General features: G+C 69.9%; 44 protein-coding genes (1 of these 44 cut by a window edge). 21 read left to right on the forward strand and 23 right to left on the reverse strand.

Annotation, left to right across the window (positions count from 1 at the left end; all coding sequences use genetic code 11):
• Positions 1-66 carry the beginning of an alpha/beta hydrolase gene (locus AKH00_RS17285; RefSeq protein ID WP_050724006.1) on the reverse strand. 1,221 nt of this gene lie to the left of the window's left edge, so 66 of the gene's 1,287 nt are visible here — the first part of the coding sequence; the start codon lies at positions 64-66; its stop codon lies beyond the left edge, outside the window.
• The gene (locus AKH00_RS17290; RefSeq protein WP_050724007.1) at positions 63-323 is read right to left on the reverse strand and encodes a hypothetical protein; all 261 of its coding nucleotides are present in this window, start codon (positions 321-323) and stop codon (positions 63-65) included. Before AKH00_RS17290 ends, AKH00_RS17285 begins: the two co-directional genes overlap by 4 nt.
• Before the next feature lie 148 nt (positions 324-471).
• Between AKH00_RS17290 and AKH00_RS17295 the strand changes: the two genes are divergently transcribed.
• Complete coding sequence (locus AKH00_RS17295; protein WP_268768122.1) at positions 472-1,011, forward strand: low molecular weight protein-tyrosine-phosphatase; 540 nt, start codon at positions 472-474, stop codon at positions 1,009-1,011.
• Entirely contained in the window at positions 1,008-2,390 is a 1,383-nt protein-coding gene (gene purB / locus AKH00_RS17300) for an adenylosuccinate lyase (RefSeq protein ID WP_050724009.1), read from the forward strand. The genes AKH00_RS17295 and purB overlap by 4 nt, the downstream gene beginning before the upstream one ends.
• 3 nt (positions 2,391-2,393) lie before the next feature.
• Here purB and AKH00_RS17305 read toward each other — a convergent pair whose 3' ends face one another.
• From AKH00_RS17305 to AKH00_RS17315, 3 genes are read right to left on the reverse strand one after another with little or no spacing between them, the layout of a single operon-like run.
• Entirely contained in the window at positions 2,394-3,827 is a 1,434-nt protein-coding gene (locus AKH00_RS17305) for an MFS transporter (RefSeq protein WP_050724010.1), read from the reverse strand.
• A 51-nt stretch (positions 3,828-3,878) separates the two neighbouring features.
• Positions 3,879-4,232, reverse strand: a complete 354-nt coding sequence (locus tag AKH00_RS17310) for a hypothetical protein (RefSeq protein WP_050724011.1) — start codon at positions 4,230-4,232, stop codon at positions 3,879-3,881.
• On the reverse strand, positions 4,229-4,876 hold the full coding sequence (locus AKH00_RS17315; RefSeq protein ID WP_050724012.1) for a hypothetical protein: 648 nt from the start codon (positions 4,874-4,876) through the stop codon (positions 4,229-4,231). The genes AKH00_RS17310 and AKH00_RS17315 overlap by 4 nt, the downstream gene beginning before the upstream one ends.
• Before the next feature lie 445 nt (positions 4,877-5,321).
• Between AKH00_RS17315 and AKH00_RS17320 the strand changes: the two genes are divergently transcribed.
• Positions 5,322-6,098 carry a hypothetical protein gene (locus AKH00_RS17320; RefSeq protein WP_235556820.1) on the forward strand — a complete coding sequence of 259 codons (777 nt, stop codon included), beginning with the start codon at positions 5,322-5,324 and terminating at the stop codon, positions 6,096-6,098.
• A 28-nt stretch (positions 6,099-6,126) separates the two neighbouring features.
• On the opposite strand, the gene AKH00_RS17325 is transcribed toward AKH00_RS17320, so the two are convergent.
• A complete protein-coding gene (locus tag AKH00_RS17325; RefSeq protein ID WP_050724014.1) occupies positions 6,127-6,960 on the reverse strand; it encodes a sulfurtransferase in 834 nt (277 codons plus the stop codon).
• Positions 6,961-7,072: 112 nt separating this feature from the next.
• Between AKH00_RS17325 and AKH00_RS17330 the strand changes: the two genes are divergently transcribed.
• From AKH00_RS17330 to AKH00_RS17340, 3 genes are read left to right on the forward strand one after another with little or no spacing between them, the layout of a single operon-like run.
• The gene (locus AKH00_RS17330; RefSeq protein WP_050724015.1) at positions 7,073-8,002 is read left to right on the forward strand and encodes a DMT family transporter; all 930 of its coding nucleotides are present in this window, start codon (positions 7,073-7,075) and stop codon (positions 8,000-8,002) included.
• 27 nt (positions 8,003-8,029) lie between these two features.
• Positions 8,030-8,689: a GTP cyclohydrolase II gene (locus tag AKH00_RS17335; protein WP_050724016.1), complete on the forward strand. Its 660-nt coding sequence runs from the start codon at positions 8,030-8,032 to the stop codon at positions 8,687-8,689.
• Positions 8,689-9,147 carry a MarR family winged helix-turn-helix transcriptional regulator gene (locus AKH00_RS17340; RefSeq protein WP_050724017.1) on the forward strand — a complete coding sequence of 153 codons (459 nt, stop codon included), beginning with the start codon at positions 8,689-8,691 and terminating at the stop codon, positions 9,145-9,147. Before AKH00_RS17335 ends, AKH00_RS17340 begins: the two co-directional genes overlap by 1 nt.
• Positions 9,148-9,383: 236 nt before the next feature.
• Here the strand turns inward: AKH00_RS17340 and AKH00_RS17345 are convergent, their stop codons facing one another.
• On the reverse strand, positions 9,384-14,480 hold the full coding sequence (locus AKH00_RS17345) for an Ig-like domain-containing protein (RefSeq protein WP_050724018.1): 5,097 nt from the start codon (positions 14,478-14,480) through the stop codon (positions 9,384-9,386).
• A 508-nt stretch (positions 14,481-14,988) separates the two neighbouring features.
• On the opposite strand from AKH00_RS17345, the gene AKH00_RS17350 reads away from it, so the two are divergent.
• Positions 14,989-15,336, forward strand: coding sequence for a helix-turn-helix domain-containing protein (locus tag AKH00_RS17350; RefSeq protein ID WP_050724019.1), 348 nt, complete (start codon positions 14,989-14,991; stop codon positions 15,334-15,336).
• A 7-nt stretch (positions 15,337-15,343) separates the two neighbouring features.
• On the opposite strand, the gene AKH00_RS17355 is transcribed toward AKH00_RS17350, so the two are convergent.
• Both AKH00_RS17355 and AKH00_RS17360 read right to left on the reverse strand, forming a co-directional pair.
• A complete protein-coding gene (locus AKH00_RS17355; RefSeq protein ID WP_050724020.1) occupies positions 15,344-15,937 on the reverse strand; it encodes a ClpP family protease in 594 nt (197 codons plus the stop codon).
• On the reverse strand, positions 15,934-16,548 hold the full coding sequence (locus AKH00_RS17360) for a ClpP family protease (RefSeq protein WP_050724021.1): 615 nt from the start codon (positions 16,546-16,548) through the stop codon (positions 15,934-15,936). The genes AKH00_RS17355 and AKH00_RS17360 overlap by 4 nt, the downstream gene beginning before the upstream one ends.
• 270 nt (positions 16,549-16,818) lie before the next feature.
• Between AKH00_RS17360 and AKH00_RS17365 the strand changes: the two genes are divergently transcribed.
• Complete coding sequence (locus tag AKH00_RS17365; protein WP_082297720.1) at positions 16,819-17,292, forward strand: acyl-CoA thioesterase; 474 nt, start codon at positions 16,819-16,821, stop codon at positions 17,290-17,292.
• On the opposite strand, the gene AKH00_RS17370 is transcribed toward AKH00_RS17365, so the two are convergent.
• Entirely contained in the window at positions 17,226-18,485 is a 1,260-nt protein-coding gene (locus AKH00_RS17370) for a trans-sulfuration enzyme family protein (protein WP_082297721.1), read from the reverse strand. The genes AKH00_RS17365 and AKH00_RS17370 overlap by 67 nt on opposite strands.
• A 112-nt stretch (positions 18,486-18,597) precedes the next feature.
• Between AKH00_RS17370 and AKH00_RS17375 the strand changes: the two genes are divergently transcribed.
• Positions 18,598-19,062: an Lrp/AsnC family transcriptional regulator gene (locus AKH00_RS17375; protein ID WP_050724062.1), complete on the forward strand. Its 465-nt coding sequence runs from the start codon at positions 18,598-18,600 to the stop codon at positions 19,060-19,062.
• Between the two features lie 102 nt (positions 19,063-19,164).
• Here AKH00_RS17375 and AKH00_RS17380 read toward each other — a convergent pair whose 3' ends face one another.
• Both AKH00_RS17380 and AKH00_RS17385 read right to left on the reverse strand, forming a co-directional pair.
• Positions 19,165-19,572, reverse strand: coding sequence for a hypothetical protein (locus AKH00_RS17380; RefSeq protein WP_152926242.1), 408 nt, complete (start codon positions 19,570-19,572; stop codon positions 19,165-19,167).
• 106 nt (positions 19,573-19,678) lie between these two features.
• On the reverse strand, positions 19,679-21,157 hold the full coding sequence (locus AKH00_RS17385) for an MATE family efflux transporter (protein ID WP_050724023.1): 1,479 nt from the start codon (positions 21,155-21,157) through the stop codon (positions 19,679-19,681).
• Between the two features lie 104 nt (positions 21,158-21,261).
• Between AKH00_RS17385 and cycA the strand changes: the two genes are divergently transcribed.
• Both cycA and AKH00_RS17395 read left to right on the forward strand, forming a co-directional pair.
• Positions 21,262-22,713, forward strand: coding sequence for a D-serine/D-alanine/glycine transporter (gene cycA / locus AKH00_RS17390; RefSeq protein ID WP_050724024.1), 1,452 nt, complete (start codon positions 21,262-21,264; stop codon positions 22,711-22,713).
• Positions 22,714-22,876: 163 nt separating this feature from the next.
• Positions 22,877-23,806 (forward strand): J domain-containing protein, encoded by a 930-nt coding sequence (locus AKH00_RS17395; protein ID WP_050724025.1) that lies wholly within the window; start codon positions 22,877-22,879, stop codon positions 23,804-23,806.
• A gap of 4 nt (positions 23,807-23,810) precedes the next feature.
• Here AKH00_RS17395 and AKH00_RS17400 read toward each other — a convergent pair whose 3' ends face one another.
• The gene (locus AKH00_RS17400; protein ID WP_050724026.1) at positions 23,811-24,593 is read right to left on the reverse strand and encodes an HAD-IIB family hydrolase; all 783 of its coding nucleotides are present in this window, start codon (positions 24,591-24,593) and stop codon (positions 23,811-23,813) included.
• A complete protein-coding gene (locus AKH00_RS17405; protein WP_082297722.1) occupies positions 24,593-25,705 on the reverse strand; it encodes a LacI family DNA-binding transcriptional regulator in 1,113 nt (370 codons plus the stop codon). Before AKH00_RS17405 ends, AKH00_RS17400 begins: the two co-directional genes overlap by 1 nt.
• 197 nt (positions 25,706-25,902) lie before the next feature.
• Between AKH00_RS17405 and AKH00_RS17410 the strand changes: the two genes are divergently transcribed.
• The 3 genes from AKH00_RS17410 to AKH00_RS17420 are packed head-to-tail and all read left to right on the forward strand — an operon-like array spanning position 25,903 to position 28,823.
• Positions 25,903-26,844 carry a carbohydrate ABC transporter permease gene (locus AKH00_RS17410; RefSeq protein ID WP_050724027.1) on the forward strand — a complete coding sequence of 314 codons (942 nt, stop codon included), beginning with the start codon at positions 25,903-25,905 and terminating at the stop codon, positions 26,842-26,844.
• Positions 26,841-27,707, forward strand: coding sequence for a carbohydrate ABC transporter permease (locus AKH00_RS17415; RefSeq protein WP_050724028.1), 867 nt, complete (start codon positions 26,841-26,843; stop codon positions 27,705-27,707). Before AKH00_RS17410 ends, AKH00_RS17415 begins: the two co-directional genes overlap by 4 nt.
• Positions 27,708-27,740: 33 nt before the next feature.
• Positions 27,741-28,823 carry a glycoside hydrolase family 130 protein gene (locus AKH00_RS17420; RefSeq protein WP_050724029.1) on the forward strand — a complete coding sequence of 361 codons (1,083 nt, stop codon included), beginning with the start codon at positions 27,741-27,743 and terminating at the stop codon, positions 28,821-28,823.
• 71 nt (positions 28,824-28,894) lie between these two features.
• Here the strand turns inward: AKH00_RS17420 and AKH00_RS17735 are convergent, their stop codons facing one another.
• Complete coding sequence (locus AKH00_RS17735; protein ID WP_082297724.1) at positions 28,895-33,436, reverse strand: galactose-binding domain-containing protein; 4,542 nt, start codon at positions 33,434-33,436, stop codon at positions 28,895-28,897.
• 186 nt (positions 33,437-33,622) lie between these two features.
• A complete protein-coding gene (locus tag AKH00_RS17430) occupies positions 33,623-34,924 on the reverse strand; it encodes an ABC transporter substrate-binding protein (protein ID WP_050724030.1) in 1,302 nt (433 codons plus the stop codon).
• A gap of 254 nt (positions 34,925-35,178) precedes the next feature.
• On the opposite strand from AKH00_RS17430, the gene AKH00_RS17435 reads away from it, so the two are divergent.
• Both AKH00_RS17435 and AKH00_RS17440 read left to right on the forward strand, forming a co-directional pair.
• On the forward strand, positions 35,179-35,835 hold the full coding sequence (locus AKH00_RS17435) for a histidine phosphatase family protein (RefSeq protein WP_235556821.1): 657 nt from the start codon (positions 35,179-35,181) through the stop codon (positions 35,833-35,835).
• A gap of 49 nt (positions 35,836-35,884) precedes the next feature.
• Positions 35,885-36,850: a hypothetical protein gene (locus tag AKH00_RS17440; protein ID WP_050724031.1), complete on the forward strand. Its 966-nt coding sequence runs from the start codon at positions 35,885-35,887 to the stop codon at positions 36,848-36,850.
• On the opposite strand, the gene AKH00_RS17445 is transcribed toward AKH00_RS17440, so the two are convergent.
• Positions 36,847-37,458: a hypothetical protein gene (locus AKH00_RS17445; protein WP_082297725.1), complete on the reverse strand. Its 612-nt coding sequence runs from the start codon at positions 37,456-37,458 to the stop codon at positions 36,847-36,849. The genes AKH00_RS17440 and AKH00_RS17445 overlap by 4 nt on opposite strands.
• A gap of 68 nt (positions 37,459-37,526) precedes the next feature.
• Here AKH00_RS17445 and AKH00_RS17450 point away from each other — a divergent pair, with 68 nt between their 5' ends.
• A complete protein-coding gene (locus AKH00_RS17450) occupies positions 37,527-38,117 on the forward strand; it encodes a TetR/AcrR family transcriptional regulator (RefSeq protein ID WP_050724032.1) in 591 nt (196 codons plus the stop codon).
• A gap of 30 nt (positions 38,118-38,147) precedes the next feature.
• On the opposite strand, the gene AKH00_RS18045 is transcribed toward AKH00_RS17450, so the two are convergent.
• Positions 38,148-38,690, reverse strand: a complete 543-nt coding sequence (locus AKH00_RS18045; RefSeq protein WP_161804411.1) for a hypothetical protein — start codon at positions 38,688-38,690, stop codon at positions 38,148-38,150.
• A gap of 117 nt (positions 38,691-38,807) precedes the next feature.
• On the opposite strand from AKH00_RS18045, the gene AKH00_RS17460 reads away from it, so the two are divergent.
• Positions 38,808-39,227 (forward strand): Fur family transcriptional regulator, encoded by a 420-nt coding sequence (locus AKH00_RS17460; protein WP_050724034.1) that lies wholly within the window; start codon positions 38,808-38,810, stop codon positions 39,225-39,227.
• A gap of 68 nt (positions 39,228-39,295) precedes the next feature.
• Positions 39,296-40,747, forward strand: a complete 1,452-nt coding sequence (locus tag AKH00_RS17465) for a catalase (RefSeq protein WP_050724035.1) — start codon at positions 39,296-39,298, stop codon at positions 40,745-40,747.
• Between the two features lie 64 nt (positions 40,748-40,811).
• Here the strand turns inward: AKH00_RS17465 and AKH00_RS17470 are convergent, their stop codons facing one another.
• Both AKH00_RS17470 and AKH00_RS17475 read right to left on the reverse strand, forming a co-directional pair.
• Positions 40,812-41,051 (reverse strand): hypothetical protein, encoded by a 240-nt coding sequence (locus AKH00_RS17470; RefSeq protein ID WP_050724036.1) that lies wholly within the window; start codon positions 41,049-41,051, stop codon positions 40,812-40,814.
• A gap of 45 nt (positions 41,052-41,096) precedes the next feature.
• Positions 41,097-41,759 carry a hypothetical protein gene (locus AKH00_RS17475; protein WP_050724037.1) on the reverse strand — a complete coding sequence of 221 codons (663 nt, stop codon included), beginning with the start codon at positions 41,757-41,759 and terminating at the stop codon, positions 41,097-41,099.
• Between the two features lie 155 nt (positions 41,760-41,914).
• Here AKH00_RS17475 and AKH00_RS17480 point away from each other — a divergent pair, with 155 nt between their 5' ends.
• A complete protein-coding gene (locus AKH00_RS17480) occupies positions 41,915-42,724 on the forward strand; it encodes an alpha/beta fold hydrolase (protein WP_050724038.1) in 810 nt (269 codons plus the stop codon).
• A gap of 46 nt (positions 42,725-42,770) precedes the next feature.
• Here the strand turns inward: AKH00_RS17480 and msrA are convergent, their stop codons facing one another.
• On the reverse strand, positions 42,771-43,313 hold the full coding sequence (gene msrA / locus AKH00_RS17485) for a peptide-methionine (S)-S-oxide reductase MsrA (RefSeq protein ID WP_050724039.1): 543 nt from the start codon (positions 43,311-43,313) through the stop codon (positions 42,771-42,773).
• Positions 43,310-43,804: a peptide-methionine (R)-S-oxide reductase MsrB gene (gene msrB / locus AKH00_RS17490; RefSeq protein WP_050724040.1), complete on the reverse strand. Its 495-nt coding sequence runs from the start codon at positions 43,802-43,804 to the stop codon at positions 43,310-43,312. Before msrB ends, msrA begins: the two co-directional genes overlap by 4 nt.
• A 170-nt stretch (positions 43,805-43,974) precedes the next feature.
• Between msrB and AKH00_RS17495 the strand changes: the two genes are divergently transcribed.
• The gene (locus AKH00_RS17495) at positions 43,975-44,892 is read left to right on the forward strand and encodes a DUF808 domain-containing protein (RefSeq protein WP_050724041.1); all 918 of its coding nucleotides are present in this window, start codon (positions 43,975-43,977) and stop codon (positions 44,890-44,892) included.
• Between the two features lie 22 nt (positions 44,893-44,914).
• Here the strand turns inward: AKH00_RS17495 and AKH00_RS17740 are convergent, their stop codons facing one another.
• The gene (locus AKH00_RS17740) at positions 44,915-45,169 is read right to left on the reverse strand and encodes an HNH endonuclease (protein WP_082297726.1); all 255 of its coding nucleotides are present in this window, start codon (positions 45,167-45,169) and stop codon (positions 44,915-44,917) included.

A 45,169-nucleotide genomic window follows, 5' to 3' on the forward strand; every position in this document is an offset into this window, starting at 1 on the left:
GGTCCGTCGAAGATCGTCGGGGTCGACCGAGATGGCTCCGCCGTGGTCGATGCTCAGCCCGCTCATACCTCGATCCTCTCCAGCGCCCGCTCGTGGTCCGTCACGTCCGCCCTCGCGAGCCGAGTGCTCGCCAGCAGGTCGTGAAGCGCATCCTGCAGGGCCTGGACCCCGTCCGATCGCCACTCGGTGTCGCCCCGGAGCGTGACGAGTGGCGGGATGGCGTCCTGGAGCGCCGCGCCGGCCGCGCGGATGAGGGACAGAGCATGGAGCACGGCCCAGTCGGGCGGGGCGGCAGCGGGATCGGTCGGAGCGAGGAGCAGCATGCGCCCAGCATCCTCGATCGACTCGTGTCCGCGCGGGCCGCGGGGCAGGGTCCTCCAGCAGCCGTGGATGCCTCACGGATCACCGCGACTGTGCAGAGGAGGACGACCCGGCATCGCGCGAACAGCCGTCGACCGGCAGAATGGTCAGGTGACATCCCCGGATCCTTTCCGCGTGATCTTCGTGTGCACGGGGAACATCTGCCGCTCTCCGATGGCGGAGGTCGTCTTCCGCGATCTCGCCGAGCGGCAGGGACTCGGCGCGCGCATCGTCTCGCGCAGCGCCGGCACCGGCGACTGGCACCTCGGCGAGCGCGCCGACCACCGCACGCTCGACGCCCTCTCCCGCCGCGGCTACGACGGATCCCAGCACCGCGCCAAGCAGTTCACGTTCGCCTCCTTCGCGGACAACGACCTCGTGGTCGCCCTCGACCGCACGCACGAGCGCAACCTGCGCGAGTGGGCACGCGACGAGGACGAGGAGGGCAAGGTGGCGCTGCTGCTCGCCTTCGACCCCGGCGCGCCCACGCAGGACGTGCCCGACCCCTACTACGCCGGGCCCGAGATGTTCGATTCGGTGCTCGGTATGATTGAAGCGGCGACCCGCGGGCTGTTCCGCCAGCTCGAGCCGGCTCTTCGCCAGCCCCGCTCGCCCCGAGGGATCGGGGCCCGATCAGGAGGACTCCCCTGACTTTCACGCCCTCGCTCCCGCCGCAGCCCCTGAGCCCTCTCGACGGCCGCTACCGCAGCGCCGTCACCGGGCTCGCCGACTTCCTCTCCGAGGCCGGACTCAACCGGGCACGGGTCGAGGTCGAGGTCGAGTGGCTGATCGCCCTGACCGACCGGTCGCTGTTCGAGACCACGCCGCTCACGGATGCCGACAAGGAGCGCCTCCGCGCCCTCTACCGCGACTTCGGGCAGGACGAGATCGACTGGCTCGCCGAGAAGGAAGCCGTCACGCAGCACGACGTGAAGGCCATCGAGTACCTCGTCCGCGACCGGCTCAGCACGCTGGGCCTGGACCGCATCGCGGAGCTCACGCACTTCGCCTGCACGAGCGAGGACATCAACTCCGCCTCCTACGCTCTCACCGTCAAGCGCGCGGTCGAGGAGGTCTGGCTTCCCGCGCTCGACACCGTGATCGCGAAGCTCCGTGAGCTCGCCTCCGAGCACGCCGACGCCGCCATGCTGTCGCGCACGCACGGACAGCCCGCGACGCCGTCGACCATGGGCAAGGAGCTCGCGGTGTTCGCGTGGCGCCTCGAGCGCGTGCGCGCCCAGATCGCGGCGAACGACTACCTCGCGAAGTTCTCGGGCGCGACCGGCACGTGGTCGGCCCACCTCTCGGCCGATCCGGACGCCGATTGGCCGACCATCGCGCGCGAGTACATCGAGGGCCTGGGACTGGGGTTCAACCTCCTCACGACGCAGATCGAGTCGCACGACTGGCAGGTCGAGCTGTACGACCGGGTGCGTCACGCCGGCGGCATCCTGCACAACCTCGCGACCGACATCTGGACGTACATCTCGCTCGGCTACTTCGCGCAGATCCCCGTCGCCGGCGCGACGGGATCGTCGACCATGCCGCACAAGATCAACCCGATCCGCTTCGAGAACGCCGAAGCGAACCTCGAGATCTCAGGTGCCCTGCTCGCCTCGCTCGGCCAGACACTGGTCACGAGCCGCCTGCAGCGCGACCTCACCGATTCGACCACGCAGCGCAACATCGGCGTCGCGTTCGGGCACTCGCTGCTCGCGCTCGACAACCTGCGCCGCGGACTGAACGCGATCTCGCTGCGTCGGGACGTGCTGCTCGCCGACCTCGACGTGAACTGGGAGGTGCTCGCCGAGGCCATCCAGACCGTCATCCGCGCCGAGGTCACCGCCGGCCGCTCCACCATCCAGGACCCGTACGCGCTGCTCAAGGAGCTGACGCGCGGACACCGGGTGGGCGCCGCGGATCTCGCCGCGTTCGTCGAGGGCCTCGAGATCGGGGATGCCGCCAAGCAGCGTCTCCTCGCCCTCACCCCCGCCACCTACACGGGCATCGCCGAGCAGCTCGCGAAGTAGCGGTCAGTCCCCGGCCTCGCCGGAGCGCGCAACGGCGTCGTCGCGGGGCATGAAGACCGCCGCGAGCAGCGTGAGCAGAGCGACGATCGCGGCGGCGACGAACACCCAGAACGAGGCGTCGACGATGGTCGCGGGGTCCTGCGGTCCCGCGCCTCGGGCGATCACGGCGTTCGAGATCGCCCCGAAGACCGCGACGCCGAGGGCGCTGCCGGCCGATCGCGCGAAGGCGTTCATCCCGGTGGCGGCCCCACGTTCACCCCATCCGACCGCGGCCTGAGCGGCGATCAGCGTCGGTGCGGCGCTCCACCCGAGTCCGAAGCCGAGCACGAACGCGACGGCGGCGATCACGACCGGGTTCGGCCACGGAGACACGGCCGCGAGTGCGATCGCCGCGACGGTCGCGATCGCGAGGCCGGTGAGCGCGGTGCGTCGGAAGCCGATGCGCAGGTAGAGGCGCCCGGCGTTCGCGGCGGCGAGCGGCCAGCCGAGTGTGAGCGCCGCGACCGCCAGGCCCGACAGCAGCGGCGCGATCCCGATCGACCCCTCGAGGTACGCGGGGGCGAAGCTCGTGACGCCGGTGAGCAGTGCCCCGATCCCCAACGACACGATCGTGGTGGTGAGGATCAGCGGGCGCGCGACCAGGCGCAGATCGACGATGGGCTCCGCGGCCCGGCGCTCCACGACCGCGAACCCCGCCAGCGCGGCGGCGCCGAGCCCGAAGCAGACGATGCTGGGCGCCGAGAGCCACTCCCAGGCGTTGCCGCCCTCCAGCATCCCGAGGATGAGCCCCGTGAGGCCGATCGTGAGCAGCACGGCTCCGAGGTAGTCGACGCGGTGCCGCTGCGGCTCGAGCTTCTCGTGATATCTGCGCAGCAGCATCCACGCCGCGATCAGGCAGAGCGGGATGTTGACCCAGAAGATCCACCGCCAGGCGTCCAGCTGCGCGAACACTCCGCCGAGCGCGGGGCCGACGACCGACGAGATCGCCCAGACCGAGGCGATGTAGCCCTGCACCTTGGCGCGTTCGGCGACCGTGTAGATGTCGCCGACGATCGTCATCGACATGGGGGCGACGGCGCCCGCGCCGAGTCCTTGAACGACCCGGAAGACGATGAGTGCCGTCATGCTCCACGCGAATCCCGACAGCAGGGAGCCGAGCAGGAACAGACCGATGCCGAGGAGGATGATGGGCTTGCGTCCGACCGTATCGGCGAAGCGCGAGTAGATCGGCACGCTCACGGCCTGCGCCAGCAGGTACACCGAGAACAGCCACGGGAACTGCTGATAGCTGCCGAGGTCGCGCACGATGCTCGGCACCGCGGTCGCGAGGATCGTCGCATCGATCGCGATCAGCCCGGTCGAGAGCATGAGAGCTCCGAGCACCGGTCCGCGTTCCGAACGGAGGCCGACGGAAGCGCGATCGATGGATGCTGTCACCCTGAAGACAAGCCGGACGGCGCCGCGACTATTCCGCGGAACCCGAGGGGATCAAGGCGTGGCAGAGCTGCTCGGCGCCTCGGGGTCGGCATCGTCGGGCGTCTCCGGGTCATAGAGGACCGGACGATCGACGGTCTTGGTGACGTCGGCCGGGTCGACCACGAGGATCAGCATCGCGAGGATCAGCAGTGTCACGATGAACGCGCCGCCGCCCACCACCAGGCCCAGCGCGATCGGCGTGAGCCCGTCGTAGGTGCCCCTCGCGATCGCGTCGTTCACGCGGGAGGTGAAGGCACCGGTCGACACCAGGGTCACGATCGCGGCGAACACGCCGCATCCCAGTGCGATGCCGAGCAGGTGCAGGGGGCGCAGGATGTCGCGCCGCGTGGGCTTCTCGTCGCTCATCGGTCGCCTCCTTGCTCGACGGGTGCGGCCTCAGATGCGGCGGCCGCGGTGGCCGCGGCGTCCGCGCGCTTCGGGGTGAGGCCGGCGATCCCGAGGAACACCGCGATGATGGCCGCGTAGCCGCCGAACATGCCGACGCCGAGGATGATGCCGGTGAGCTCGAACTCGCCGGCACCCTTGATGGCGTACGGCTGCACGAAGCCGGCGGGGATCGCGATCAGCAGCACGGCGAGCAGCAGACCGAAGGCGCCGACCGTGATGGCGTCGCGGGCGGCGGGATCGCCGGCGCGGCGCGCACGGAGTCCGACGATGAGCTCGACGAGGCCGGTCGCCAGCGCCCACGCGATCACGACGATGAAGAAGAGGTCCTCGGTGCGCCAGGCGGGGATGCCCGCGGCCATGCCGGCCGCGATGCCGAGGAGCGCGAGCACGAGCCACGACCAGCGCTCACCGGCCGGGAACACGAGCCAGACGGCGAGGAGGAGGACGAGCGACGTCGCCAGCACGAACCCGCTGAACACCGACAGACCGACGGCGGCCGAGTGGTCCGGTGAGAAGGTGATCATCACGGCTGCGGCGGCGGCGAAGAGCGCGCGCATCAGTTGGACGTGTCGCGCGGTGAACGCGCGGGCAGGGGCAGACATGACGATCCAGAGTCCTCCGGGGTTTCACCCCAGTCTACGCGGGGGCGCGCGATGCTCGGACGCAGGAGCGATGCCCTCGGAACATGTCCGTGAGGCCTGACGGATCTCCCCAGATCGATCGTCAGGCCCCACGAGAACACGCAGCGACGGGGGCGACACTGCGTCGAGCTGCTCGAGCACAAGGTCGGGCACCCTGCTTGCCTCTCACAACTCTGTCGACCCCAGAAATAGCATCCCGTCCCCTACGCGATGCCGGTGTGGTCGTATGCTCACTTTAGGGGCCGGTTCTTCACATACCGGAGGGGGACGTGTGATGAGTTTGGAAAAAAGTCGTAGGACGGCATCAGACCTCTTTCCAGCTGCCTTCCGCGACGCGATAAACGCCCGGGATCTGTCGCTCGCGCGCCTGCACGAGATGCTGCGCGCGCGGGGCAACGGCGTGTCCATGACGACGCTGAGCTACTGGCGTTCCGGCCGCCGCCGCCCCGAGGGCGTGCAGTCCCTGGCGGCTCTCGCCGACATCGAGGTCATCCTGGACCTGCGCGCCGGCGCTCTCACCGGACTGCTGGGAGCGACCAACCGCACCGGCCCCGTCGGACCGAACAGGTTCCCGCTCGACGAGCTCGAGGTCGAGCGCGCCGTGATGGATGCCTTCACCGCCATGGGCGCCGAGTACCCCGACACGTCGCGGGAGCTCACGACCCACTCCATCACCGACGTCGACGAGCACGGCAACGTGGCGCGCTCCGAGACGCGCAGCATCGTCCAGTCCACGGTGGGCACGGTCACCGCGATCCCGTTCCTTCAACTGACTCCGGGCGAGAGCACGCCCGCGCCGCTCATCAACGCGATCTCCGGCGGACGCATCGCGCAGCGCTACTCGCATCCGAGCGGCGAGGTGCACGGCGTCCTCTTCGAACTAGAGTCCCCGCTCGCCGCCCCCGACACCACGATCGTCGAGTGGTCGGTCGAGCTGCCGCCCGGCTACCCGCCGCAGCGCGACTCCGGTCACGCCGTCGCCATGAAGTGCCGCGAGCTGCTGGTGTGGACGCGGTTCCATCCGGATGCCGTGCCCGACACGGTCGAGGAGCGCGTCGACACCCCGGCCGGCGTCGTGTCCTCGCCCCTCGACCTTGGCGGCCGCACCTCGGTGCATCAGGTGCGGCGCGCGTTCGGCCCCGGAGCCCTCGGCATCGCCTGGAGCTACGCGGACGGACGCTGAGCGTCCGGCATCCGCCCGCTCCCGACGCTCAGGGCTGGTCGCCGACGGCCACCGGACGCCCGGGAGTGTTCGACCACTGGCTCCACGAGCCGGGGAACACCTTCGCGGCGATCCCGATCTCGTCGAGCACGAGCGCGGTGTGCGCTGCGGTCACGCCGGATCCGCAGTACGCGGCGACCGCCGCGCCCTCGGTCACGCCCGCCTGCGCGAAGGTGGCGCGCACGGTGTCGTGGTCGAGGATCCGGCCCGCGGAATCGAAGTGCAGCACCGTGGGGAGGTTGACAGCGCCAGGGATGTGACCGGCCTGCGGGTCGAGCGGTTCGACCTCACCGCGGTAGCGCTCGGGCGCACGGACGTCGAGCAGCACACCGGATGCCGGGAACGCGGCCGCCTCGTCGATCGTCAGCGCGTCCGCGCCGATCCCGTCGAGCACGACATCGCCCTCCACCGGCGTCACGTCGTCGGTCGCGACCTCGAGGCCCGCATCCCGCCAGGCGCGGATGCCGCCTTCGAGCACCCGCACGTCGACGCCCGCCTGCCGGAGCAGCCACCAGGCGCGCGCGGCGGCCGCGCCCTTCGCATCGTCGTAGGCCACCACGGAATCCCCCTGACGGAGCCCCCAGCGTCGTGCGGACGCCTGCAGCTCGGCTGTCGTCGGGAGCGGATGCCGCCCCTCGGACGGCTCGCCGTGGGTCGAGAGCTCCGTGTCGAGAGGCACGAACACGGCACCCGGCACGTGACCTGCGAGGTAGTCGGGGCGGCCGTCAGGGCGGTCGAGCCGCCAGCGCACGTCGATCACGCGGACGGGAGCTCCGGTCGACAGCAGTTCACTCAGCTCGGCGACGGTCACGAAGTTGCTCATGCTGCGAGGCTATCCGCTCCCGTGAAGTGCCGGGTCCGTGATGCCACACGCCGTCACGGCCGCCGCTCCACCCGGCGATAGGCTCTATCCGGCCGCGTCGAGAAGGGACAGCATGCCCACTCGATTCCGCTGGATGCGCCTGCAACCACAGGAGACCGCCCTCATCGCCATCACGGCCGCGTGGGGCAGCACGTTCCTGCTCGTGCACTGGGCCATGCAGCACTCCGGTCCGTGGTTCTTCGTGGGCCTCCGCTTCCTCATCGCCGGTGCCATCAGCGTCGTCATCTTCCGCAAGGCTCTGCGCGGCATCCGCTGGCGCGACATCGGCGCGGGCGTCTCGATCGGGGTCATGATCCACCTCGGCTATGGGCTTCAGACGGTCGGGCTGCAGACCATCGATTCGAGCACATCGGCGTTCATCACGGCGATGTACGTGCCGCTCGTCCCGCTGGCGCAGTGGGCCGTGTTCCGCCGCCGCCCACCCGCCATGGCCTTCGTCGGCGCCGGACTCGCGTTCCTCGGTCTGCTGCTCATCGCAGGACCCGACGCCTTCGCGCTCACGCTCGGCACGGGCGAGATCGTCACGATGCTCAGCACGCTCCCGATCGCGGCGGAGATCATCCTCATCAGCGTGTTCGCGGGGAGGATCGACCTCGGCCGCATCACGATCGTGCAGCTGCTGACGGCCGGCGTGCTCGGGCTGCTCACGATGCCGGTCGTCGGCGAGGGCTTCCCGGAGTTCTCCTGGGTGTGGGTGGCCTGCGCGGTCGGGCTCGGGGTCTCGAGCTGTCTGATCCAGCTCACGATGAACTGGGCGCAGAAGTCGGTGTCGCCCACGCGAGCGACGGTCATCTATGCGGGCGAACCCGTCTGGGCCGCGGTGATCGGCCGGGCGGCCGGCGAGCGCCTCCCCGCGACGGCGCTGATCGGCGGGGCGCTCGTCGTGCTCGGCATCCTCGCGAGCGAGCTCAAGCTCGTGCGTCGACGGCGCACGAATCGGCGACGGGATCCGGCCACGCCGGTCGTGTCGAACCGGGAATAGAACCCGGGGCGCGGCGTTTCACCCCACATGATTGAAACTTCAACGGTCGTGCCGGTGGCCACCGAGCGGACCCGGGTGCGCGTTCCCCTGCGGTTCGCCGACGGCTACTCGACCACAGCGGACGTCGTGACGTTCGACGGGCTCGTCGACGGACGCGAGCATCTGCTGCTCGGCCTCGGCGACTGGCGTGCCGCGCTCGACCGCGCAGTCGACGGCGGCCCCGCCCCGCTCGTGCGCCCGCACAGCGAATGCCTGACCGGCGACGTGTTCGGTTCGGAACGGTGCGATTGCGGTCCGCAGCTGCGCGAGGCCGTGGAGCGGATCGCCGACGAGGGCGGCTTCCTCCTCTACCTGCGCCAGGAGGGCCGGGGCATCGGCCTCTACGCCAAGCTCGATGCGTACGCGCTGCAGGACTCCGGTCTCGACACGTACGAGGCGAACGTGGCGCTCGGTCGCGGCGAGGACGAGCGCGACTACACCGTGGCGGCGCAGATGCTGCGCGCCGTCGGCGCCGACCGCATCCGCCTCCTGAGCAACAACCCCGACAAGGCCAGGCAGCTCGAGGCGCTCGGCGTGGCCGTCGCCGAGCAGGTACGAACGGGTGTGCACGTCTCGGCTGCCAACCACCGGTACCTCGAGGCGAAGCGCGACCACACGGCGCACACGATCGACCTGTCGGCGGCGTGATGTCGGAGCGGCAGCTGACCCCCGAGGAGATGGCTGTCTGGCTGCCGACGATCCGCTTCGTGCAGCTGCTGCCCCAGGTGCTCGATCGCACGCTCAAGGCCGAGACGGGGCTGAAACACGCGTATTACGCGATCCTCGTATCGCTCGCGGGGCAGGACGACTTCGCGCCGACCATGACGGATCTCGCCCGGATCGCCGGTCTGAGCCGCTCACGCCTGAGCCACGCGCTGGACGTGCTGGAGGAGCGCGGATGGGTGGCCCGCACGACCTGCGGGGGCGACAAGCGCACCCAGTCGGCCGTGCTCACGGACGAGGGTCGCGAACTCCTGAGGTCAGCCGCTCCCGTGCACGTCGCGCAGATCCGGGAGCTGATCCTCGACCCGCTCGACGATGACGAGCGCGAGCAGCTCGCGAGCATCCTCACGAAGCTGATCCCCGGGGTGACGGCCGCCCTCTGAGGCGCTCACGAGAGCTGTGGTCTGCATCCGCTGAGCTCCGAGGGTGCCGTTCCCGAGGGTGCCGTTCCGGAGCGTCCCGCGCAGAGCGTCCCGCGCAGAGATGCGGGGACGGGGTGTCAAGACCCCGTCCCCGCTGCGCACGTCTTTTCGGGGGCCTTCTGGATGGCCGCCGCCCGGGGAGGATGGGAACGTGCGCGGACCCGGCGTCGAGCATGAACCGACGCCGGGAGTCTTCATCAGTCGGTCGCCCTCCTCCGTGGCCGGACGATCAGGAGACCACCCGCTGCGAGGAGGACGGCGGCCCCGCCGATTCCGATCCACGGCACCTCGCCTCCCGTGGCCGGGAGCGAGCCGCCTGCCGTCGCCCGTGCGACGGTGACCGTCACGCGGGCGGTGACCCTCGTCCCGTTGACGTCCGCGACCGAGTAGGTGATCGAGGCGCGGCCGGAGAAGTCCGGGTCCGGCGTGAAGACGATCCTGCCGGACACGACTCGCCACTCGCCCTCTCCAGGGACGTCGAGTGTCAGCACGAGCGCACCGTCCGGACCCACGATCCGCAGGGAGGCGGGATCCAGGGCCGCGCCGCCGGTTCCCGGGGTGTCGTCGCCGAGCACGTCGATCACGACCGGCACGCCCGACGACGTCCGGGCGACGTTGTCGCGCGCGATCGGGTCGTCGCCGACCACCGTGACGGTCAGAGTGGACGCGGCCGCGTTGCCCAGGGAATCCGTCGCGGCGTACCGCACGGGTGACGCGGAGCCCGTGAACGTCGGCAGCGGGGTGAAGGTCACCCGGCCATCGGCGTCGATCGCGTACGCCCCTTGGCCGGAGACCTCGATCGTCTTGCCGTCGGCCCCGAGCACGGCGCCGTCCGGCTGCCCGTCCGGCGGGAACACGACCGAAGCCGGATCGAACTCCGCAGCCGAGCCGTCGGCGCGCTGACCGGGGGTGTCGTTGCGGAGCACGTCGACCGTGACGGGGACGTTGCGCGACGTGCGTTCGGCGTCGGCCACCCCGATGGGTCCAGGTCGCACGGTGACGCCGATGGCCGCGGTCCCGGCGGTGCCGTTCGCGTCGCGGATCGTGTAGCGCACGGGCGTGGTCGGACCGCTGAATCCGGCGGCGGGCGTGAACAGGACGGTGCCGTCGGCACCGAGCGAGTAGACGCCCTCGCCCGCGATCTCGACGGTCTTGCCGTCGTCGCGGATCTCGGCGGTGACGCCGGCGGGGAGGTCGGCGGCCTCGAAGGTCGCGGAGGTCGGATCGAGCGGAACGGACGGGTCGCCCGCGGTGTCGTTACCGATGATGTCGATCGTCACGGCGGTCGCGAACGCCGTGGTCGCATCGTCGTCGGCGGCGGTCGGCGTCACGGGGTCGACGGTCACGCGGATCGTCGAGGTCACCGCGTTGCCGACCGCGTCGGATGCCGAGTAGCTCACGGTGCTCGCGCGGCCCCGGAACTCGGGGAGCGGCGTGAATGTGACCGTGCCGTCGGCCGCGGCGACGTAGAAGCCCTCGTTCGGAACGACCAGGCGGCGCCCGTCGTCAAGGAGCACGGAACCCGGCGGCTGCCCCTCGGAGGGGAACCGGAGGGTCGCGGGATTCCAGGCTCCCTCCGACCCGTCGGCGTTGCGCGACGGCACGTCGTTGGCGAGCGGGCTCAGGGCGACGGCGACGCCCTGCGGCGTCGTGATCGTGTCGCGCTCGGCGGTCGGTCCCGGGCGGACGGTGACCATCAGCCGGGCGTCGGCCGTCGTGCCGTTCGCGTCGACGACGCGGTAGGTGACGGGCGTCGTGGTGCCGCTGTAGCCGGCCTCGGGGGTGAAGACGGCTGCACCGGTGGCGTCGAGAACGTACGTGCCCTGGCCTGGGACCGTGAGCGTCTTCCCGTCTGCGGAGACCGTGGCTCCCTCCGGCTGCCCCGTCGTGGGGAACGTCGTCTGCGCGGGGACCAGCGGCGCCGAATCGGCTCCGGCGCGATCGTTGGCGAGCAGATCCACCGTCACCGGGGTGCCGAAGGTCGTGGCGGCCCGATCGTCTGCGGCGACCGGGGTGATCGCGTCGACGACCACCATGATGGTCGACGACACCGGAGCGCCATGGCTGTCGAGGGCCGAGTAGACCACGGGTGTGCTCACGCCCGTGAACGCGGGCTCCGGGACGAAGGTCACGGCCCCGGTCGTCGGGTTCACCGTGTAGACGCCTTCGCCGGGCATGGTGATCGTGCGCCCGTCGGCGGAGACGACGGCGCCCGCCGGCTGTCCCTCTGTCGGGAAGGTCACGCTGGTGGGGACCATGGTCCCCGTGTCGCATCCCTGCGGAACATCGGTCTGCCCCGGGTCGCAGGGCGCGCCCAGGTCGCTCGCGTGATCGTTGCCCAGGACGTCGATCTCCACGGGGGTGTTCTGCGGCACGCCGGCAGAGTCGGGCGCGGCGATGGCGCGACTCCCGACCATGACCTCGATCGTGGCGGTCGTCGGCGTGCCGTTGGTGTCGGAGACCCGATACTCGACGGGGGTCGCCCGACCGGTGAAGTCCTCGTCGGGCACGAAGCGCACCGAGCCGTCGCGGATCGTGTACGTGCCCTCGCCCTCGACCACGAGCGTCTTCCCGCCGTCGGTCGCATCCGGCGAGGTGAACACCATGGTCGATGCGACGAGCGGCGCGTCCGGCGCACCCGGGATGTCGTTGGCGAGCGCATCGATGACGACCGGCACATCGCCGGGGGTCTTCGCGGCATCGCCGGTCGCGACGGGGACCACCGCGGTGACGGACACGGAGATCGTCGACGACGCGGGGTTGCCGAACGCGTCGGTCACCGAGTAGGTCACCGGCGTCGCCGCGCCCGTGAACTGCGGCTCGGGGTCGAACGTCACGCGCCCCGTGGCCGGGTCGAACGTGTACACGCCCTCGCCGGGCACCGTCAGCACGCGACCGTCGGCGGTCGCCGCGCTGCCGGCGGGAAGCGCGGGCGTCACGACGAAGCGCACGGAGTCGCGGTCGAATCCTTCGCCGGGCCCGTTCGGCCCCTCGCCCGGGACGTCGTTGTCGAGGATCGGGATGACGACGTCGACGTTCTGGTCGGTCGTGGCGGCGTCGGTGTTGGCCACCGGCCCCGGGAGCACGGTGACCGAGACGGTGGCCGTCGCCTGCTGGCCGCTCGGGTCGGTGGCGCTGTACGGCGCCGTCGCCGTCCCCGCGAAACCCGGCGCGGGCCGGAACTCGACCTCGCCGCCGTCGGTCACGAGCCATTCGCCCTGCGCGGTGACGAGCCGTCGGCCGCCGTCGGTGGCGGCCGGGTCCGTGAAGACCACGGATGCCGGGTCGAGCGCCCCGCCGGGACCGGGCTCGTCGTTCGCGAGCACGCCCACTGTGACCGGCGTCGCCTGCGCGGTGCGCGCGGCGTCGTCGACCCCGACCGGGGGCTGCCCGGCCACCGTCACCTGGATCTGCGCGGTCGCCGCGTTGCCGGTGCTGTCGGTGAAGCCGTAGGCGACGGGAGTCGTCGTCCCGGTGAAGGTCGCGGCGGGAGCGAAGGTCACCGCTCCGGTGGCGGGATCGATCGTGTACACGCCCTCGCCGGGCACCGTGAGCCGTCGCCCATCGGCGCTAACGGTCGCTCCCGCCGGCTGCCCCGCGGTCGGGAAGACCACGGATCCCGGCGGGATCGTGCCCGCCGTCCCGTCGGCGTTCTGCCCGGCGGCGTCGTTGTCGAGCACGGGGATCCGCACCTGCTGGCCCTGCGTGGTCGCAGCGGTGTCGGCCGCGGCCGCGGGCCCGGGTCGGATCGTCGCGGTGAGCGTGGCGGTCGATTCCAATCCGTTGGCGTCGACCACGCGGTACTCGGTCACGGCATCGCCGGTGAAGCCCGGCGCGGGGGTGAAGGTCGCGCGCCCCTCGGCATCCAGGGTCCAGACGCCCTGCGGCGTCTCGAGGCGGCGGCCGCCGTCGGTCGCGTCGGGCGAGGTGAAGACGGTCAGCTCGGGCGCGAGGGGCGCGCCACCCGCCTGGTCGTCGGTCGCGCCGTCCAGTACGACGGGGGCGCCGAACACGCCGGACGCCGTATCCGGGGTGGCGGTCGGCCCGCGGACCACGTTCGTGAAGGCGCAGACGATGTTGATGCCGTCCGTGCCGGTCGGAGCCGTGAACGTCGCCGTGTTGCCCGTACCGCTCGAGATGGTCGCGCCGTCGCCGTCCGTGCACACCCAGGTCGTGTCGTACATTCCGAGATCGGTCGTGCCGAGGCCCTGCTGGGTCGCCGTGTAGGTCTCGCCGGGGATGATCAGGCCCGCATCGCTGTCGGCGCCGCCGTTGTCGGTCGGCCTGGTCGCCGGGAAGTCGGGGCTGGTGCCGTTCGCGCCGTAGGAGCCGCCCTCGAGGATGATGCGCACCGCGTCGGTCGGCCGGGCGCGCGGTCCGTCGAACTCGGCCATGACCTCGGCCGACGAGGGGTTCGCGCAGCTGCCCAGGTCGTTGCTCGTGACCGTGCCGAACGAGCGCGGTGCGCCGACGGGAGCGCCGGTGATCGGATTGGCCTTCTGCAGAGTCGAGACGCCGCCGATGTAGAGGAACCCGTCGGATCCGAAGGCGACGCCGTTGGGGGCTGCGGTGACCGGGCTCCGGGAGATCTCCTGCGAGGTGAGGACCGTTCCGGTCCCCGAGGTCGGCACGACGCCGTTCGCGACGAAGAGCGCGGAGGTGGTGGGGTTGCCGTTGAGCAGGAAGAGTCGGCCGAGCTTGTCGAACGCGATGTCGCCGTTGGTCCCCGGCGGGTTGGTGAGCGTCACGGACACCACGGGACCTGCTGGCGATGCCCCCGTGACGGGATCGTGCACGTACAGGCTCAGCGTCGCTCCGCTGTAGGCGCCGTAGTAGTGCAGGCCCGTGAGGGGGTTGATCGCGCCGACGGTTCCGGTCGGAATGGGGCCGGCCTTGCGCGAGGTGGTGAGGGTTCCCGCCTCGCTCGCAGCGGGCGTGAACTTGCCGATGCCGGCGGTGCCCACGACGATCGCGTACGAGCCGTCCGCGCCGATGCCGAGCTGGTTGATCGCCGAGCCGACCCCGCTGTTCGTCGTGAAGACCGGCGTGGGGTCGATCGCTCCCGTGGTGAGGTTCATCCGTCGGACGTTGCTGGCCGCAGAGCTGGCGATGTACACCGTGTTGTTGCAGGAGAGCGGGGCGGCGGCGCTGGCGGGAGTCGGAGCGGAACCGATCACCAGGCCGGCGGCCAGCATGACCCCGGCAGCCATCATCGAGACGGCGCGGGCGACCAGCGGACGACCGCGCTCCAGCGCGGTGACCCGCTCGGTCGACAGCGATGCTCCGCCGTTCATGCTCTCCCCTTCCCTGCTGGATCCGCCCGTCGGCCTCGGCGGGGGTGAGGTGACGACGCCTCACCCCCGCCTTTCCGAGCCACCGATCCGCCGATCCTTCGCGTCGAGGCCGTTGATCCTCGTGCGACGCCGTCGGCCGGTGATCGCCTGGGATCCAGTCGACCCGGAAGACCGTAGCAATCCGGTGTTCACCGACTGGGGTGGCAGAAGTGAACACGGAGGGGCGGAGCGTTCTCTCCGCCCCTCCGCCGCACGAGGACCCGTCACCGGGTGCGACCAGGTGACGCTGAGGGGGTGGTCCCGCACGGCCCCGGCCGCCGACATGGGACGACAGCCGGGGAGCATATGCCGATCGACTGATCGCGTCTCCCGCCGACCACTGTCGGCCCGCGAAAAGTAGCAGTCGGCTGTTCACTCAGGCTGGGCGATCAAGTGAACCCGTCGGCCGCCCGTTCTGCTCAGAGCAGAAACGCTCGCCGCGGAGGCCCGCTGCGTCATACCGTGAGGCATGGCCGACCTCGTCCCGTTCCCCCGCAGCCCCCGGACGCGCCCGAGCGATCCCGAGCCCCTGTGGCGCCACCTCCTCGGCGATCAGCTGCGCCGACGTCGGCACGAACGCGACGAGACGCTCAGCGAGACTGCGGCGAGCGCCGGCGTCTCGCCGCAGTACCTCTCCGAGGTCGAACGCGGCCTCAAGGAGCCGTCGAGCGAGATGATCGCCGCGATCGCCGGCGCGCTCGACACCTCGCTGATCGAGCTCACGAGCGCGGTCGCCGACGACCTGCGGGCGGCCGCGGCACCGGCATCCGCCTCCGCCTCCGCCTCGGCGACCGGCGCGTTCGCCCTCGCCGCCTGAGCCGGCCTCAGAGCATCCGCTCCCCCAGCACCGTGTCGACGAGTCCGTAGTCGAGAGCCGCGGATGCCGTGAACACGCGATCCCGGTCGGTGTCGGCGCGCAGCTCCTCGACCGTGCGCCCGCTGTGCCTCGCGAGGATCGACTCCATGTCGGAACGCACCCGCACGACCTCGTCGGCCGCGAGGATCAGGTCGGGGATCGCCCCGCGCGACTGGCCGGCCGGCTGATGCAGCACGATCCGTGCATGCGTCAGAGCCGAGCGCTGACCGGACGCCCCGGCCGCGACCAGCAGAGCCGCGGGGCCGATCGCCTGCCCCACGCACGTCGTCGCGATCTCCGGACGCACGTGCTGCATGGTGTCGTAGATCGCGAGAGCCGCACCCGGATCGCCGCCCTCGCTGTTGACGTACAGCTGCACGGGCGACTCAGGGGCATCGGCGTCGAGGTGCAGCAGCTGTGCGATCAGCGCGTTCGCGACCCCGGCGTCGATGCCGGTGCCGAGGTATATCACGCGCTCCGCGAGCAGGTGCGAGTACACGTCCATGACCCGCTCCCCGCGCGGATGCTGCGCGATCACGTTCGGGATCGTGTAGCTGCTCATGACCCGACCCCCAGTCCGACCCGCGACCGTCGCTTGGGCATGAGGTCGACGACCCCGTCGACGATGTCGTCGATGAATCCGTACTCCTGAGCCTGAACCGCGGTGTACCAGCGGTCGTGCAGCGAGTCCTCGAAGATGCGCTCGCGCGGTTGGCCGGTGTCGTGGGCGATGAGTCCGAGCACGGTGTCGCGCATGTGCCGGAGGTCGTCGGCCTGCGTCTCGATCTCGACCGCGGAGCCCCCGATGCCCGCGGACCCCTGATGCATGAGGATGCGCGCGTGCGGGAGCGCCCTCCGCTTGCCCCGCGCGCCGGCCGACAGCAGGAACTGCCCGGCGCTGCATGCGAGTCCGAGCGCGAGGGTCGACACGTCGTTGGGCACGAGGGTCATGAGGTCGCGGATCGCGAGCATGGCGGGCACCGAGCCGCCCGGCGAGTGGATCCACAGCGAGATGTCGGTGGTCGGGTCCTCGGCCGACAGTGTCAGCAGCTGCGTCATGAGCAGCGTGCCGTTGTCGTCGTCGAGGGCGCCGTCGAGCACGAGCACGCGCTCGTGGAACAGCGCGCGCCGGGCCTCGGGCCCGAACTGCGGAATGGGGTTGTCTTCGCTCATGGCCCCAGCATCCGCCGCCGTCGCGGAATGCGGGCGGGAATCCGCCGGGGGCGGATCCGCCCAGGGCAGAGCCGTCTCATTCCGCACCCGCACCGCACGCGCGTCGCGGGGGTCGCACGTTCCGCAGGAGATCTCTCGACCCGCAGGATCGGTCGCCGCATCCGCTCCTGCAGATCGTGCGATCTCCTGCAGTATGAGGACCGGAGGGATGCCGCGATCCTTCTCGTGCGCGTAACATCGCCGACTCACGGCGGACGTAGCCTCGACCGCATGACGCATCAGCAGGTACCCGAATGGCAGTGGTCGGAGGACGGCATCAACTTCCGGACTCGCAAGTGGGTGCGCCCCGAGGACCTCAACGCGAACGGCTCACTGTTCGGTGGCAGCCTCCTGAAGTGGATCGACGAGGAGGCGGCGATCTACGCGATCGTGCAGCTCGGCAACTACCGTGCGGTGACCAAGCACATCTCCGAGATCACCTTCGAGGCCTCGGCTGTGCAGGGCGACCTCGTCGAGCTGGGACTCCAGGCCACCCACTTCGGCGTCACCTCGCTCACGATGCGGGCTGTGGCGCGGAACATGATCACGCGCAAGCGCATCCTCACGATCGAGAAGATCGTGTTCGTGAGCCTCGGCGAGGACGGCCGCCCCACGCCCCACGGCTACCGCGACATCACCTACAACCGCGACCGCATGCCCACCGAGCGGCTCGTCACGGGGACCGTCGCGCTGCCGAAGCTCTGATCCTCCCCCTGCACGCCGCGAGCGATCGCCGCGAATCCCTCCGCGAGGTCGGCGATGAGGTCGTCGACGTGCTCGAGGCCGATCGAGAGCCGCAGCACGTCGGCATCCGGCCGCGCCTCCGCCGGCACCGGCCGATGCGTGAGGGCGGCAGGATGCTGGATGAGGGAGTCCACCCCGCCGAGCGAGACGGCGTGCGTGAAGAGCGTCGTCGCCGACGTCACCGCGGATGCCGCGGCGTAGCCGCCCCGCATCCGGAGGGCGATCATCGCGCCCGTGCCGCGCATCTGCCGCCGAAGGATGCCCTCGGGGTCTCCGTCCAGGCCCGGGTAGAACACCTCGGCGACCTCGGGGCGGTCGATGAGCCACTGCACGATGGCCCGCGCACTCTCCTGCTGCGCGCGCATCCGCACCGGCAGGGTGGTGAGGCCGCGGTGCAGCAGGTACGCCCCGAGCGGGTGCAGGAGCCCTCCGGTCACCGCCCGCCCCCGCCGCAGCGCCTCGGCCGTGCGCTCGTCGCACGCCACCGCACCCGCGATCACGTCGCCGTGACCGCCGAGGTACTTCGTGGCGCTGTGCAGCGACATCGCGGCACCGAGGTCGATGGGGTTCTGCAGCACCGGCGTCGCGAAGGTGTTGTCGACCACGACCGGCACCTCCCCCGCCTGAGCGACGATCGCCGCGATGTCGGCGATCTCGAGTGTGGGGTTCGCGGGCGTCTCGACGACGATCAGGCCCGTGTCGGCGCGGAGCGCGGAGGCGACCTCGTGCGGCGCGCAGTAGGTGGTGTCGACGCCGAGCAGGCCTGAGCCGAGCAGGTGGTCGGTGCCGCCGTACAGCGGGCGCACCGCGACGACGTGGTGTTTTCCGGCCGCGGGGCCGTGCGCGAGGATCACGGCCGTCATGGCCGCCATGCCGGACGAGAACGCGACGGTGGCCTCGGTGTGCTCGAGTTCGGCGAGCGCCTCCTCGAATCGCGCGACCGTGGGGTTCCAGAGCCTCGCGTAGACCATGCTGCCGTCGGCGGGCGGGCGACCGCCGGTGGCCATCGCCTCGTAGGAATCGCCACCCCGTTCGATGTCGGGCAGCGGATTCGTGGTCGACAGGTCGATCGGCAGGGCATGCACGCCGAGCGCGCTCAGCTCGGATCGTCCGCCGTGCACGGCCAGGGTGTCGGGATGCAGCGCTGCAGTCATCCCTCCACCTTGCCGAGAATGCGGTGTTCGCGTTGGTTTTCGACAGCATCTGCTCTTTCAGGGCATGATCTCGCTATTCTGAACGAGATCACGGTTCCCGGAGGTGTCGGACTTGGCCAAAGCGCAACTTGATGAGCTCGACCTCGAGATCCTCGCTGCCCTCACGCGCGACGCGACCGTCACGAACAAGGCGCTCGCGCGCCGGTTGGGGCTCGCGGAGTCCACCTGCGCGCATCGCGTGCGTGCGCTGCGCGATCGCGGGGTGATCCGCGACACCCGCATCCGCATCGACGGCGCCGCCCTGGGCCTGCCGCTGCAGGCGATCATCAAGGTGCGACTGGCGAATCACACCGGACCGAAGGTCACGGCGCTGTTCGACGCTCTCGCCGGCATCCCCCGCGTGCTGCAGGTGTTCCACGTCGCGGGGGTCGACGACTTCCTCGTGCACGTCGCGGTCCCCGACGCCACCGCGCTGCGCGACATCGTGCTCGAGCACATCACGATCCACCCGGTCGTGCGGGCCACCGAGACCCAGCTCGTGTTCGAGCTGCGCGACGGACGCGGGGTGCTCGACTGAGGAGTCGGCACCGGATCGCAGGGGATCTCTCGATGTGCAGGATCGGAAGCGGTATCCGCTCCTGCGGATCCTGCGATCTCCTGCGGATGGTGTGATCTCGCGTCAGCGCGCGAGCGCCGGGATGGTCCCCGTGGCGGGCGAGCCCGTCGTGGTGGAGGCCGTCGTCGTGACGGGCGCCGCCGCGATCACCGCGGCCCTGCGCTCGCGCGCGGCCGCCCGCGCAGGCTCCCCCGCGTTCACGATGCCGCGCACCACGACGCCGATCACCAGCAGCCCCACCAGCAGGGCCACCGACACGAACAGCGGAGTCCACTGGTTCGCGAACGACGCGGTCAGGCTCAGCACCGCGGCGGGGATCCAGATCCCGACGGCCCCTCCGGCCAGGCCTCCGGCCCCTCGCACGATCGCGATCGCCGCGACCAGGGCGCACAGCCCCGCCAGCACGGCCCCGACGATCCCCAGCGGCACCAGTACCGATGCCAGTTCGTTCGCGACTCTCGATGATGTCATCATTCGACCCCCCGGTCAGCGGACCCTCCGCACTACCAAGAGTACGAAGGAGGCCTGCTCCCGGCATCCATCTGCAGGATGATGTTGCGCAATCTTGACTGGCCGTTCAACGTCGCTTCAGCCAGGCGAGACGCGAGCCGCGCACGATGCGCACGGGCTGCGTCAGGACCGCGTCGACGACCATGGACCCGTCGGTCGGCCCGACGATCGCGATCGCCGAGGTCTCGGTCGCCTCCACGGGATCGACCTTCATGCGCGCGAGGTCGCGGTGCGCCCTGACGTAGGCGGGCACGAGCAGCACGATCGCCCCGAGCCACGCCAGCGGATTGCTGAGCGCGACGCCGTCGAACCCGATCATCGCGCCGAGGACGACGGCCGCTCCGACGCGCATCACGAGCTCGATCACGCCGGTGACCGTGGGCACGAGCGTGTGCCCGAGGCCCTGCAGCGCACCGCGCAGCACGAACAGGATGCCGAGCGCCCAGTACCCGCATCCGTTGATCACGAGCATGCGGTGCGCGAGGTCGACGACGTCGTCGGCCGCGGTGCCGTGGCCGACGAAGAGACGCACGAGCGGAGCGCCGAGAGCGATGATGATCACGCCGAGCAGCAGACCGGCGCCGGTCGCCATCCAGGTGCCCTCGATCACCCCGCGACGGATGCGGTCGGGGCGGCGTCCGCCGAGGTTCTGAGCGGCGTACATCGACGCCGCAAGGCCCAGCGACGAGAGGAACGCCACGGCGAGGCCGTCGACGCGCGAGGCGGTCGTGTACGCGGCGACCGCGTCGGACCCGAGCGTGTTCAGAGCGACCTGCACCGTGAGGGTGCCGATCGCGATGATCGACGCCTGGAAGCCCATCGGCAGTCCGAGACGGAGGTGCTCGCGGACGTCCTCACGCGTCACCCGCCAGTCGATGCGACGCAGGTGCAGCATCGGCAGACGGCGACGCACGAACTCGAGGCACAGCGCCACGGAGACGGCCTGCGCCACGACGGTCGCGAGCGCGGCGCCGCCGACACCCCAGGCGAGCGGACCGACCATGAGGACGACGAGACCGACGTTGAGGACGCACGAGACCGTGAGGAACACGAGCGGGGTGCGGGAGTCGCCGATCGCGCGGATGATCGCCGAGAGGTAGTTGAAGAACATCGTCGCGCTCGCGCCGAGAAAGCTGATCTGCGTGAAGGTGGTCGCCTCGGCCAGGAGCTCGGGCGGTGTCTGCAGCAGCTCGAGGACCGGCCGTGAGATCAGGGGAGCGACGATCGTGAGGACCACGCTCGTGACGCCCGTGAGCAGCACGCCGGTCGCGACCGAGCGGCGCACGGCCGCGGCATCCCCGGCGCCGAACGCCTGGGCGATCGGGATCGCGAAGCCGCTCGTGAGACCCCAGGCGAAGCCGATGAGGAGGAACAGCAGGCTGCCGGTGGCGCCGACGGCCGCGAGGGACTCGACTCCGAGGTGACGTCCGACGACGACGGCGTCGGCGAACTGGTACATCTGCTGCACGACGTTGCCGATGAGCAGAGGGATCGAGAAGGCGAGGATGACGCGCCACGGGCGGCCCGTGGTGAGAGAGGTGGCCATGGGAGAAGCGACTCGCAGAACTGGGGGGGCGGATCGGGGGTGCAACAAGCCTATCGAAACGATTCGGGGCGGCGGGAGAGCGAATCGCGATTACGGTCTATGGGATGAGCACCGCCAAGACACCAGCATCCGACACCGCGGTCGGCGACGAGCAGCACCTGAAACGGGCCCTCAGCAACCGGCACATCCAACTGCTCGCGATCGGCGGAGCCATCGGCACAGGGCTCTTCATGGGCAGCGGCAAGACCCTCTCGGTCGCAGGCCCCTCGGTCATCTTCGTCTACATGATCATCGGGTTCATGCTGTTCTTCGTCATGCGGGCGATGGGCGAGCTGCTGCTGTCGAACCTCAAGTACAAGTCGTTCAGCGACTTCGCGAGCGATCTGCTCGGCCCGTGGGCCGGATTCTTCACCGGATGGACCTACTGGTTCTGCTGGGTCGTCACAGGAGTCGCCGATGTGATCGCGATCGCCGGGTACACGGATGCGCTGTTCCCCGGCATCCCGCTGTGGATCCCCGGCGTGCTCGTGGTCGTGATCCTGCTCGCGCTCAACCTCCCCACCGTCGCCGCGTTCGGCGAGATGGAGTTCTGGTTCGCGCTCATCAAGATCGTCGCGATCGTGGCGCTCATCGTCACAGGGCTCGTCATGATCTTCACGGGCTTCCAGCACGAGGCCGGCACCGCGAGCTTCGCGAACCTGTGGGAGCACGGCGGCATGTTCCCGCACGGTTTCCTCGGCTTCGTCGCCGGATTCCAGATCGCCGTGTTCGCGTTCGTCGGCGTCGAGCTCGTCGGCACCGCCGCCGCCGAGACCAAGGATCCGGAGAAGAACCTCCCCAAGGCGATCAACGCCATCCCCATCCGCATCCTGCTGTTCTACGTGGGCGCGCTCGTGATCCTCATGGCCGTCACGCCGTGGACCGAGTACGTCGCGAACGAGAGCCCCTTCATCGCGATGTTCGCGCTCGCCGGACTCGGCATCGCCGCGACCGTCGTGAACCTCGTGGTGCTGACCTCGGCCATGTCGAGCGCGAACTCGGGCATCTACTCGACCTCGCGCATGGTGTTCGGCCTCGCGCAGGACGGCGACGCCCCTCGGGTGTTCGGACGGCTCTCGCGGCGACGCGTGCCGCAGAACGCCCTGTTCCTCTCCTGCATCCTGCTGCTCTCGGGCGTCGTGCTGCTGTACGCGGGCGAGGACATCGGCACCGCGTTCTCGATGGTCACGACCGTGTCGGCGGTGTGCTTCATGTTCGTGTGGACGATCTTCCTGTGCAGCTACCTCGTCTACCGCCGCCAGCACCCCGAGAAGGTCGCGGCGTCGTCGTTCCGGATGCCGGGCGGGCGGGTCATGGTGTTCGTGGTGCTCGCGTTCTTCGTGTTCATCCTCTGGGCGCTGACCACGCAGCCCGACACGCTGACCGCGCTGGCCGTGACGCCGATCTGGTTCGCGCTGCTGCTCGTGTCCTGGCTGTTCGTGCGGAAGTCGCAGAACCACCTGACGCGGCACGCGGCGCACATCGCATACCTGCGCAGCGACGACCCCGCGTCATAACTCCGGAGATCCGGCCGGATTCGCGGGGATCCGGCCGGTTCCGGGGCACTTCGGCGCCGGTTCTCCGGAGTTGTGACGCAGCTCGGGTTCGGCCGGCCCACAGCAGCGGCCGGATATCCTGGACGCCGCGGTCACGCCGGTGCCGCGAGGGCGAAGGAGAGCGATGTTCGACAGTCCGCTCTCGGCCTCGGCGTACGAGATCCTCGGCGTCGACCCCGACATCGACCACGTCGAGCTGCGCAAGGCCTACCGGCTGCGCCTGCGCCAGACGCATCCGGACACGGGCGGTGACGCCGCGGTGTTCATCCAGGTGCAGCGCGCCTGGGAGCTCGTCGGCACACCCGAGCTGCGTGAGGCGTACGACCGACGGTCGGGCGTGCACCCCGGCATCCCCACGGACTCGACGCAGAGCGGATGGCGGCCGCAGGCCGCACCCCGCACCGACACGAGGCCGCGTGCCCGGTCGTACGGCCAACCCGGCGGATGGCGACGCGAGCGGTACCTGTCGCTGATCCGCGAATGGGCGGGCTTCGGCGTCGAGGTGCCGGATCCGTACGACCCCGCACTGGTGCGCTCGGCGCCGCGCGAGGTGCGACGCCTTCTCGCCGACGCCCTCGCCGAGGAGGCGACCGCCCGCACCGTGAGCGCACTCGGCATGGGGTTCACGGTGTGGCACGACGTGGCCGTCACGGCGGACGCCGACGACAAGCTCGACCACGTGATCCTCAGCCCCTCCGGCCTCTACGGCGTGATGTCGGAGGACTTCGGCGGCGTCGTGGGCTTCCGTCGCGGCGAGATCACCGGCCCGAGCCTCGGCACCAGGGCACCGGTCACCGCGGCGCTGTCGCGGGTGCGCGCGGTGGCGAAGTCCGCACGCGTGAAGTTCGGCGGCGTGATCATGGTGCTGCCCGACGACGACCTGGCGCAGGCAGTGACGCCGCTCGGCAGCAGTCGCGGCGTGCCGGTCGTGGTCGTGCGGCGGAGCGCACTGTCGATGGTGCTGCGGCAGGGCGTGCCCGGCGCCCGGGCGATCGGCGGCAACGAGCTGTTCGACGTCCGCACGCGGCTGCAGCAGACCGTCCGCTTCGTCTGAGCTCTCACGCGTCCGTGCGGGCGGCGGCGGTCCAGGTGCTCAGCAGGGCGTCGAGGTAGGCGGCGGTGTCCTCCCACCCGGTCACCGCATGGCACGGCACGCCGAGAGCGAGGACGGGGTAGTCGTTGCCCTCGGGATCGAGCCTGTCTCCGATGAACAGCATCTCGTCGAGCGCGATGCCGGTGCTGCGGGAGAGTTCCCGCATGCCGAAGGCCTTGTCGACGCCCCGTTCGGTGACATCGATCGACGTCGAGCCTCCCGAGCGCACGTCGAGGTCGGGCAGACGCGCGGCGACGGCCGCCCGCAGCGAGGCCTTCTTCGCCCCGTCCGGGTCCCAGGCGGTCTTGGCGTCGATGGGCGCCTCCTGTCCGAGTGCGGAGTACGTGATCTGCGACCCACGGTCCTCGAGGATGTCCCCCCAGGTCTCCCGTTCCCACAGCCCCAATCCGCGCGCCTCGCTCTCGAACGCCGCGATGGTCCTCTCGCGCTGATCCGCGGTCAGTCGGCGCGCGTACACCGTCTCGATCCGCGCGTCCCTGATCCGGTAGTACTGGGTCCCGCACGCGGGCAGCAGATGGAACCGTTCGAGGGTCGACGCACTGGCAGCGGGCAGCCTGTCGATCACCTGGGCGGTGAACTGCTCGAGCCGACCGCCCGAGATGATCGCGACGTCGACGTGATCGGCGAGCGCGATCAGCAGCCTGCCGATGGTCGGGTCGATCGCGCTCTTCGAGGGGGCGAGGGTGTCGTCGAGGTCGAACGCCACGAGGCGGAGCGGAGACGCCATCACTCCGGCGCTCCCTGCCGCGCGTCCGACAGCGGCCTCGCCGGCCCGGTGCTCGCGCGCACGATGAACTCGACGGAGGGAAGGGTGACCGGCACGGGCTCGTTCCCCTCGACGATGGCCACGAGGGAGCGCGCGCAGGCGGTCGCCCACGCGAAGACGTCCTGGCGCACCGTGGTCAGCGCGGGGAAGACATAGGGCGCGAGCGGGATGTCGTCGAAGCCGACGACCGACAGGTCCTGCGGGACGCGCACGCCGCGGTCGGCCGCGGCCGACATCCCGGCGATCGCCATGATGTCGTTGGAGAAGATGATCGCGGTCGGCGGCTCGGGGTGATCGAGGAGCTCGTGAGTGGCCCTGGCGCCCGCACGGCCGGTGAAGTCGGCCTCCACGAGTGCGCCCGGATCGAGTCCCAGCGCCGCCATCTCGCCCTCCCATGCCTCTCGACGGATCCGCGAGTGCACATAGCGGTCAGCGCCGGAGACGTGGGCGATGCGCTGATGCCCGAGTGCGTGCAGGTGTCGCACCGCGCGACGGATGCCGGCTGCGTCGTCGAGTCCGATCCCCGGGCTGTCGCTGCGGCGATCCGTGCCCAGGAGCACATGGGGCAGTCCGAGCGCGCCCAGCTGCGAGGGGCGGTCGTCGTCGACGCGGAGGTCGGTGAGGAAGACTCCGTCCACGCGGGCCTCACCCGCCAGGCGCGCGTAGGCCTCCTGCTCGGCGGCTTCGCCGTCGACGACCTGGAGCACGAGCGCGTAGCCGACCGTGGACATGTAGCTCTCCACCCCGGCGACGAACTGCGGGAAGAACGGATCGGTCCCGATGAGCGTGGGGTCCCGACGGATCACCAGTCCCAGCGCCTGCGCCCGGCTGCGCGAGAGGGCTCGCGCACGGGCATCCGGACGCCAGTCCAGCTCGTGCGCGGCCTTGAGGATGCGCTCCCTCGCGTCGGAGCCGACACCCGACCGGCCGTTGAACACGAAGGAGACCGCGCTCTTGGACACACCTGCCCGAGCCGCGACGTCACCGATCGTGACCTTGCGCTCGCTGGCGTGGCCGGACGTGGCCGCGGGCGGCAGGGCGTCGTCCTGCGCGATCGGATGAGTCGGCTCCATAACCGAAGTGTATATCACCGTTTAGTCAGATTTAGTGAAGTGGAGCACCCATGGATGCTCGCGGAGACGAGGATCGTGCACCTGAGGCGACGCAGTTGACCATTGTGAGCAAAACCGGTTTACTAATGACGTCGCCCTCGCAGGCCCCGGTCTCGACAGGACGGCGACGAACGGTCGCATCAGTGAGGAAGAGCACCATGGGCAAGTCAGAGCGAGACCGCCGGGCGACCGCGGACCGTGCACTCGGACCCGCACGCGGACTCCGTCGTTGGCTCGGAGACGATCCCCTCGGCATCCTCCTGAGCACGCCGTACGTGCTTTTCGTCGTCGTCGTGTTCCTGATCCCGTTCGGGTTCGGGATCTGGATGTCGGTGCACGACTTCTACTTCACCGCGCCCGGCGCGGAGGTGGATCACCCGTTCGTGGGATTCGAGAACTTCTCCACCGTCCTCGCCGACCCCGTGGTGCACCAGGCGTTCGGCAACCTGCTGATCTTCCTCGTCATCAACGTGCCGCTCACCGTGGTCCTCGGCTTGCTGCTCTCCTCGGCCCTCGACGCCGTCGTGCATTGGAAGGGCTTCTTCCGCATCTCGTACTACGTGCCGTACGTGACGGCATCCGTGGCGACGCTGTCGGTCTGGATCTTCCTCTTCAACGGCAACGGCGTCGTGAACTCGATGCTCGGATCGCTGAGGCCGGAGCCCTCCTGGCTGGCGAATCCGGCGCTGATCATGCCGCTCATCGCGGTGTATGTGACGTGGAAGAACCTCGGCTTCTACATCCTGCTCTACCTCGCGGCGCTCCAGAACGTACCGAAGGAGCTGCACGAGGCCGCGCAGCTCGACGGCGCCGGCCGGTGGCAGCGCTTCCGCTCGGTGACGCTCCCCGCTGTCCGCCCGGTCACGTCGCTCGTCGTGCTCTTGTCGATCATCACCACCGGGCAGATCTTCACCGAGCCGTACCTCCTCACCGGCGGAGGGCCGAACGGCGCATCCATGACTCCCGCCCTGCTGATGTACCAGCAGGGCATCCAACAGGGGAAGCCCGACGTCGCGGCCGCGATCGGCATGATCCTCGTCGTCGCGGTGATGATCGTCTCGCTCGTCTCGCGCCGCATCACGGAAGGCAGGAACCGATGACGACATCGACTCCCCCACGCACCGCCCGCCCCGGGCGCGGTCTCGCCGCGCTCCGGTTCGTCCTGCTCCTCGTCGGCGCGCTGGCGGCTCTCGTGCCGTTCTACTACATGGTCATCGGCGCCCTGCAGCGGACCCGCGACACGAGCCTCTTCGGCCTTCTGCCGCTTCCCGAGAACCTCACCCTGAACAACTTCGTCGAGATCAACGAGTCGGTGAACCTCCTCGGCTCCCTGCTGAACTCGCTGATCTTCACGGCCGGCGTCGTCGCCTGCACGCTCGTGTTCGGGCTGCTGGTCGGATACGCGCTCGCGGTGCTCTCGTTCCGCGGACGCGGGCTCGTGTTCGCGCTCGTGTTGCTCGTGCAGGCCATCCCGTTCCAGCTGCTCATGATCCCGCTGTACGTCATGGTCGTCCGCTACTTCGGCCTCGCCGACAACTTCCTCGGGATGATCCTGCCGTTCGCGATCAACTCGGTCGCCGTGCTGATCTTCCGTCAGTACTTCCTGCAGATCCCGCGCGACGTGTTCGACGCCGCCCGCATCGACGGCGCGAGCGAGGTGCGGATCCTGCTCTCCATCGCTGTGCCCCTCGTACGTCCGGCCGTGCTCACCGCCATGCTCGTCACGTTCATCGGCCCGTGGAACGAGTTCCTCTGGCCCTTCCTCGTGACGAAGGATGCCACGAAGCAGACCCTCGCGGTGAGCCTGGCGAACTTCTCGCAGACCAACGGCGCATTCCTCGAGAACCCGATGGGCGCCGTGCTCGCCGGTGCGTGCGTGCTCGCCGTACCCGTCGTGGTGCTCTTCCTCCTCTTCCAGCGCCATTTCACCTCCGCAAACCTCGGTTCCGCCATCAAGGGCTGACCCGAGACCCCGACACACCCAGAAGGCACAGCGATGACCCCCTCCCCCACGGCCGCACCGGCGACCGCGATCCCGTACGCGCTCACCCGCATCGGCACGATCATGACCGCCGACCCGCACGACCCCCTCGAAGTGGAGGGCGTGCTCAACCCGGGAACGGCCTGGGGGCCCGACGGCGAGCTCTACCTCTTCCCCCGCGTCGTCGCGGAAGGCAACGTCTCGCGGGTCGCGCGCGCGCGCGTGATCCTCGAGGGCGGCGTGCCGGTGGGCGTCGAACGGCTCGGAGTCGTCCTCTCACCCGATGAGCAGTGGGAGCACGGCCATGGGAACGCCGGGGTCGAGGACCCGCGGATCACCTTCCTGGAGCCGCTGGGCGTGCACGTCATGACGTACATCGCCTACGGACCGCTCGGCCCCAAGCCGGCGCTCGCCTACTCCGACGACACGGTCACGTGGCATCGCCTGGGACCGCTGCAGTTCGCGTACCAGCCCGAGCTGCGCACCGATCTGAATCTGTTCGCCAACAAGGACATCGTGTTCTTCCCCGAGGTCGTCCCCGGGCCGGACGGCGAGCCCAGCATCGCACTGCTCCACCGGCCGATGTGGGATCTCGACTGGCTGCGTCCCGGTGAGGGTGCGCGACCCCCGGCGGGCATCGACGACGATCGCCCGTCGATCTGGATCGGCTACGTCGATCTCGACGCGGCTCGCGCCGACATCTCCGCGCTCACGCGTGTGCACGGGTCGTCGATGATCGCCGGCCCCGAGAGGAAGTACGAGTCCGCCAAGATCGGCGCCGGCCCTTCGCCGCTGCGGGTGCCGGAGGGATGGCTCCTCGTGCACCACGGGGTCTCCGGCCAGACGCCGAAGGGCTTCGAGCTCGCGTACGGCTCGCGGTACTCGGCCGGGGCCATCCTGCTCGACGTCGGCGACCCGCGAACGGTCCTCGCCCGCAGCGACGAGCCGCTGCTCGCCCCGGAGACCGTCGAGGAGCTGCAGGGCACGCTGGGCAATGTCGTGTTCCCCACCGCGATCGAGGAGATCGAGGGACGCACCTTCGTGTTCTACGGCATGGCCGACTCGTCGATCGGGGTCGCGGAGCTCACGCACATCTGAGCCCGACCTCCCGCTCACACACGAGGGGCCGTCTCCGCATCGGAGACGGCCCCTCGTCGTGTGGCCGGCGGTCAGTCGGTGCGCCCCCGCCGGAACCGCACGGCCGCCGCCCCGGCGAGGAGCAGCAGGACGGCGATCCCCAGCGACCAGGGCAGCCAGGCCAGGTCACCACCGGTGCCGGGAAGCACTCCGGAGCCGTCCGTGCCGGTGCCCGATCCCGATCCCGACCCGGGAGTGCCGGGGGTCCCGGGATCGGCAGCGAGGATCCGGACCGGGGTGGATGCGACGTCCGCCGTGCCGAGCATCACGACGAGAGTGTGGTCTCCGGCGGCGACGTCCGCGGGGACCGTGCCGCGGAACGCGATCGCTCCGTCGCCGTCCGCAGCCGCCGTCCCCAGGTCGACCGGTGTCGAGCGCAGCTGGATGACGTACTCCACACCGGGTTCGAACCCGGACCCGGTGACGTCGATGCGTCCGCCGGCCGTCGGAGTGCCCTCGACGCGCACGACCGGCGCCACAGCCTCCGGGTCGACCACCACGGTTATCGGCGCGGAGAGCGCGGACCACCCGCCCGTGTTCTGCGCGCGCACCGTCACGATGTGCTCGCCGGGCTCGACCCCCGACACGGCGGCGGAGCGGGCGGATGCCTCGCTCTGCACGACACGGTCGCCCACCGCGATCTCGTAGGCGATGATCGGCGATCCGCCCGTGCTCTCGGGCGCCGACCACTGCACCTGCACGAGCGTGCCGGATGCCGTCGCCACGACGTCGTACGGGGCGGAGGCCACCGCGTCGCGTCGGACGAGCCCGACGAGTGCCGCCGCGAGCTCGTTCGCTGCGGCATCCACCTGCGCCTGGGCGACGGCCGGGGCGGCCAGCACGTCCTTCGCCGCCTCGAGCGCGGGGAGCACGGGCACCCAGCTCGTGGCCGTGTAGTCCGTGCTGGCGAGGCCGTCGGCCGCCGCGATCTGCGCCGCGAGACCACGGGTGTCGGCCGTCACCATGACGGTGCAGAGCGCGACCTCCGTGCCCCCGCCGTGGCTCACGAGCACCTGGGTGGTGCCGGGCTCGCCGGTCGCGACATCGAACTCGACGCGGCCGTCAGCGGAGACCCGAGGCTCGCCGCGGACGCTCGCCACGGACTCGTCGAGAGATGCGGCCGAGAACGTGTCCTCCGGATCGAGCGGGGAGACGGTGGCCGCGACGACCGCCGCCCCCTGCCGCCCCGCCGTCACCGGACCGGCGCACTCGAACGCGAAGCCGCCGTAGAGCTCGAACTCCCAGATGTTGAGGCCGTACTGCGTCGCCGGCACACCGGTGAGGCGCACATAGCGGGCGTCCGCCGCCGGGAACTCATGCGTGTGCGTGAGGGTCGGCTGCGCCGACTGCACCCGTACGAGCGGCTCCCAGGTCTGGCCGTCGATCGATCCCTCGATGCGGTAGTCGTTCGAGGTCCCCGACTCCCACGCGACGATCGCCTTGGACACCGATCGCGTCTCGCCGAGGTCGACCTGCAGCCAGTGCTCCGCCACGGCGCGCGCCGACGACCATTTGGTCGACGCCGACCCGTCGGTCGCCTTCGGCCCCGTGATCGTGGCGTTGTTGTTGTGCACGCTGTCGGCCGTGGTCGGACGGTTGAGCGCGAGGTTGCCGCCACCGCGGGGGATCGTCGGAGCGTCGACGACGAGTCGGTCGCCGAACACCTCGAACTCCCAGATCGACGGGCCGTAGTCGAGGGCACGGGTGAGCGTCTGCATGCGCACGAATCGGGCGCTCTGCCCGTCGAGCGTGATGACGTCGAGGCCGCCGTCGCTGCCGCCGGACGGTGTGGTGTACGCGTCTCGCCAGCTGCTGCCGTCGTCGGACAGCTGGATCCGGTAGGTCTTCGCGTACGCCGCCTCCCACCACAGCCGGACCGTGGAGACGGGCTGCACGGAGCCGAGGTCGACCTGCGACCACGCGCTGTTGGCGTTGTTGCCGCGCCACCGGGTATCCCGATCGCCGTCGGTCATCGAGTACACGAGGTTGTACCCGGCGTACCCGGAGGCGCGGCTCGGCGCGTCGATCGCGAGGTTGCGGCTCGATGACACCGTCAACTCACGGATGCCGTACGCGTCGCCGTCACCTCCGAGGAGGAGCACCCGCACGCCGATCGCCGCGGTCGGGGTGATCGGGATCTCGCTGGTGCCGCCGTCTCGCACGGCCACGCGGGAGTGGTCCGTCCAGTCGACGCCGTTCGCCGTCGTCTGCACGAGCACGTCGGTCGCGGGATCGTCGGCCCAGTCGAGCGCGACCTTCGTGACCCACGACCCTCGCGGCAGAGTCTGAGCGATCCACTGAGTGCCCGCACCCGCCGAGCGCCAGATCGAGTCGCGGTCGCCGTCGCCGAGGGCGTCGACGCCGAGGCCCTCGCGCGTGCTGCTCGCCGAGAACGCCGAGGGCACCGGCAGCGGACCCGCGGCGAGCGCCGCCGTGACCGTCTTGCCCTGGTTCTCACCGGATCCGAGCGCGAAGGCGCCATGCCAGTCGACCCCGCCGCCGCGGAGCGTCACACCGACCGAGAGGCCGGGACGATCCGGGTTGGCGATGCTGACCACGGGTGCCTCGCCGCGCTCGTCGAGCAGCACGATCGCGGGCTGGTCGACCGCGAGCTCCCGCCCGTCGCCGATGTCGAGGGCCCCGGGCGCGTAGAACGTGGCCATCGTGATGCCGGCCGCGTCGTGGCGGGCGGCCTGCACGGCGGTGTCGTTGCGCAGGGTGCGGATCGCGGGTGTCGCCGCGTAGGCCTCGACCTGCGCGGGGGTCGCGGCGGGGAGGACGGTGTAGTCGTAGGTGCCTGCGGTGGGCTTCGCGCCGTGGTCGATCCACAGCGAGAAGGCGTCGCGACTCATGGTCTCCCCGCCCTCCCAGCTGCCGGACTGCGTGCGATTCGAGACGGTGACGGCCTGATCGGGGGCGAACACGTATCCGACCTCGTCGTTGTATGCCCAGCGTGCACCGGAGGCTGTTCGCCGGTCGGTACCGGCGGCGACGGCGGCGCCGTCGAGCGAGGCGTTCGCTTTCGCCGAAGTCTGGTTGACGGTCGTGTGCACCGGCGCGTCGCTCGTAGACGCGATGCCGGCGCCGAGGGCGACCATCCCCTCGTCGAACGTGAAGTAGCTCTTGCGCGCGCTCGTCCCGGCGGTGTCGAGGGTCAGAACGCTCGCGCCGAACTCGCCGTTCGACGTGCCTCCGGTGAAGCCTGCCCCGTCGCCGTTGCGGCCGCGGTTCTCGACACCGCGCTCCGTGCGCTTCACGTCGGGCGCTGTGACGCCGGGATAGTGCCACCAGTCGAAGGCGGCGGCCAGGTCGAGGTACTCGCGGTTGTTCACCTGGATCGCGGTCGACCCCATGGCGTTCCAGTACACGGGGTTGCCGACCTCGTCACGGTAGCTCGTGCGGAGTTCCGCTCCGAACGTGCGTGAGGAGTTCAGCCGCGTGAAGATCCCGTAGTCGTCACGGATGTGGGAGTCGAACTCGGAGCGCCAGAAGTACTTGTGGCCGGTGACGCCGTTGGTCTGCGTCTCACCGAGCACGCCGTCGAGCACGTCCTGGTAGGCGGTGGAGTACAGGGCATCCGTGCGGGCCATGCGCTGCAGCGGCTCGATGAACTCCGAGGCATGGCTCGTGACGTCCTGGACCGTCTTGGGCGGTCGGTAGTTGAGGTAGAGCATCCCGATCTCGCCGCGGATCATCCACCGCGTCCCGCTGACGAAGTAGAACGCGATCTGATCGAGCTGCCCCCGGGAGAAGGCGAGGCCGGTGCCGCGTGCGACGTCCGCCCACAGTGCGGCGTAGGTGAACAGCACCATGCCGTAACCCTCGCTGTACAGCTGGGCGCCGTGCGCCCAGAAGCTCGCGTCGGGCTGCACGGCTTCGTTGACCGCGCCCGAGTGGTCGACGGCGATCGTCGCGACGATGGTCGCGAAGCCCTCGGAGATCTTCGCCGCGTCTTTGGTCGACAGCGCTTCGAACAGGTAGTTGGAGGTGCGCCACGACCCGTTGGCCCCGACGGGGTCGAGCTTGCCGGTGTTGTGCTTCAGCGCGACGGCGAACGCCTCGGGGCTCAGCACCCCGCCGAGGAACATCGAGATGCGGCCCATCGCGATGGACTCGCCGATCTCCGTCTCCCACCAGTTCGCATTCCCCGGGTTGACGCGATCCCAGTGCAACAGAGCGCGCTGCACGGCGTCCACGAGTGCGGGGTCGCCGAACCCCGCCGCGTTCGGGTCCTTGTACGCCTGGGTCAGAGCCAGCATCCGGTACAGCGCGATGTAGGCCGACCAGACGCTGCCGTTCGCCGAGCTCGTGCGATCGGCGTAGTTCACGTCCGACCACGACCCGTCCGCGTTCTGGGAGGCGACGTAATCGAGGGCCTCCGAGGTCTTCGCGAGGTAGATGCCGTTCGCGATGATGATGTCGTCGCCCTGCCCCAGGTAGTACTCCTCGAGACGCTGCACGACGGTCGCGACGTCGTCGTCGATGGCGGCGACCGCGGGGGCCGTCGCCGTCAGGGTCGACCCTCCGACGACGAGTGCGAGGAGGAGGGCGAGCAGTCCGGTGACGCGTCTCATGGCGAGGCTCCTTTGCCGATGCACCGCGGGTCTGTCGTCGCGGGGCGGATGAGGCCGGAGCCTCGGGTGCTGCGGTGGGCGGTCCGTGGATACGGCCCGCGGTCCGGGGTGCGCGCGGACGCGCACCCCGGACGATCGGCGGGGGCTGCCGATCGGAGGACCGACCGTGGGCGGGTCGGTCGGGGGTCAGTCCTGGGCGATCAGGGCGTCGATCTTGTCGGCGGCGGTCGAGAACTCGTCTTCGAGGTCGCCCTCACCCGCCTGGACGGCCTTGCCCCACGTGTCGCGGAAGGTCTGCCACATCTCCGTCGCGTCCGCGATGTTGGGGACGTCGACCGTGAGCGGCACGGATGCCGAGAACGTGGCCAGCACCGGGTCGCCGGCGAGGAAGTCGCCGGCGATCTCGTCGACGTCTCCGCGCACCGGGAACTGACCGGTGGTCTCCAGCAGAGCGAGGTCGTTGTCGGCGTTCATCGAGAACTTCGCGAAGTCCCACGCGGTCTGCTTGTTCTCGCAGGACGTGTACAGGCCGACGTTCTTCGAGTCGCCGAAGGTGTAGGTCTCATCGGCGGCGGTGCCGTCGGCCGTGGGGAGGGGCACGATGCCGAAGTCGACCTTGCCGTCGAACGCCGCGGCGCCCCAGGGGCCGGCGATGCCCATGGCCGACACCCCGTCGGCGAACGGGCCGGCCCAGGCGTCGCCGCTGTACGCCTCCGCCGAGGAGTAGCCCTCGGCGTACATCGTCTTCCAGAACTCGAGGGTCTCGAGTCCCTCCTCGCTCGTGAACGCGGCCGCACCGTCGCTCACGAGCTGGGTGCCGCCCGAGTTGGCGAGGAAGAACGGGTAGAAGTCGAACAGAGAGTTCGTGTAGTCGCCGGAGGCGGGCGGGTAGAGCGAGTAGTCCGCGGCACCGGAGTCCTTGATCGCCGCGGCGGCCGCGAGCACGTCGTCGTACGTCGCCAGCTGCGGGTTCTCGGGATCGAGGCCGGCTGCGGCGAACGCCTCCTTGTTGTAGTAGAGCATGAAGGGGTTCGCCTTCCACGGCACCTGGTACAGGTCGCCGTCCGGCGAGCGGAAGCCGTCGGCCGCAGCGCCGGAGCGCTCGCTCACGAAGTCCTCGCCGTCGTCGAAGGTCTTCGAGATGTTCACGAGCCCTCCCTGCTTCTGGAAGGCGGGGACGGCGGCCGGCGCGGTGTTGTAGACGAGGCACGGCGTGTTGCCGGCGGTGATCGCCGCGCCGATCGCGTCTTCCGACGACTTGCCGGAGGGGATCGCCGCTGCCTTGACCTGCTCGTCGGGGTGGTCGGCGTTCCAGGCCTCGACCACGGCCTCGGCCCAGGCGATCTCCTGCTCGTTCGTCGAGTACCAGATCGTGATCGGACCGGATGTGAGCTCATCCCCGCCGGACCCGGCTCCCCCGGCTGTGCCGCAGGCGGCGAGGGGGAGGGCGAGGGCTGCGAGAGCGAGGACACCTGCATGACGCTTCATTGCGAACTCCTTCGTTCGAGTGTCCGATCGCGGACGCCCGTGCTGTGGTCATGGCGGTCTTCGGGGACCGACCCTCGTAGTAAACCGGTTTTTATTCAAACTGTCAAACATGCAGACCTTGTCTCGCAATGTCAGCGATTTTGGGACTTTCACTGACCGACCAGTAACTAAACTCACTAAACCACCTCGCCGGAGATTCTCCTGGCACGTCCGCGTTCCGTGACAGCATCCGCCGATCGTGACAGCCTGGCGGTGTGCCGACGACCGACCCGCTGCCCGACCGCCCCGCGCCCGACAACCCCACCGGCAAGCTCGTGCTGCTCCGCCACGGCGAGACCGAGTGGTCGAAGACCGGCCGGCACACCGGCCTCACCGACATCCCGCTGACCGCTCGCGGGGAGGACCTCGCCCGCGGTGCCGGGCGCCTCGTCGCTGACTACGACTTCTCGCTCGTGCTCACCTCACCCCTCGAGCGCGCGCGGCGCACGGCGGAGCTCGCGGGACTGCACGCCCAGGTCGATCCACTGCTCGTCGAGTGGGACTACGGCGGGTACGAGGGTCGCACGACCAAGGACATCCGTGCCAAACTGGGCTACGACTGGAGCGCGTTCACGCACGGCGTCGTCCGTGGCGAGACCCCCGGCGAGACCGTGGAGGAGGTCGCGGCTCGCGCATCGCGCGTGCTGACCCGAGTCCTGCCCGCGCTCGTCGACGGAGACGTGGCTCTGGTCGCGCACGGCCACTTCCTCCGCATCCTCACTGCTGTGTATCTGCGGCTCGCACCGCGTTTCGGCGCGCAGATCTCTCTCGACGCCGGGTCGGTCTCGGTGCTGAGCTTCTACCGCGAGCAGCCGGCGATCCTGTCCTGGAACTACGGGCTCGAGCTTCCTCTGGCGCCCTCGGAGTCCTGACCCGCGAACCCGGTGCGCGATGTCGCCTCCCCGGAGTAGCGTGCCGGTCATGACGATGTCGACGAAGACGACGGACTGGCTGCTCGACGGCGACCCCGCGGTGCGCTGGCAGGTCGAGCGCGACCTGCTCGGGGCCCCGGATGCCGTGTGGCAGGCGACCCGCGCACGGGTCGCGACCGAGGGGTTCGGTGCTGCGCTGCTCGCGGCACAGGATCCCGATGGGCAGTGGGCGGGAGGCGCGCACTTCCCCGCGGGGTTCTTCGACACCGCCGAGGCGCAGGGCGCGACGCAGCCGTGGACGGCGACCTCGTGGTCGCTCAATCAGCTGCGCGAGTGGGGCGTCGACGCCGGGGCCCTCGGCGACACGGCGGAGCGCCTCGACCGGAACTGCCGGTGGGAGTACGACGACATGCCGTTCTGGGGCGGCGAGGTCGACGTGTGCATCAACGCGTTCACGCTCGCGAACGGCGCCTGGCTCGGGGCAGACGTCTCACGGCTGGTCGCGTGGTTCCCCGAGCACCGGCTGGCCGACGGCGGATGGAACTGCGAGGCGGAGGAGGGCGACTCGGTGCGCTCGTCGTTCCACTCGACGCTCAACGCGCTGCGCGGGATGCTGTCGTACGAGGTCTCAACAGGCGATACGTCGCTGCGCGAGGCGCGGCATGCGGGCGAGGAGTACCTGCTGCGACGACGCCTGCTGTACCGCGAATCGACGGGTGAGCGGGTCGGCGGCTTCGTCGAGCACTTCGTCTATCCCGCGCGCCACCAGTACAGCGCGCTGACCGCTCTCGACCATCTCCGCGAGGCGGCGATCGTCGACGGCACCGAGCCCGACGAGCGGATCTCGGATGCCGTGGAACTGGTGCGCGCCGCGCGGCGACCGGACGGCACGTGGATGCAGGGGGCTCCTCTCGCAGGGCGCACCTGGTTCGATGTGGACGCCCCCGAGGGCGAGCCGTCGCGGTGGCTCACCCTGATCGGCACGCGCGTGCTCGACTGGGTGGATCGCAGCTAGCGGGCGTCCGTGGCGGGGCCATCGGCGAACGGGCCGGGAGCCTTCGCCTCCTCTTTCGATCCACCGCCGGCACCCCACACCGGTCCGAACAGCAACCAGAGCCCGACCACGACCCATGCGCGCCCGATCCACCACCACAGGGTCTCGGCGGCGCCGGCATCCTTCGCCATCACCATCAGCAGCAGGTAGGCGCCCGAAGCGATCACGGCGGCGGTGACGACGCGATACCACTCCTTCCAGAGCGCCGCCTGCTTGGCTGCCCGACCCGCGGGCTTGATCGGGGCGGGCGCGCCGGCGAACCGGTGCGCGAAGCGAGCATCGGCCCAGCGCACGATCGCGGGACCGAACGCCACCGAGAATCCGAGGTAGATTCCGGCGAGCCCGTGTGTGAGGTCGACGGGTGAGCCGTTCAGCAGGTCGATCGCCGTGGCCACCACCAGCACGACATCGAGCAACGGGATCAGCACGAGCACGAATCCGCCCAGGCGCTTCCGTCTGGCCGGGTAGCGCAGCAGCAACCCCGCGCCGAGCAGCACCCACAGGCCGATCTCGCAGAGCACGATCACCGCGGCGATGGGATGGGCGTGCAGGAACTGTACGGGCGTCATGATCCTCCTTGGTAGCACGGTCGGGCTAACAAGCCGCTAAGCTAGCACAGTTGAGCTAAATTGGGAGCATGCCCCGTCTCATCGATCACCGCGAGCGCGAGAAGCAGATCGCCGCCGCGGTCTGGCGGATCGTGCTCGCAGACGGAGTCAGCGCCGTCTCACTCCGCACCGTGGCGGGGGAGTCCGGCCTCGTGGTCGGCTCGATACGGCACGTCTTCCCCACCAAGGCGGATCTGCTCGAGTTCGCGATGCGCCTCGTTCACGAGCGGGCCGCCGCGCGCATCACTCCGCATCTCGACGGCGCCGACCCCGTCCTATCGACCGTCGAGGCCATCAACGAGCTGCTGCCCCTCGACGACGAGCGGACCGTGGAGATCCGCGTGCATCTCGCCCTGACCGCAGAGGCGCCCCGCCACGCTCAGCTCGCCGCCCTCGCCGACTCCGCGCACGACGACATCGCGGGACTGTGTCGCCTGCTGCTGCGGCGACTGATGGACGCTGGCGCCCTCCGTGGCGAGATCGTGGTCGACGACGAAGCCCGGTACCTCCAGGCGGTGATCGACGGGGTCGCGCTGCACGGGTCACGTGGCGAACTCAGCCCGACGCAGCAGACCTCGGTGATTCGTACGCACCTGCGCCGTCTCGGGCTCCCGGCCTGACGGCGGGTACGCCGCGCGGGCGACCCGAGATCAGCCGACCCGTCGCAGCGACACCGCATAGATCGTCGGGTCGCCCTGCAGATCGAGGACGACCTCCAGCCCCGTCCCCGTCGTCATCATGTCGAACGCGATGGTCGCGTTCGAGCACTGCGTCGGCTGCGCTGAGAGCCCGGCATCCAGGTCGCCTCCGGATGCCGAGATCGTGCCATCGCCCCGGCACGCGATCTGCGCCTGATAGGTTCCCGGCTCGAGTGACTGGAACTGCGACACGTAGTTCGCGGAGGATGCGTCGCTCAGCCACCCCGAGAGCGAGCCGACGTATCCCTCGGTGCCCGACCCGGGAACGGCGGTCTCGGCCCATTTCGGGATCTCATCCACGGGGATGGGGAGCTTCGCCTCGGCCGCAGCGACCTCCGCCGCGTCGGGTGCGGGCGTGGGCGTGGGTGCGGGCGTGGGCGTGGCGGATGCCGACGGGGTCGCGTCGCGACCGGCATCCGTCGTCGCTGTGCATCCGCTCACCGCCAGCCCCACCGCGAGGATCAGTCCGACCGTCGTCATTCGTCTGCCGTCCATGACCTCCACGCTACGGACGCCTCGAGTGAGCGCAACCCCCGGCGCACAGATCCAGCATCCTGGTATTCGACACGCCGGTCTTTTGAATCACTCAAAATAAGAGGTAGGGTCGGAGACATGGACACCACACTCGAGTCGGCGCTTCGCGGCGCTGGACTCAAGGCGACCGCGGGCCGCGTCGCCGTTCTCGAGGCGATGGAGTCCATGGCCCATACGGATGCGGAGCGCGTGTTCCGCGCGGTTTCCGAAGTGCTGCCGACCACGTCGATCCAGTCGGTGCACAACATCCTCGCGGACCTGACGACGGCGGGCCTGCTCCGCCGGATCGAACCGGCAGGTTCCGCGGCGCTCTACGAGCGGCGAACCGGCGACAACCACCACCACGTGGTCTGCACCCAGTGCGGTGCGATCGGCGACGTGGACTGCGTTGTCGGCGAAGCGCCGTGCCTCACCCCGTCTTCGGCCGGGGGATTCACCGTCCAGACAGCCGAAGTCACCTTCTGGGGCGTCTGCCCCAGTTGCCAGAACGCCGCGTAGGCGTGTCCGCCGACCGCACCCGGTATCCCGGGGGTGTTCGTCGCGCCCGCGCGCAGAAGGAGAAGAACATGACGAAACCATCGACCACGACGCAGACCGGAACCCCGGCGCCGAGCGACGCGCACTCCCTCACGGTCGGAGCCGACGGCCCCACCGTCCTGCACGACCGCTACCTCGTCGAGAAGCTCGCCTCGTTCAACCGTGAGCGCGTGCCGGAGCGCAACCCGCACGCCAAGGGCGGCGGCGCGTTCGGAACCTTCACCGTCACGGAGGACGTCTCCGCGTACACCCGTGCGTCGGTCTTCCAGCCGGGCGCGACCAGCGAGACGCTGCTGCGCTTCTCCTCCGTCGCCGGCGAGCAGGGCTCCCCCGACACCTGGCGCGATGTGCGCGGCTTCTCGCTGCGTTTCTACACGACCGACGGCAACCTCGACATCGTCGGCAACAACACCCCGACGTTCTTCATCCGCGATGCGATGAAGTTCCCCGATTTCATCCACTCGCAGAAGCGACTCGGCGACTCGGGTCTGCGCGACGCCGACATGCAGTGGGACTTCTGGACCCTCTCCCCCGAGTCCGCGCACCAGGTCACCTACCTCATGGGAGACCGCGGGCTGCCGCGCAGCTGGCGGCACATGAACGGCTACGGCTCGCACACGTACCAGTGGGTCAACGCCGCAGGCGAGCGCTTCTGGGTGCAGTACCACTTCCTGTCGAAGCAGGGCGTCGAGGCGATGCACGCCGACGAGGCCGAGAAGCTCGCCGGCTCGGATGCCGACCACTACCGTCGGGACCTGTTCGACGCGATCGCGCGCGAGGAGTTCCCGTCCTGGGACGTCTTCGTGCAGATCATGCCGTACGAGGAGGCCAAGTCCTACCGCTTCAACCCCTTCGACCTCACCAAGACGTGGTCGAAGAAGGACTACCCGCGCATCAAGGTCGGCACGTTCACGCTGAACCGCAACCCGCAGAACTTCTTCGCCGAGATCGAGCAGGCGGCGTTCTCGCCCGGCAACCAGGTGCCCGGCACCGGCATCTCGCCCGACAAGATGCTGATGGCGCGCGTCTTCGCCTACCCCGACGCGCAGCGCCACCGCGTGGGCACGAACTACAACCAGCTGCCCGTGAATCAGCCGCATGCGGCCGAGGTGCGCAACTACATGCACGAGGGCAACATGCAGTACCGCTTCAACCCGGCCGAGCACCGCGTGTACACGCCGAACTCGTACGGTGCGGCCGGAGGCCCTGAGGCCGATCCGCTGGCGGGCGTCGAGGCGAGCTGGGAGTCGGATGGCGAGCTCATCCGCACGGCCGCGACGCTGCACCTCGACGACGACGACTTCGGTCAGGCGGGGACGCTCTACCGCACGGTCTTCGACGACGAGCAGCGCGCCCGGTTCCTCGACACCCTGACCGGTCAGGGCCAGGGCCTCACGGTCGACGCGATCCGCGAGCGGTTCTTCCAGTACTGGACGAACGTGGATGCCGAGCTCGGCGAGGCGCTCCGCGCCCGCTTCTGACCGCATCCTCACGAGAAGCACCCGCCTCGATATCCGGGGCGGGTGCTTTCGTCTGTAGTTGGGGCTACTCGTCGTCGGATCGTCCCAGCCGCTTCAGAAGCTTTCGACGACCGCGATGCAGTCTCCACCAGCTGAAGGTCGTCCGCAGCTGCAACCTCCCCAGATCATCGAGCCCTGGGAGGTCGCGTTCGCGCAGCTCCTGCGCGATCGCCTCCTGGTTGTCCTTCCCCAGGTGCTCGATCATCGCGAACGCCTCGCGGACGGGCCCGGACGACAGCGGATGCTCGGCGATCCGCGCTTCCACTGCGGCCAGTCTGTCTTCGTCATGAAGCCTGCTCATCCTCACCGACTACTTTCCGAGCGCGCACGCGAGCGCCGCACGCCCGAGACCACCCCAGATCGTTCCGCTCGCGAAGGCGGCGACGATCTGAGGCCCGTTGAGACCGAGCCCGAGCAGGCATCGGAGTACCCAAGGCGCGAGGAAGATCGGGTCCGCGACGACCGGATATGCGACGTCAGATCCGATATGGGTGACGACCTGGGTCAGTACGTTCTCCGATACGTCGTACGACGTAGGAACGTGCGCACCATTGGCATCTCTCGAGCTTTGTGCCCCGGTGTAGACGATGGCTCCTTCGTCCAGTTGCACAGCCTCCTCGGCGTGCCGCGCATACGGAAGGTGAATCGAGAGCGTCTCATCCGACCAACCGGTGAGATGCAGGGCGTCACCCGGATCGATTGGTAGTTCAACCGCGCCCGCCCCCGTGTCCACCTGCACGCCGACCACGGGCTTGTCAGCTGCCTCGTTGATCGTCGAGAGAATCAGGCGAGGCTCAATGGCTTCGACGTTTTCCAGTGCGGCAGCTGCGGCGTCCGCCGTCGAGTTCGCCCCGGCGACGCTCCTTTGGTCGCTCTTCAGGGTCGACGCGGGCTGGGCGGACGGGGGGACGACCATCGCCAAGACGAGCATTGTGATCGGGAGGGCTGATTGCGAGAAGCGCCTGGGTTTCATCGAATCTCCTGTCGGTCAGTAGCGCCCACGGTAAAGGGAAAGGATTCGCTCGCATGCGATATGCCGATACAGACCAGATGGGGCCCCACGGGTCCGACTCCGCACCTCGCGGACGGTCTCAGGGCGGGAGCCTGAGCCTGCGAGCATCGAGGAGAATGGATGCCGTGGCCGTGCCTCTCTCCGATCTGACCCAGATGCCCGAACCGCAGCAGGTGTACGCCGCAGACGGCACCCGCCTCGCGACCTACACGTGGGGGGAACTCGACGATCCCGTCGTGGTCGTCGTGCACGGTTTCGCGTCGAGCGCCCGTGACACCTGGGTGCTCACAGGCTGGGTGCGGCAGCTCACACAGGCCGGGTATCGAGTGCTCGCCGTCGACCAGCGTGGCCATGGGCTGAGCGAGAAACCGCATCAGGCCGATCAGTACGGCATCCGCACCCTCGCGACCGACGTCGAGACCGTCATGGACGCGTACCTCGTCGACGACGCGTTCTATCTCGGCTATTCGCTGGGCGCCCGCGTGGGCTGGGAGGTCGTGCGCGACCTCCCGCAGCGGATCGGTCGGGCGGTGCTGGGCGGCGTGCCCGACGGCATCCCCCTCGCCCGCCTCGATCTCGACCAGGTGCGCAGGTATCTCGAGGACGGCACGCCCGTCGCCGATCCGACGACCCAGAACTACATCACGCTGACCGAGCGCGTGCCGGGCAACGATCTGCGCGCGCTCGTGGCGCTCGCGGAGGGGCTGCGGTCGTCGCGGATGATCGATCCCGATCCGTCGAACGCCCCCGAGGCTCCGATCCTGTTCGCGACCGGGTCGAAGGACGCGATCATCGAGGGCTCGCGCGCACTGGCCGAGGCCGCACCGCAGGGTCGCTTCTTCGAGATCCCCGACCGCAACCATTTCAACGCCCCCGGATCCCGCGCGTTCAAGGAGGCGGCGCTGGCGTTCCTCGCAGAGAAATAGGCACGAAGAAGCCCCCGCCTCGGACGACGGGGGCTTGTTCGTGTGATCAGACCGCGGTGCTCTCCCGCTTGGGCAGCACCCATCCCGCGCGCGGGAAGTGGCAGGTGTAGCCGTTGGGGTACTTGATCAGGTAGTCCTGGTGCTCCTCTTCGGCCTGCCAGAACGGTCCCTCGGGCTCGATCGTCGTGACGGCCTTGGCGGGCCACAGACCGGAGGCGTCGACGTCGGCGATCGTGTCGCGGGCGACGGTCTCCTGCTCGGGGCTGAGCGGGAAGATCGCCGAACGGTAGCTCGACCCGATGTCGTTGCCCTGGCGGTTCAGGGTCGACGGGTCGTGGATCTGGAAGAAGAACGCGAGGATGTCGCGGTACGACGTCTTGGTCGGGTCGAAGACGATCTCAACGGCCTCCGCGTGCCCCGGGTGGTTGCGGTAGGTGGCGTGATCGTTCTGACCGCCGGTGTAGCCGACTCGGGTGTCGAGCACGCCGGGCTGGCGGCGGATGAGGTCTTCCATGCCCCAGAAGCAGCCGCCGGCGAGGACCGCGGTCTCGGTTCCGGGGGTGCGGGTGATGGTTCCGGTGTCGGTCATGACTGCTCCTCGGTGTCGGGGGTGGTGCCGGGCGTGGTGGCGTCCGGGCTGGTGAAGAGGGTGCTGTAGCGACCGTACCCCTCTTCCTCGAGCCGGTCGGCCGGGATGAAGCGCAGAGCGGCGGAGTTCATGCAGTAGCGCAGGCCTCCCTCAGCCCGCGGTCCGTCGTCGAAGACGTGTCCGAGATGGCTGTCGGCCCCGGTCGAGCGCGCCTCCGTGCGGGTCATCCAGAGTGTGCGATCGGTGCGGGTCGTGACGGCCTCGGCGTCGATCGGGCGGGTGAAGCTCGGCCATCCGGTGCCGCTGTCGAACTTGTCCGTGGACGAGAACAGCGGCTGTCCTGAGACGACGTCGACGTAGATGCCGTCGTCATGGTTGTTCCAGTAGGCGTTGCGGAAGGGCGGTTCGGTGGCGTCCTGCTGCGTCACCTCGTACTGCAGGGTGGTGAGGTCGCTGACCGCCTCGGTGGTCTTGCGGTAGTCGTTCGACATGATCCGTCTCCTTGTCCGACGCGGCTGGCTGCGGCGTCATAGAGAAGAACAGAGGGGATGCTGGATTTGGTCCCGCTCCGCTGGGAACGGGCTGTGAGTTTCGGCGGACTCGATAGAGTGTCTCGTCTGCAGACAGCTGGTCTGCACTTTCACTCCGGGGGAGAACGCACATGTCGGTGGGACTGCTCGCGGTCGTCGATGACATCCTCAGCGCGGCGATGAAGGCCTCGGCGAAGGCGGCGGGGGTCGTGATCGACGATGCCGCCGTGACGCCGCAGTACGTGCAGGGCATCACTCCGGCGCGGGAGCTGCCGGTGGTGGCGAAGATCGCGCTCGGCTCGCTGGCGAACAAGTTCGTCATCATCATCCCGATCGCGCTGCTGCTCACGGCTTTCGCGCCGTGGGTGCTGCCGTTCCTGCTGATCCTCGGCGGAGCGTACCTGTGCTTCGAGGGCGCCGAGAAGGTGCTCGAGTGGTTCGGCGTGCAGCACGGCCATGCCGATGAGGGTGCGCGCGACGAGCGGAAGCTCGTGTTCGGCGCGGTGCGGACGGACCTGATCCTCTCGACTGAGATCATGCTCATCTCGCTCGCGAACCTCGAGGCGGGGCTCGACATCTGGACGACGCTCGCGGTCCTCGCGGTGATCGCGTTGCTGATGACGGGCGTCGTGTACGGCGCGGTGGCCCTGCTCGTGAAGATCGACGACATCGGATTGCGGATGGCGAAGAGCCCTGAGCGTCGCGTGCGGCACACGGGGACGCGCATCGTGCGGTCGATGCCGGCGGTGTTCCGTTTCATCAGCATCCTCGGTACCGTCGCGATGCTGTGGGTCGGCGGTCATCTGCTGCTCGTGAACCTCGGCGAGGTGGGTGTGCATTTCGGCGCAGACATCCTGCATGCGATCGAGCACGCTCTGGAGCCTGCGGGCGGCGTCATCGTCTGGATCGGTGACACGCTGTTCTCGGCGATCGCCGGACTCGTCGCGGGCCTCGTGATCGTCGGGGTGGTGCTCGGCATCGCGAAGCTGTTCGGCAAGAAGCCGAGCTTCCACGAGGGCGAGGAATCCCCCGCCGACGTGCACGTCTGAGCGCTGACCCACTGTCAGGCGCTCAGGCGGCAATGTCGTAGCGGGCTCGTCCGCCAAGGCGTGGGGTGCGTGCGGGGTCGACGGACGCCGGTGGGATCAACCACACCCGCGCGGCCACCCCTCTGCCCTCGATGCGGATCTCCCACCCGTTGTCGTGTATCCGGTGGTGACACGATTCGCACAGCAGTACCCCGTTGTCCAGGTCTGTGGGTCCGGTGTCGCGGTGCCACCATCGCAGGTGGTGGGCTTTGGTCATCTGGGGTGGGAGTCCGCACAT

The organism is Microbacterium sp. GCS4 (assembly GCF_001262495.1).
Lineage (GTDB): Bacteria > Actinomycetota > Actinomycetes > Actinomycetales > Microbacteriaceae > Microbacterium.

Coding starts and splice junctions, on each gene's coding strand:
- AKH00_RS17290 (WP_050724007.1), bottom strand. CDS start 323: ATGCTGCTCCTCGCTCCGACCGATCCCGCTGCCGCCCCGCCCGACTGG.
- AKH00_RS17310 (WP_050724011.1), bottom strand. CDS start 4,232: ATGAGCGACGAGAAGCCCACGCGGCGCGACATCCTGCGCCCCCTGCAC.
- AKH00_RS17315 (WP_050724012.1), bottom strand. CDS start 4,876: ATGTCTGCCCCTGCCCGCGCGTTCACCGCGCGACACGTCCAACTGATG.
- AKH00_RS17320 (WP_235556820.1), top strand. CDS start 5,322: ATGACGACGCTGAGCTACTGGCGTTCCGGCCGCCGCCGCCCCGAGGGC.
- AKH00_RS17325 (WP_050724014.1), bottom strand. CDS start 6,960: ATGAGCAACTTCGTGACCGTCGCCGAGCTGAGTGAACTGCTGTCGACC.
- AKH00_RS17330 (WP_050724015.1), top strand. CDS start 7,073: ATGCCCACTCGATTCCGCTGGATGCGCCTGCAACCACAGGAGACCGCC.
- AKH00_RS17335 (WP_050724016.1), top strand. CDS start 8,030: ATGATTGAAACTTCAACGGTCGTGCCGGTGGCCACCGAGCGGACCCGG.
- AKH00_RS17340 (WP_050724017.1), top strand. CDS start 8,689: ATGTCGGAGCGGCAGCTGACCCCCGAGGAGATGGCTGTCTGGCTGCCG.
- AKH00_RS17345 (WP_050724018.1), bottom strand. CDS start 14,480: ATGAACGGCGGAGCATCGCTGTCGACCGAGCGGGTCACCGCGCTGGAG.
- AKH00_RS17350 (WP_050724019.1), top strand. CDS start 14,989: ATGGCCGACCTCGTCCCGTTCCCCCGCAGCCCCCGGACGCGCCCGAGC.
- AKH00_RS17355 (WP_050724020.1), bottom strand. CDS start 15,937: ATGAGCAGCTACACGATCCCGAACGTGATCGCGCAGCATCCGCGCGGG.
- AKH00_RS17360 (WP_050724021.1), bottom strand. CDS start 16,548: ATGAGCGAAGACAACCCCATTCCGCAGTTCGGGCCCGAGGCCCGGCGC.
- AKH00_RS17365 (WP_082297720.1), top strand. CDS start 16,819: ATGACGCATCAGCAGGTACCCGAATGGCAGTGGTCGGAGGACGGCATC.
- AKH00_RS17370 (WP_082297721.1), bottom strand. CDS start 18,485: ATGACTGCAGCGCTGCATCCCGACACCCTGGCCGTGCACGGCGGACGA.
- AKH00_RS17380 (WP_152926242.1), bottom strand. CDS start 19,572: ATGACATCATCGAGAGTCGCGAACGAACTGGCATCGGTACTGGTGCCG.
- AKH00_RS17385 (WP_050724023.1), bottom strand. CDS start 21,157: ATGGCCACCTCTCTCACCACGGGCCGCCCGTGGCGCGTCATCCTCGCC.
- cycA (WP_050724024.1), top strand. CDS start 21,262: ATGAGCACCGCCAAGACACCAGCATCCGACACCGCGGTCGGCGACGAG.
- AKH00_RS17395 (WP_050724025.1), top strand. CDS start 22,877: ATGTTCGACAGTCCGCTCTCGGCCTCGGCGTACGAGATCCTCGGCGTC.
- AKH00_RS17400 (WP_050724026.1), bottom strand. CDS start 24,593: ATGGCGTCTCCGCTCCGCCTCGTGGCGTTCGACCTCGACGACACCCTC.
- AKH00_RS17405 (WP_082297722.1), bottom strand. CDS start 25,705: ATGGAGCCGACTCATCCGATCGCGCAGGACGACGCCCTGCCGCCCGCG.
- AKH00_RS17410 (WP_050724027.1), top strand. CDS start 25,903: ATGGGCAAGTCAGAGCGAGACCGCCGGGCGACCGCGGACCGTGCACTC.
- AKH00_RS17415 (WP_050724028.1), top strand. CDS start 26,841: ATGACGACATCGACTCCCCCACGCACCGCCCGCCCCGGGCGCGGTCTC.
- AKH00_RS17420 (WP_050724029.1), top strand. CDS start 27,741: ATGACCCCCTCCCCCACGGCCGCACCGGCGACCGCGATCCCGTACGCG.
- AKH00_RS17735 (WP_082297724.1), bottom strand. CDS start 33,436: ATGAGACGCGTCACCGGACTGCTCGCCCTCCTCCTCGCACTCGTCGTC.
- AKH00_RS17430 (WP_050724030.1), bottom strand. CDS start 34,924: ATGAAGCGTCATGCAGGTGTCCTCGCTCTCGCAGCCCTCGCCCTCCCC.
- AKH00_RS17440 (WP_050724031.1), top strand. CDS start 35,885: ATGACGATGTCGACGAAGACGACGGACTGGCTGCTCGACGGCGACCCC.
- AKH00_RS17445 (WP_082297725.1), bottom strand. CDS start 37,458: ATGACGCCCGTACAGTTCCTGCACGCCCATCCCATCGCCGCGGTGATC.
- AKH00_RS17450 (WP_050724032.1), top strand. CDS start 37,527: ATGCCCCGTCTCATCGATCACCGCGAGCGCGAGAAGCAGATCGCCGCC.
- AKH00_RS18045 (WP_161804411.1), bottom strand. CDS start 38,690: ATGGACGGCAGACGAATGACGACGGTCGGACTGATCCTCGCGGTGGGG.
- AKH00_RS17460 (WP_050724034.1), top strand. CDS start 38,808: ATGGACACCACACTCGAGTCGGCGCTTCGCGGCGCTGGACTCAAGGCG.
- AKH00_RS17465 (WP_050724035.1), top strand. CDS start 39,296: ATGACGAAACCATCGACCACGACGCAGACCGGAACCCCGGCGCCGAGC.
- AKH00_RS17475 (WP_050724037.1), bottom strand. CDS start 41,759: ATGAAACCCAGGCGCTTCTCGCAATCAGCCCTCCCGATCACAATGCTC.
- AKH00_RS17480 (WP_050724038.1), top strand. CDS start 41,915: ATGGATGCCGTGGCCGTGCCTCTCTCCGATCTGACCCAGATGCCCGAA.
- msrA (WP_050724039.1), bottom strand. CDS start 43,313: ATGACCGACACCGGAACCATCACCCGCACCCCCGGAACCGAGACCGCG.
- msrB (WP_050724040.1), bottom strand. CDS start 43,804: ATGTCGAACGACTACCGCAAGACCACCGAGGCGGTCAGCGACCTCACC.
- AKH00_RS17495 (WP_050724041.1), top strand. CDS start 43,975: ATGTCGGTGGGACTGCTCGCGGTCGTCGATGACATCCTCAGCGCGGCG.
- AKH00_RS17740 (WP_082297726.1), bottom strand. CDS start 45,169: ATGTGCGGACTCCCACCCCAGATGACCAAAGCCCACCACCTGCGATGG.